General features: G+C 72.0%; 40 protein-coding genes and 2 tRNA genes. 24 read left to right on the top strand and 18 right to left on the bottom strand.

The annotated features are described in order from the left end of the window. From ACYVM4_RS07920 to ACYVM4_RS07910, 3 genes are all read left to right on the top strand, one after another. Nucleotides 1-1,574 (top strand): ABC transporter permease (locus tag ACYVM4_RS07920; RefSeq protein ID WP_460668171.1); only part of this gene is annotated, 1,574 nt, incomplete at its 5' end. Further along, on the top strand, nt 1,571-2,755 hold the full coding sequence (locus ACYVM4_RS07915) for an ABC transporter ATP-binding protein (RefSeq protein ID WP_460668170.1): 1,185 nt from the start codon (nt 1,571-1,573) through the stop codon (nt 2,753-2,755). The genes ACYVM4_RS07920 and ACYVM4_RS07915, both read left to right, overlap by 4 nt. Nucleotides 2,756-2,778: 23 nt before the next feature. After that, nucleotides 2,779-5,319, top strand: a complete 2,541-nt coding sequence (locus ACYVM4_RS07910; RefSeq protein WP_460668169.1) for an AMP-binding protein — start codon at nt 2,779-2,781, stop codon at nt 5,317-5,319. Here the strand turns inward: ACYVM4_RS07910 and ACYVM4_RS07905 are convergent. From ACYVM4_RS07905 to ACYVM4_RS07885, 5 genes are all read right to left on the bottom strand, one after another. Continuing rightward, nucleotides 5,294-6,424, bottom strand: coding sequence for a hypothetical protein (locus tag ACYVM4_RS07905; protein ID WP_460668168.1), 1,131 nt, complete (start codon nt 6,422-6,424; stop codon nt 5,294-5,296). The two genes, ACYVM4_RS07910 and ACYVM4_RS07905, sit on opposite strands and share 26 nt — an antisense overlap. A gap of 115 nt (nt 6,425-6,539) precedes the next feature. Beyond that, complete coding sequence (locus tag ACYVM4_RS07900) at nt 6,540-7,556, bottom strand: ABC transporter permease subunit (RefSeq protein WP_460668167.1); 1,017 nt, start codon at nt 7,554-7,556, stop codon at nt 6,540-6,542. Beyond that, on the bottom strand, nt 7,553-8,518 hold the full coding sequence (locus ACYVM4_RS07895; protein ID WP_368821446.1) for an ABC transporter ATP-binding protein: 966 nt from the start codon (nt 8,516-8,518) through the stop codon (nt 7,553-7,555). The genes ACYVM4_RS07900 and ACYVM4_RS07895 overlap by 4 nt, the downstream gene beginning before the upstream one ends. Nucleotides 8,519-8,656: 138 nt before the next feature. Next, nucleotides 8,657-9,892, bottom strand: coding sequence for a glycosyltransferase 87 family protein (locus tag ACYVM4_RS07890; RefSeq protein ID WP_460668166.1), 1,236 nt, complete (start codon nt 9,890-9,892; stop codon nt 8,657-8,659). A gap of 217 nt (nt 9,893-10,109) precedes the next feature. Then, nucleotides 10,110-11,522, bottom strand: a complete 1,413-nt coding sequence (locus ACYVM4_RS07885; RefSeq protein WP_368821448.1) for a CCA tRNA nucleotidyltransferase — start codon at nt 11,520-11,522, stop codon at nt 10,110-10,112. A gap of 124 nt (nt 11,523-11,646) precedes the next feature. On the opposite strand from ACYVM4_RS07885, the gene ACYVM4_RS07880 reads away from it, so the two are divergent. The 6 genes from ACYVM4_RS07880 (at nt 11,647) to ACYVM4_RS07855 (ending at nt 18,410) form a co-directional block, all read left to right on the top strand. Further along, a complete protein-coding gene (locus ACYVM4_RS07880; protein ID WP_368821450.1) occupies nt 11,647-12,147 on the top strand; it encodes an NUDIX domain-containing protein in 501 nt (166 codons plus the stop codon). A 73-nt stretch (nt 12,148-12,220) separates the two neighbouring features. Then, on the top strand, nt 12,221-13,843 hold the full coding sequence (murJ, locus tag ACYVM4_RS07875; protein WP_460668185.1) for a murein biosynthesis integral membrane protein MurJ: 1,623 nt from the start codon (nt 12,221-12,223) through the stop codon (nt 13,841-13,843). A 155-nt stretch (nt 13,844-13,998) separates the two neighbouring features. After that, nucleotides 13,999-15,450, top strand: coding sequence for a hypothetical protein (locus ACYVM4_RS07870; protein WP_460668165.1), 1,452 nt, complete (start codon nt 13,999-14,001; stop codon nt 15,448-15,450). A 132-nt stretch (nt 15,451-15,582) separates the two neighbouring features. Continuing rightward, on the top strand, nt 15,583-16,614 hold the full coding sequence (trxB, locus tag ACYVM4_RS07865; RefSeq protein ID WP_438612819.1) for a thioredoxin-disulfide reductase: 1,032 nt from the start codon (nt 15,583-15,585) through the stop codon (nt 16,612-16,614). A 135-nt stretch (nt 16,615-16,749) separates the two neighbouring features. Beyond that, nucleotides 16,750-17,085, top strand: coding sequence for a thioredoxin (gene trxA, locus ACYVM4_RS07860; protein WP_368821453.1), 336 nt, complete (start codon nt 16,750-16,752; stop codon nt 17,083-17,085). Nucleotides 17,086-17,201: 116 nt separating this feature from the next. After that, nucleotides 17,202-18,410, top strand: a complete 1,209-nt coding sequence (locus ACYVM4_RS07855) for a peptidoglycan-binding protein (RefSeq protein WP_460668164.1) — start codon at nt 17,202-17,204, stop codon at nt 18,408-18,410. 80 nt (nt 18,411-18,490) lie between these two features. On the opposite strand, the gene ACYVM4_RS07850 is transcribed toward ACYVM4_RS07855, so the two are convergent. The 8 genes from ACYVM4_RS07850 to rpmH form a co-directional block, all read right to left on the bottom strand. Beyond that, nucleotides 18,491-19,960, bottom strand: coding sequence for a ParB/RepB/Spo0J family partition protein (locus ACYVM4_RS07850; protein ID WP_460668163.1), 1,470 nt, complete (start codon nt 19,958-19,960; stop codon nt 18,491-18,493). A gap of 524 nt (nt 19,961-20,484) precedes the next feature. Then, nucleotides 20,485-21,381, bottom strand: coding sequence for a ParA family protein (locus ACYVM4_RS07845; RefSeq protein ID WP_368821455.1), 897 nt, complete (start codon nt 21,379-21,381; stop codon nt 20,485-20,487). 322 nt (nt 21,382-21,703) lie between these two features. Then, complete coding sequence (gene rsmG / locus ACYVM4_RS07840) at nt 21,704-22,375, bottom strand: 16S rRNA (guanine(527)-N(7))-methyltransferase RsmG (RefSeq protein WP_460668162.1); 672 nt, start codon at nt 22,373-22,375, stop codon at nt 21,704-21,706. Further along, on the bottom strand, nt 22,375-23,088 hold the full coding sequence (locus ACYVM4_RS07835) for a Jag family protein (RefSeq protein WP_460668161.1): 714 nt from the start codon (nt 23,086-23,088) through the stop codon (nt 22,375-22,377). The genes rsmG and ACYVM4_RS07835 overlap by 1 nt, the downstream gene beginning before the upstream one ends. Nucleotides 23,089-23,173: 85 nt before the next feature. Further along, nucleotides 23,174-24,160, bottom strand: a complete 987-nt coding sequence (gene yidC / locus ACYVM4_RS07830) for a membrane protein insertase YidC (protein WP_368821459.1) — start codon at nt 24,158-24,160, stop codon at nt 23,174-23,176. Beyond that, a complete protein-coding gene (gene yidD, locus ACYVM4_RS07825) occupies nt 24,157-24,597 on the bottom strand; it encodes a membrane protein insertion efficiency factor YidD (RefSeq protein WP_368821460.1) in 441 nt (146 codons plus the stop codon). The genes yidC and yidD overlap by 4 nt, the downstream gene beginning before the upstream one ends. Next, nucleotides 24,594-25,007 (bottom strand): ribonuclease P protein component, encoded by a 414-nt coding sequence (rnpA, locus tag ACYVM4_RS07820; RefSeq protein ID WP_368821461.1) that lies wholly within the window; start codon nt 25,005-25,007, stop codon nt 24,594-24,596. The genes yidD and rnpA overlap by 4 nt, the downstream gene beginning before the upstream one ends. 102 nt (nt 25,008-25,109) lie before the next feature. Then, nucleotides 25,110-25,247, bottom strand: a complete 138-nt coding sequence (rpmH, locus tag ACYVM4_RS07815) for a 50S ribosomal protein L34 (RefSeq protein ID WP_019181680.1) — start codon at nt 25,245-25,247, stop codon at nt 25,110-25,112. A gap of 660 nt (nt 25,248-25,907) precedes the next feature. On the opposite strand from rpmH, the gene dnaA reads away from it, so the two are divergent. From dnaA to ACYVM4_RS07765, 10 genes are all read left to right on the top strand, one after another. Continuing rightward, complete coding sequence (dnaA, locus tag ACYVM4_RS07810) at nt 25,908-27,491, top strand: chromosomal replication initiator protein DnaA (protein ID WP_438612824.1); 1,584 nt, start codon at nt 25,908-25,910, stop codon at nt 27,489-27,491. Between the two features lie 630 nt (nt 27,492-28,121). Beyond that, the gene (gene dnaN, locus ACYVM4_RS07805) at nt 28,122-29,246 is read left to right on the top strand and encodes a DNA polymerase III subunit beta (RefSeq protein WP_368832965.1); all 1,125 of its coding nucleotides are present in this window, start codon (nt 28,122-28,124) and stop codon (nt 29,244-29,246) included. A gap of 36 nt (nt 29,247-29,282) precedes the next feature. Continuing rightward, nucleotides 29,283-30,494 (top strand): DNA replication/repair protein RecF, encoded by a 1,212-nt coding sequence (gene recF, locus ACYVM4_RS07800; protein ID WP_368821464.1) that lies wholly within the window; start codon nt 29,283-29,285, stop codon nt 30,492-30,494. Beyond that, nucleotides 30,491-31,156 carry a DciA family protein gene (locus tag ACYVM4_RS07795; RefSeq protein WP_368821465.1) on the top strand — a complete coding sequence of 222 codons (666 nt, stop codon included), beginning with the start codon at nt 30,491-30,493 and terminating at the stop codon, nt 31,154-31,156. Before recF ends, ACYVM4_RS07795 begins: the two co-directional genes overlap by 4 nt. 349 nt (nt 31,157-31,505) lie before the next feature. Beyond that, nucleotides 31,506-33,593 carry a DNA topoisomerase (ATP-hydrolyzing) subunit B gene (gene gyrB, locus ACYVM4_RS07790; RefSeq protein WP_368821466.1) on the top strand — a complete coding sequence of 696 codons (2,088 nt, stop codon included), beginning with the start codon at nt 31,506-31,508 and terminating at the stop codon, nt 33,591-33,593. Nucleotides 33,594-33,683: 90 nt separating this feature from the next. Continuing rightward, nucleotides 33,684-36,389, top strand: coding sequence for a DNA gyrase subunit A (gyrA, locus tag ACYVM4_RS07785; protein WP_460668160.1), 2,706 nt, complete (start codon nt 33,684-33,686; stop codon nt 36,387-36,389). Beyond that, the gene (locus ACYVM4_RS07780) at nt 36,386-37,000 is read left to right on the top strand and encodes a DUF3566 domain-containing protein (protein ID WP_460668159.1); all 615 of its coding nucleotides are present in this window, start codon (nt 36,386-36,388) and stop codon (nt 36,998-37,000) included. The genes gyrA and ACYVM4_RS07780 overlap by 4 nt, the downstream gene beginning before the upstream one ends. A 93-nt stretch (nt 37,001-37,093) precedes the next feature. After that, nucleotides 37,094-37,167 (top strand) — tRNA-Ile (locus tag ACYVM4_RS07775). A gap of 32 nt (nt 37,168-37,199) precedes the next feature. Continuing rightward, nucleotides 37,200-37,322: a DLW-39 family protein gene (locus tag ACYVM4_RS07770; RefSeq protein WP_368821470.1), complete on the top strand. Its 123-nt coding sequence runs from the start codon at nt 37,200-37,202 to the stop codon at nt 37,320-37,322. A 12-nt stretch (nt 37,323-37,334) separates the two neighbouring features. Then, a tRNA-Ala gene (locus ACYVM4_RS07765) sits at nt 37,335-37,410 on the top strand. 153 nt (nt 37,411-37,563) lie between these two features. Here the strand turns inward: ACYVM4_RS07765 and ACYVM4_RS07760 are convergent. Continuing rightward, nucleotides 37,564-38,436: a hypothetical protein gene (locus ACYVM4_RS07760; protein ID WP_368821471.1), complete on the bottom strand. Its 873-nt coding sequence runs from the start codon at nt 38,434-38,436 to the stop codon at nt 37,564-37,566. 159 nt (nt 38,437-38,595) lie between these two features. Here ACYVM4_RS07760 and ACYVM4_RS07755 point away from each other — a divergent pair, with 159 nt between their 5' ends. The 4 genes from ACYVM4_RS07755 (at nt 38,596) to ACYVM4_RS07740 (ending at nt 42,582) form a co-directional block, all read left to right on the top strand. Then, entirely contained in the window at nt 38,596-39,141 is a 546-nt protein-coding gene (locus ACYVM4_RS07755) for a peptidylprolyl isomerase (RefSeq protein ID WP_460668158.1), read from the top strand. Nucleotides 39,142-39,306: 165 nt separating this feature from the next. Next, on the top strand, nt 39,307-40,104 hold the full coding sequence (locus ACYVM4_RS07750) for a rhomboid family intramembrane serine protease (protein WP_460668157.1): 798 nt from the start codon (nt 39,307-39,309) through the stop codon (nt 40,102-40,104). 340 nt (nt 40,105-40,444) lie between these two features. Continuing rightward, nucleotides 40,445-41,137, top strand: a complete 693-nt coding sequence (locus ACYVM4_RS07745; RefSeq protein ID WP_460668156.1) for a response regulator transcription factor — start codon at nt 40,445-40,447, stop codon at nt 41,135-41,137. Next, nucleotides 41,134-42,582 carry a sensor histidine kinase gene (locus ACYVM4_RS07740; RefSeq protein WP_460668155.1) on the top strand — a complete coding sequence of 483 codons (1,449 nt, stop codon included), beginning with the start codon at nt 41,134-41,136 and terminating at the stop codon, nt 42,580-42,582. The genes ACYVM4_RS07745 and ACYVM4_RS07740 overlap by 4 nt, the downstream gene beginning before the upstream one ends. 367 nt (nt 42,583-42,949) lie before the next feature. Here the strand turns inward: ACYVM4_RS07740 and ACYVM4_RS07735 are convergent, their stop codons facing one another. The 3 genes from ACYVM4_RS07735 to ACYVM4_RS07725 all read right to left on the bottom strand — a co-directional run bounded on the left by ACYVM4_RS07735 (nt 42,950) and on the right by ACYVM4_RS07725 (nt 45,677). Further along, entirely contained in the window at nt 42,950-43,750 is an 801-nt protein-coding gene (locus tag ACYVM4_RS07735; protein ID WP_460668154.1) for a GntR family transcriptional regulator, read from the bottom strand. Beyond that, nucleotides 43,747-44,748 (bottom strand): zinc-binding dehydrogenase, encoded by a 1,002-nt coding sequence (locus ACYVM4_RS07730; protein WP_368821477.1) that lies wholly within the window; start codon nt 44,746-44,748, stop codon nt 43,747-43,749. Before ACYVM4_RS07730 ends, ACYVM4_RS07735 begins: the two co-directional genes overlap by 4 nt. 86 nt (nt 44,749-44,834) lie before the next feature. Beyond that, nucleotides 44,835-45,677 (bottom strand): MSMEG_6728 family protein, encoded by an 843-nt coding sequence (locus tag ACYVM4_RS07725; RefSeq protein ID WP_460668153.1) that lies wholly within the window; start codon nt 45,675-45,677, stop codon nt 44,835-44,837. 82 nt (nt 45,678-45,759) lie between these two features. Between ACYVM4_RS07725 and ACYVM4_RS07720 the strand changes: the two genes are divergently transcribed. After that, a complete protein-coding gene (locus ACYVM4_RS07720; RefSeq protein WP_460668152.1) occupies nt 45,760-47,082 on the top strand; it encodes an MFS transporter in 1,323 nt (440 codons plus the stop codon). Nucleotides 47,083-47,182: 100 nt separating this feature from the next. On the opposite strand, the gene ACYVM4_RS07715 is transcribed toward ACYVM4_RS07720, so the two are convergent. Further along, nucleotides 47,183-48,871 (bottom strand): thiamine pyrophosphate-dependent enzyme, encoded by a 1,689-nt coding sequence (locus tag ACYVM4_RS07715; protein WP_460668151.1) that lies wholly within the window; start codon nt 48,869-48,871, stop codon nt 47,183-47,185. Nucleotides 48,872-49,094: the final 223 nt, after the last annotated feature.

Here is a 49,094-nt window from a genome sequence, read left to right as displayed (position 1 = left end):
CCACCCCGGTCCTGGCGGTGGTCGTGGACGGCCTGGGCAGCCTGGGCACCACCGCCCCGCCGCGCGGCCTGGGCGGGATGGTGCTCACCACGCTCCTGCTGATGCTGGGCGTGGGCGCGGGCACCCTCGTGGTGGGCGGCGGGCTCGCGTGGCTCGTGACCGCCTTCCGCTTCCCCCTCCGGGACGTCCTGGTCTGGCTGCTGGTGCTGCCGCTGGCCATGCCGGCCTACATCCTCGGCTTCGTGTTCCTGTCCGTCTTCGACGTGGCCGGGCCGGTGCAGGGGGCCCTGCGTTCCGTCCTGGGACCGGGCGTGTGGCTGCCCGAGGTCCGCTCGCTGCCGGCCGCGGTGCTCGTGATGTCCCTGACGCTCTACCCGTACGTCTACCTCCTGGCGCGCTCCGCGCTGGTCGAGCAGACGACCGGGACCTACGACGCCGCACGGACCCTGGGCGCCGGCCGGGGGCGCGCGCTCCGGCGGGTCCTGATCCCCCTGGCCCGGCCCTCCCTCGCGGCGGGGCTGGCGCTCGTGATGATGGAGACGCTCACCGACTTCGCCACGGTGCAGTACTTCAACGTGCAGACGGTCTCCGTGGGCGTCTACCTGGTGTGGAAGGGCACCTTCGACTTCCACTCCGCCACCCAGCTGGCCGTGCTCGTGCTGCTGTTCGCGGTGGCCGTGCTGACCGGCGAGCGGCTGCTCCGGGGCCGGGCCCGCTTCCACCAGCGGGGGGGCCGCGGCCAGGGCCTGCAGCCGCTGCGGCTCACCGGCTGGCGCGCCTGGGGCGCCACGCTGCTCGCCCTCGCCGCTCTCTCCGCCGGGTTCATCGTGCCCGTGCTGCAGCTGCTCGTGTGGGCCGCCGGGGAGGCTCTCGGCAACCCCGACTCCCTCGCGGACCCGCGCTTCGCGCAGTACCTGGGCAACAGCCTCGTGGTCGCCGGGATCGCCGCCGTGGCCTGCGTGGCGCTCTCGCTCGCCGTCGCGCACGGGGTGCGGATGGGCGGCGGCCGGGTGGTGGCCTCCGCGGCGCAGCTCACGACCTTCGGCTACGCCGTTCCCGGTGCCGTCGTGGGCATCGGCGTCCTCATCGCCTTCGCGGGGCTGGACAGCGCGCTCGAAGGGGCGGGCGTGACCGGGGGCACGGGACTGCTGGTGACGGGCTCCGTGCTGGGCATCCTCTACGCCTACGTGATCCGCTTCCTCGCCCCGGCCTACCAGGCCGTGGACGCGAGCCTGGCCAAGATCTCCCCCACCGTCACCTTCTCCGCGCAGAGCCTCGGGGCGTCCCCGCTGCGGGTCCTGACCCGGGTGCACCTGCTCATCGCCCACCCGGGGGTCGCCACGGCCCTCGTGCTCGTGGTGATCGACGCCGTCAAGGAGCTGCCCATCGTGCTGCTCCTGCGCCCGTTCGGCTTCACCACGGCCTCCGTGTGGGTCTACGAGCTGGCGCGCGAGAACTTCTGGGAGAAGGCGGCCCTGCCGGCGCTCGTGATCGTGGCGGCGGCGGTCGTGCCCGTCTTCTTCCTCGTCCGGCAGGCCCACCGGGCGGACCGCCACGGTAAGGTGCCCCGATGACCGTGCAGACCACGACCCAGCTGACCGCCCCCGGCAGCGGCGGGACCGTGCCCGCCCTGGTCCTGGACGGGCTGAGCAAGCACTACGGGTCCTCCGTCGGGGTGAGCGGCCTGGAGCTGACGGTCCCGCCGGGCGAGCTGGTGACGCTCATCGGCCCCTCCGGCTGCGGCAAGTCCACCACGCTGCGCCTGGTGGCGGGTCTCGAGCGGCCGGACGAGGGCACGATCCGCATCGCCGGGGAAGTGGTGGCGGACCGGCGCCGGTTCCAGGAGCCCGAGCGGCGGCGGGTGGGCCTGGTCTTCCAGGACCACGCCCTGTTCCCGCACCTGACGGTCGCGAAGAACGTGGCCTTCGGCCTTGATCGGCTCCCGCGCCCCGAACGGCGGGCCCGCGTGGGCGAGGTCCTCGAGCTCGTGCGGCTGGGACACCTCGCGCACCGCTACCCCCACGAGCTCTCCGGCGGCGAGCAGCAGCGCGTGGCCCTGGCGCGGGCGCTGGCCCCCCGCCCCGCCGTCGTGCTCCTCGACGAGCCGTTCTCCAGCCTGGACGAGTCGCTGCGCGCACAGGTGCGCCGGGACACCGTGGCCACGTTGCGCGAGACCGGCACCACCGCCGTGCTGGTCACCCACGACCAGACCGAGGCCCTCTCGGTCGGCCACCGCGTGGTGGTCATGCACGACGGGGTGATCGAGCAGTCCGACACCCCGGAGAGGGTCTTCGAGCAGCCCGCCACCCGCTTCGTGGCCTCCTTCATGGGGGACGCGGACTTCCTGCCCGCACGCGTCCACCGCGCCCTGCTCACCTGTGAGATCGGCATCGTCTCCACCGTGCCGGGGTGGGCGGACAGCGACGTCGACGTCGACGTCGTGCTGCGGCCCCACGAGGTGGCGCTGGCGCCGGACCCCGCCTCCCCGGCGCGGGTCAGCGCGGTCGAGTACCACGGTGCGTTCGTGCTGCACCACGTCCGGCTGGCCTCCGGCCGGACGCTGCGCTCCTGGCAGCCGCACAACGTGCGCCACCCGGTGGGGACCCCGGTGGCGGTCACCGTCACGGCCGGGACCACCCCCACGCTGCTCGTCGACGACCGGGCCGTCACCGCCCCGCCACCGCGGTCCCCCGACGGCACGTCGAACCGGCGATCCCGCATGTCGGACGAATTAGGCAAGACTTTCCTTCGCTAAAGGTTTTCTCTACCCTGGTGCAGGTGACCACCCCACCTGACCTCGTCCGGGTCGCCTTCGCCGCCGATCTCGCCCGCCACGGGGACCGCCCCGCCGTCCTCACCGGCGAGCGCGTCCTGAGCTACCGGGAGCTGGCCGAGCGCGTCGACGACGTCGCCGGCCGCCTGGGGACGGAGCGCCGGCTGGTCGTGCTCGCCGCGTCCAACGACGTCGACTCCCTCGTGGCCTATCTCGCGGCCCTCACGGCCGGCCACCCGCTCCTGCTGGTCCCGGCGGACAAGCCGGCCGCCCTCGACTCGCTCGTGGCGGCCTACGACCCCGACGTCGTGCTGCGGTCCGGGGACGGGACGCCCGTCCTGGACGAGCGGCGTCCCGGCACCCGGCACGAGCTGCACCCGGACCTCGCCCTGCTGCTGAGCACGTCCGGCTCGACCGGATCGCCGAAGCTCGTGCGGCTCTCGCACGAGAACCTGGTCTCCAACGCCGAGGCGATCGTCGAGTACCTGCGCATCGGCCCCGACGACCGCGCCGCGACCACGCTGCCGATGAGCTACTGCTACGGGCTGTCGGTGCTCAACAGCCACCTCCTCCGGGGCGCCGGACTGGTGCTGACGGACCTGTCGGTGGTCGACCCCTGCTTCTGGGACCTGTTCCGCGCCCACCGCGCCACGTCCTTCGCGGCCGTGCCCTACACGTTCGAGCTGCTGGAGCGCGTCGGCTTCGAGGAGATGGACCTGCCGCACCTGCGCTGCGTCACCCAGGCGGGCGGGCGGCTCGCCCCGGAGAAGGTCCGCCGGTGGGCCGGGGCCGGCGAGCGGGCCGGCTGGGACCTGGTGGTCATGTACGGGGCGACGGAGGCCACCGCCCGGATGGCCTACCTGCCCCCGGAGCTGGCGGCCGAGCGCGCCGGGACGATCGGCGTGCCGATCCCGGGCGGGACGCTGCGCATCGACCCCGTGGACGGGCTGCCGGACGGGGAGCTCGTGTACAGCGGGCCCAACGTCATGCTCGGCTACGCGGAGCAGCCCGGGGACCTCGCGCTCGGGCGGACGGTCGAGGAGCTGCGCACCGGGGACCTCGCCCGCCGCCACGCCGACGGGCTCTACGAGGTCGTGGGGCGGCGCAGCCGGTTCGTCAAGATCGTCGGGCTGCGCGTGGACCTCGGGCAGGTGGAGCGGATCCTCTCCGAGCTCGGCGTGGGCGCGGCCGCCGCCGGCTCCGACGAGCGGCTGGTCGTGGCCGTCGAGGGAGAGCAGGACACGTCCCTGCTCGCCAAGCTCGTGGCCGAGAGCATCGGCCTGCCGCGCCCGGCCGTCGAGATGCACGCTGTCGGGCAGCTGCCCCGTCTGGGCACGGGCAAGGTGGACTACCCCGCGGTCGCCGCCCTCGGCGCCGACCGTCCCGCCGCGGCACCGTCGGAGTCCCCCGCGGAGGGCCCCGAGGACGTCCGCCGGATCCTCGCCGAGGTGCTCGGCCGCCCCGACGTCGGGGACGACGACACCTTCGTGTCCCTGGAGGGGGACTCGCTGTCCTACGTGGCGGCCTCCGTGCGGCTGGAGCAGGCGCTGGGGCACCTCCCGCCCGACTGGCACCTCACCCCGGTCCGCGACCTGGCCCCCCGGTCCGTGCCGCGCGGACGGGGTCTCGTCTCGTTCCTGGAGACCGGCATCGTGCTCCGGGCGGTGGCCATCGTGTGCATCGTGACGACGCACGTGGAGCTGTTCACCTTCCAGACCGCCCACGTGCTCTTCGCGGTGGCGGGGTACAACTTCGCCCGGTTCCAGCTCCACGGGGAGCGGCTGCCGAGGCTGCGCCGCCAGCTGCGCAGCCTCGGACGGATCGTGGTCCCGTCCGTGGCGTTCATCGCCGTCGCCCACCTGCTCACCGACGACTACACCTGGGCCAACGTCCTGCTGCTCAACGGCATCGTGGGGCCCCAGCACCTGACGTCCCAGTGGCACTTCTGGTTCGTCGAGATGCTCGTCTACGTCCTCGTGGCCGTCACCGCGCTCATGGCGCTGCCCTGGGCGGACCGGGCCGAGCGTGCCGCCCCCTGGCTCTTCCCGCTCGCCCTGCTCGCGATCGGGCTGGTCAGCCGGTACGACATCGTGGACCCGGGGCTGCCCAAGCCCGCACCGGTGCTCTGGATCTTCGCTCTGGGCTGGGCGGCCGCCCGGTCGCGGACGGTCCTGCAGCGGTCCCTCGTCACCCTCCTGGTCCTCCTCACCGTGCCGGGCTACTTCGACAGCACGCTCCGGGAGGCCACCGTGATGGCCGGGATCCTGCTGCTGCTGTGGGTGCCCGCCCTGCCCGTGCCCGTGGGCCTGCGCCGGGTCACGGCCCGGCTGGCCGCCGCGTCCCTGTACGTCTACCTCACGCACTGGCTGGTCTATCCCCCGCTGGTGCCGGTGAGCCCGGTCCTGGCCGTGGTCGTCTCCCTCGTCGCAGGGGTGGCCTACTGGGTCCTGGCCGACCGCGTGCTGGGCGGACTCCGGCGCGCGACGGCGCGCACGGCGGCGCCCGCCGGCGGGGCGCCGCTCACGGCCGCTCCAGGCCCACGCTGATCTCCGCGCTCTGTCCCGTGGAGCGCACGGTGGCGCGGACGGGGAACTCGATCCGCTCCGTGACGGTCTCGCCGTCCTCCTCGTAGCTCAGCCGCGCCTCCGCGGGCCGGTGCGGATCCGCCGTCCAGCGCAGCGGGTCCTCCGGGTCCGGCACCAGGACCAGGGCGGGCCGGGAGACCAGCCGCCACCGGACGTCGGTGATCTCCGGGTCCGGTGCCCCGGTCGCCGCCGCGGACGGCTCGAGGGGCTCCTGCGGCGCCGCCCAGCGCCGGGACGAGGGGCACTCCTCGGGAGAGAGCTCCTCCGACGCGGTGCAGCCCTCCAGCCACTCCTCGATCCGGTCGTCGACCTCCTGCCACATCCTCGGCGAGGGCTCGATCCGCAGCGCCACCGTGGCCGGCCGCGGCTCCCGGAACGCCACGGTGTGCGGCTCCAGGGGCGGGTCCGCCGCGTAGTAGGAGTTCCCCGGCAGCCCGATCGCGTAGTCCCCGGGCAGGGCCTCGAAGCGCCACGTGCCGCCGGGGCCCTGGGGGTCGGGCACCCGCTCGTCCCGGTCCGGGCGGACGGTCTCCCCGTTGACGGAGAGCTCGTCGAGGGGGGCGGGCAGGTGGATCGAGAGGGGGGCGGCGTCCGGGGAGTCGAGCTGCCACTGGTCGTTGAAGGGACCGCTGCGCCGCACCTGGTGCACCGGGTAGACGTGGACCTCCTCCCGGTCCCGGGTGCCGTCCGGCCCGTCCCACCACACGCGTGCCCGGATCTCGGCGCGGCTCCCGCTGCGGTCCACGCCCACGATCTCGTGGCCGCTGATCCGCCCCGCGGCGTGGCGGTACACGCGGTTCGAGAAGATGCTGAGGGTGGGATCCGCCACGACGGCCTCGGTGCGGGACAGCAGCTGCCGCGAGCGCCCGTTCTCGAGCCCGCCGAGCCACGTGACCACCGGGTCCTGCGGCTCCCGGTCGACGAAGACCCAGTTGACCACGGAGCTGAACACGCTCACGAGCACCACGACGACCGTCAGCCAGTGCAGCAGCGTCCGCCGCAGGCCCCGGGCGTCGACCGCGGAGAGGGCCTCGCCGGCCTCCCGCTCCCGTGGTGACACCGACACCGCAGCTCCCGTCCCCCAGGGGTCCGTCCGGCGCGAGCGCCGGACGGTGCGGGCCGCGTCCCGGCCCACCAGCTCACATCGTAGGGCCGGTACCGCGGCCGGGGCGGGAGGACCGCTAGAGCGCGCGTCTCCTGGTGACCAGGACCCCGGCCGCCACGAGCACCAGGCCCCAGGCGCCGTAGACGAGACCGGACTCCACGTGGTTCAGCACGGCGTCCGAGGGCTGGTACATCGAGGTCAGCTGCGCGCCCGCCGCCGCCGGGGAGTACGGCTTGACGTCGTCGAGCCACTCGAAGGACAGCGCGAAGAGCACGATCTCCAGGACCATCAGCAGCACCACGAGCACCACGATGCCCCAGGTGGTGGACTTCAGCAGGGCGCCCAGGCCGAAGCCCAGCCACGAGGTGATCATGTAGAAGACGCCCACCGCCAGGATGTTGAGCAGCACGGCCTCCTGCAGCAGGTCGTACCCGAGGTCCCCGCCGGCCAGGATCGGCTGGACGAGCAGGTGGGACAGCAGGGCGCTCAGCAGCCCGAAGCCGAACGTGATCGCCGAGAGGACCACGGTCTTGGCGAGCATCACCGGCGTGCGCCGCGGCACTGCGGTCATGGTGGTCTGGATGGAGCGGGTGGAGTACTCCGAGCCGATGGACAGCACGGCGAGCGCGCCCAGGAGCAGCACGACCAGCTGCAGGCCGCCGTTGGCGCTGGACATGGCCATGTACTCGCCGAAGCCCATGCCCTCGGGCAGGGTCAGCCCCGAGCCCTCGGTCATCTGCTGCTCGGACTGGGCGAGGAACTCGTCCTTCTGCTGCTGGACGTCCTCCTCGGTGAGCCCGAGCTCCTCGGGGGTCCGGCCGTCCAGCATCGCGTCGACCTGCTCCTGGGCGGCCTGCTCGTTGAAGTCGATGAAGGTCAGCGCGCTCGAGGCGGAGAGGGCGGCGAAGCCGAGGGAGAGCAGCAGGGCGATGCCGAGGAGGATCCAGTGCGAGCGCAGGGACCGGAACTTGATCCACTCCGAGCGCAGGACCCGGCCGAAGCCCAGCCGTACCCGGGACGCGTGATCGGACGGCCCCGTGCGGTCCGGGGCACCGGTCTGCGGGCGGGGGGCGGTCGAGGTGCTGGTGATCATGCGCGGTCTCCGGTTCGTGCGTCGGCGCCCGCCCAGGGCGCCGGGTCGGTCGGTGCGGGAGCGCCGCCGGAGCGGTACTCGACCTCGTTCTGGGTCATGGCCATGTACACGTCCTCGAGGGTCTCCGTGAGGGGGGTGAGCTCGTGGACCAGCACCCCGTGGGAGAGCGCGGCCTCGGCGATGCGCCGCGGCTCCGGCCCCGTGACCAGGAGCCCGTCGTCGTCGAACTCCGTGATGCCGGCGTCCGTGCCCTGCAGGGCGCGGCGCAGGGCCTCCCGGTCGGTGGTGCGCAGCCGGGTGCGCGTGCGGCCCCCGGCGAGGATCTGCTGGATGGGCGCGTCCGCGAGGATCCGGCCCCGGCCGATCACCACGAGGTGGTCGGCGGTCTGGGCCATCTCCGACATGAGGTGGGAGGACAGGAAGACCGTGCGGCCCTCCGAGGCGAGGTACTTGGCGAGGTGGCGCACCCACACGACGCCCTCGGGGTCCAGCCCGTTGACGGGCTCGTCGAGGATCACGGTGTGCGGGTCGCCGATCAGCGCCGCGGCGATGCCGAGGCGCTGGCCCATGCCGAGGGAGAACCCTCCCACCCGCTTGTCGGCGGCGGCCCCGAGCCCGGTGAGGTCCACGACCTCCTGGACGCGGGACTTTGGGATGCCGTGGGTCGCGGCCAGCGCGGAGAGGTGCGCGCGCGCGGTGCGCCGGGGGTGGACGGCCTTGGCGTCCAGCAGCACCCCGACCTCCGCGAGCGGCGCCCGGTGCTGGGGGTACGGTCTGCCGTTGACGCGGGTGTGGCCCCGGGTCGCGGACTCCAGCCCGACGACGAGGCGCATCGTGGTCGACTTGCCGGCCCCGTTGGGCCCCAGGAACCCGGTGACCCTGCCGGGGCGGACGGTGAAGCTGACGTCGTCCACCGCCGTCTTGCCGCCGTAGGTCTTCGTCAGGTTCTCGATCTCGATCACCGGCGCTCCTCCCGAGCACTCGTCGTTCTTCTCCGCCCCCAACCTACGGGAGGGCCGGTGCGGGCCGGCACCGCCCTCAGGATGAACCCGTGCGGGCGTGGCGCCGCCGGTCTCCCCCTCCCGGCGGAGCCGGGGCGCTCAGCCGGGCTCCGAGATCCCGATCCGTCGCGCCTGCCCGCCCCGCAGGACGTCGACCGCGACCGCGACCACGAGGAGGACGAGGAGCAGCACGCGCACCGCGGCGAGCAGGTCCTGGGCGTCCCAGCCGACCAGGCCGAGCCCCGGCAGCACCGGCCAGGTCGGCTCGGGCAGGACCAGGGTGGTCCACCACAGGACCTCGACGAGCTGCCAGGCGGCGAACTCGAGCCAGTTGCGCCGGCTGAGCACCACGAGGGGCGCCAGCCACAGCGCGTGGACGAGCGAGTAGCCGGGGCCCGAGAGCACGAGCACGGCCAGCAGGAGGAAGGCGATCTGGACGACGCTGGGCTCCTGCCGGGTGAGCAGGGTCAGCACGAGCACCGCCACGAAGCCCAGCACGAGGGCCAGGAGCGCCCACTGCCCCGCGCCCGCCGGATCCGGGGCCGCGCCCGTGCGCGCCTGCTCCACCCGGGCCCAGACGCCCCACGGGGAGGAGCCCTCCACGGGCCCGTCCCACGGCGTGCCGAGCTGCCGCGCCCACCGGTCCCGGGCCGTGAGCAGGAACGGCCCGTTGACCAGCGCCCAGGTGAGCACCGTCCCGGCCAGGACCACCGCGAAGTCCCGGAACTGCCGGTACCGCACGGCCAGGAGCAGCACGGCCACGAGGACCACCAGGGGGAACAGCGCCACGGACGCCGCGAGGCCCAGGAGGATCCCCGCCGGCACGGGGCTGCCCCGGACGTGGAACAGCAGCGCCAGCATCATGAGCAGCACGGCCACCAGGTCCCACGTGCCGAAGCCCACCAGGACCGCCACCGGCGCCAGCGCCAGCACGAACGCGTCCGCCCCGCGCCGTCCGGAGAGCGCGGAGACCACGGCCACGGTGCCGATCCACACGAGGGCCAGCAGCAGCACGGACAGGTCGGCGAGCACGCCCCGGTCCGCGTCCGTCCCGGACAGCGCGGAGAGGCGGGCCGCGAGCCAGCCGACCACCGTGGTGACCATCCCGACCAGGGCGGGCTGGTCACCCGCGGGCCCGCCCGTGAAGAACCCGCCCGCACCGTCCGCCGCCCCGGGGGCGATCTCGGTGGCGCACAGCGCGGGGAGGCTCTCCGCCGCGCCCCACCCGGGCACCCGGCAGGGCAGCCGCAGCAGCCAGGCCGTCATGACCACGTAGAGGCTCAGGCCGACCAGCAGCGCACGGTGGCCGTTCCGGGACCCGCCCAGCAGGCTCATGGCCCCTCCCGCCGTCCGCGCCGCACGTCCGCCGCAAGGAACCGCGCATCCACATCGGCATATATGCCCGGATCGGCATTTTCACTGGTGAGCCGGTCGAGGGAGTGCGCCACGGCGCCGGCGGCGCTCGCGACCACCACCGTCCGCGGCGCGGCGTGGAGCCCGACGCCGGGCGGCACCGTGCCCCGGTCCGCCGTGCCCGTGCCGGACCGGGGGCTCACAGAGCGTCCGCGGCCCAGGCCCGGAGCCGCCGCTCGGCCTCCTCCGGCCCCAGCTCCCCCTCGTCCAGGCGCAGGTCCAGCAGGAACTTGTACGCTCGCCCCACGGCGGGCCCCGGCGGGATGCCGAGCACCGCCATGATCCGCTCGCCGTCCAGCTCGGGCCGCACGGCGTCGAGCTCCTCGCGCGCGGAGAGCTCGACGATCCGCGCCTCGAGGTCGTCGTAGGCGGCGGCCAGCCGGGCCACCTTCCGCCGGTTCCGGGACGTCACGTCCGCCCGCGTGAGCCGGTGCAGCCGCTCGAGGCACTCCCCCGCGTCCCGGACGTAGCGGCGCACGGCGGAGTCGGTCCACTCGGCGTCCCCGTAGCCGTAGAAGCGCATGTGCAGCTCCACCAGCCGGCCCACCGTTTTGATCGTGTCGTTGTCGAAGCGCAGGGCCCGCATCCGCTTGGCGGTGAGCTTCGCGCCCACCACCTCGTGGTGGCGGAAGCTCACGGCGCCGGAGTCCTCGAAGCGCCGGGTCGCGGGCTTGCCGACGTCGTGCATGAGCGCCGCGAAGCGCAGTGCGAAGTCGGGGCCGGGCACGGGGCCGTCCGGACCGGACTCCAGGGCCGCGGCCTGCTCCATGACGGTCAGGGAGTGCTGGTAGACGTCCTTGTGCCGGTGGTGCTCGTCCGTCTCGAGCTGGAGCGCGGGCAGCTCGGGCAGCACGACCTCGGCGAGGCCCGTGCTCACCAGGAGGTCGACGCCCCGGCGGGGCCGGCGCCCGCAGACCAGCTTGACGAGCTCCTCCCGCACGCGCTCGGCCGAGACGATCGCGATCCGCTCCGCCATGCCGGTCATGGCGGCGCGCACCTCGGGCGCCACCTCGACGTCGAGCTGGGACGCGAAGCGGGCGGCGCGCATCATGCGCAGGGGGTCGTCCGAGAAGGAGTCCTCCGGGGCGCCTGGGGTGCGCAGCGCCCGGGCGTGCAGGTCCTTGATCCCGCCGTGCGGGTCCACGAGCTCCAGGCCGGGCAGCCGCAGGGCCATGGCGTTGATGGTGAAGTCGCGGCGGAACAGGTCGTCCTCGAGCGAGTCGCCGAAGGCCACCTGCGGCTTGCGGGAGTCGGCGTCGTAGGCCTCGGCCCGGTACGTGGTCACCTCCAGCTGGACGTCGCCCCGGCGCATCCCGATGGTCCCGAAGGCCCGGCCGATCTCCCAGACCGCGTCCGCCCACCCCGTGACCACGGCGAGCGTCTCGTCGGGCGTCGCGTCGGTGGTGAAGTCCAGGTCCAGGGCGGGCCGGCCGAGGAAGAGGTCCCGCACGGGGCCGCCGACGAGCGAGAGCTCGTGGCCGGCGGCGGAGAACCGCCGCCCCAGGTCGAGGGCGGCGGGATGGATCGCGTGGGCGTCGGGGAGCTGCGTCATGGTGCCGCCCATTGTTCCAGACCCCGGGGCGCGGACCCGGCCGCGACGGCTCCGCCGGGACCGGCCGCCGGGGCCCTCCCCGCGCTCCGACGGGAGCCCGGGCGATTGTGGCAAGGTAGGAGACATGGCTTTCCCCGTACCCAGCGCACCGAAGAAGCGGCCGACCGCGCCGGCCGCTGCGCTGCCCACGGTCGAGGAAGTCTCCGCCGGAGGGATCGTCGTCGACCTCGGCACGCCGTCCCACCCGGTGGCCATCATCGCCCGGATCAACCGCGGCGGACGCCTCGAGTGGTGCCTGCCCAAGGGCCACCCGGAGGGCGAGGAGACCAACGAGGAAGCCGCGATCCGCGAGATCGAGGAGGAGACCGGCATCGCCGGGAAGGTGCTGAGCCCGCTGGGCAGCATCGACTACTGGTTCACGGTCTCCGGCCACCGCGTGCACAAGACGGTGCACCACTTCCTGCTGCGCGCCACGGGCGGTCACCTCACCACGGACAACGACCCCGACCACGAGGCCGTGGACGTCGCCTGGGTGGACATCGACGACCTCGGCCGGAAGCTGTCCTTCCCCAACGAACGGCGCATCGCCGACATCGCCCGTGAATACATCATCCACCAGCTCTGAGACCGCGGAGCCCTCCGGGGCGACCGGGACGAGCTCCCCGGCCCGCCGCTCGGGCGCGGCCTCCAGCGCCATCATGGCCTCGGGCACGCTCGTCTCCCGCGCCCTGGGGTTCGTCAAGACCGTCCTCATCACGGTGGCCATCGGCTCCGTCACGACCGTCTCCGACGTCTTCGAGCTCGCGAACACGCTGCCGAACCTGATCTACGTCCTCGTCGCGGGCGGCATCTTCAACGCCGTCCTGGTGCCCCAGATCATCAAGGCCTCCAGGACCGCCGACGACGGCGGGGCCGACTACATCTCCCGCCTGCTCACCCTCGCCGTGCTCGCCCTGCTGGGCGTGACGGCGGTCGTGGTGCTCCTGGCGGGACCCATCATCCGGACCATGGGCACCGAGTGGACCGAGGCGCAGCTCTCGCTCGGGCTGACGTTCGCGCTGTTCACCTTCCCGCAGATCTTCTTCTACGGCCTCTACACCGTGGTGGGGCAGGTCCTGAACGCCCGCGGCGCCTTCGGCTGGTACATGTGGGCGCCGGTGGTCAACAACGTGGTGGCCATCGCGGCGCTGCTCGTGTTCGTGCAGCAGTTCGGCGCCTACCAGCAGGACCCGCACACCCTGGAGAACTGGACGCCGGCCAAGACGTTCTGGCTGGCGGCCATGGCCACCGTGGGCGTCGCCACCCAGGCCCTCGTGCTGTTCTGGCCGCTGCGCCGGCTCGGGCTGGGGCTGCGGCCGAGGTTCGGCTGGCGCGGCATCGGGCTCTCCACCGCGGCACGGCTCGCGGGCTGGACCCTTGCCACCGGGGTCCTCGCCAACCTGGCGTTCCTGACCCTCACCAAGGTCGCCGCGATCCCCACCGGCTACCGCCCGGAGTACCTCGCCATGGACCCGCCGCAGCAGATCGCGGGCGTGGCGGCCCTCAACCAGGCCTCGATGCTGTACTCCCTGCCGCACGGGGTGATCGGGCTGTCCATCGCCACGGTGCTGTTCAACCGGATGGCCGCGGCCTCGACCGACGGGGACCGGGCCGGCATGGTCGCGTCCCTGTCCTCGAGCCTGCGCATCACGGGCGTGGCCACGGTCTTCGCCACGGTCGCCCTCGTGGTCTTCGCCGGCCCGCTCGGCATGCTCTTCAGCGGCGGCGTCCCCTCCGCGGGTGCCGTGGTGGGCCAGGTGGTCACGGTGATCGCGATCGGCGCGCCGTTCATGTCGATCTCCTTCATGCTCGGCCGGGCGTTCTACGCGCAGGAGGACGCCCGCACCCCGTTCCTGGTGCAGGTCGGCGTCGCCCTCTTCACCGTGGGCTCGGCCCTGCTGATCTGGTCGTTCGTCCCGCCGGACCTCATCGTCTTCGCGGTCGCCGGGTGCTACGCGGCCCAGAACGTCCTGAGCGCGCTGATCTACCACGTGGTCCTGGTCCGCCGGATCGGGGACTACGACGTCGCCCGGATCGTGGACTCCCACGCCCGGATCCTCGTGGCGTCCCTGCTCGCCGGCGCGGTCGGCGCCGCGGCCCTGTTCCTGCTCGGCGGCTACGACCCCGCCGGCTTCCCCTGGACCAACCAGCTGACCGCGATCGCGACCGTCGCCGTGGGCGGGACCGTCATGGGGATCGCCTACCTGGGCGCCCTGAAGCTCTGCCGCGTCCGGGAGCTCGACAGCCTCGTGCGCCCGCTCCTCGCCCGGCTCGGCCGCTGACCGTGTGACGAGGCTCTCGGCCGCGGGACGCCGGGACCGGTAAAGTGCTGAGTGGTCGGTGACGTGGGTCAGGAACACCCCTTCTGCCCCGCCGGCCACCCCCGCCCGCGAATTCCGGCCCCCTCCGCGAATTCCCGACCCCCCAGGGAGCCAACGTGCCCGCACCGATGAAGCTCGGTTCCGTCCTCGGCGGCCGCTACAAGGTCGTCACCGATGTGCTGGCCACCGCCGAGGGCGACCACGTGCTCGAGGGACAGGACCAGATCCTCGGCCGCCGCGTGTCGATCCTGCTGCCCGCCGAGCGGCACACGTCCCTGCTGGTGGAGAACGCCCGCTCCATGGCCAACGGCACCATCGGTGCCCCCTTCCAGATCCTGGACCTGGGCCAGGCGGAGGCGCACACCTACCTCGTGACCTCGCACACCCCGGCCGCGGACATGCTGGACTCCCTGCTCGTGGAGCCGGACGACGTCGAGGACGAGTCCCTCAGCGACGACATCTTCGGCGCCCCGCGCGGAAGCGGCAGCGGGTCCTACGTGTACGACGAACCGGACCCCACCAGCCCGACCCCGGTGGTCGCGACCGAGGCCTCCGACGACCTCGGCGGCGCGGTCCCCCAGCCGAAGGTCACGCGGTGGCGGGACGACGACTCCTACGACGACGCCGCACCCGCGCCCTCGGTGCGCACCCGTCTCGGCCGGCCCGTGCGGGTCAGCGCCACCTCCACCCGGTCGACGCTCTTCGACCGTGCGGCGGCGAGCGGCACCGCGGCCTCGGCCGTCCGCACCGCCGGGACGGACATCGATCCCGGCTACGACGGTGACAACCGCTACGACAGCTACGACAGCTACGACAGCTACGACGACGGGCACCCGGACGCGGCCCTCGGGCCGGAGGAGGCCGCCGCGGTCGCGCCGCCGCGCATGGAGGAGACCACGGACCGGGCTCAGAAGGGCGGCAGGGGCCTGCTGCTGCTCCTGCTCCTGCTGCTGGCCCTGCTGATCGGTGCCGTGGTGTTCAGCTTCGACCGGTTGGGCGGGCTCTTCGCCGGGTCGGAGGACCCGGAGCCCGCGGTGAGCGCGCCCGCCGAGGAGCCGGCCGGCGAGGAGCAGGGCCAGCCGAGCGCCGAGCCGGAGACCCCCGCCGCCGCTCCGGAGCCCCGCGCCGTCACCCGGGTGGTGCCCACCGACCCGGGCTTCATGGCCGACCAGGACGCGCAGCTGGGCCAGGTCGTCGACGGCAACCCGTCCACCTACTGGATCAGCTACGGGTTCTCCGATCCGAACTTCGGCAACCGGACGCCGAGCGTGGGCCTCGCCGTGCAGCTCGAGGAGCCCGCGCCCGTGGCGACGCTGAGGCTCAACCAGTCGGCCGGCTCGGGCGGGCTGTTCGACGTGTACGTCAACGACACCCCGACCCTGGACGGTGCCGACCAGGTGGCCTCCGGCTCCTTCACGGGCCCGGAGATCACCGTTCCGCTCTCCGCGGCGGCCCGGGACGGGGAGCACGAGTACGTGATCGTGAACTGGACGCAGCTGCCGCAGCTGACGAACCCCATCGCCGGGTTCAACCACGGCCTGCGGATCGGCGAGATCCAGCTCGACTGAGGCCTCCCCTCCCCCGCGGGGCCCGGCAGGGTCGGCCCGGCACCGGAATATCCGCCGCGCGCGCCCCGTTGTGCCAGTGGTCCCTGCGGTCGGCGTGCCCGGCCGCTTCTTGTACGGAAGGTCTGCAGAACAGTGAGCCCCGACTTCGGTCCCGTGATCAACGCCCTGAACCTCGTTCCCCCGACCGGCGAGCCGACGGCCGGCGCGGACGACGAGACCGTCCACGAGGTGATCATCGTGGGATCCGGCCCCGCCGGGTACACCGCGGCCGTCTACGCGGCGCGCGCCAACCTCCACCCCATCGTGTTCGCCGGGTCCGTGACCGCGGGCGGCGAGCTGATGAACACGACCGAGGTGGAGAACTACCCGGGGTTCATCGACGGCATCCAGGGCCCGGAACTGATGTCCAACATGCAGCAGCAGGCGGAGCGCTTCGGCGCCGACATCCGCTACGAGGACGTCGTGGCCCTCGAGCTCGAGGGCGAGGTCAAGACCGTGACCCTCGAGGACGGCTCCGTGCACCGCGCCCACGCGGTGATCCTCGCGACCGGCTCCGCGTACCGGGAGCTCGGCCTGCCGGACGAGAAGCGGCTCTCCGGCCACGGGGTGAGCTGGTGCGCCACCTGCGACGGGTTCTTCTTCAAGGAGCAGCACATCGCGGTGGTGGGCGGTGGGGACTCCGCCCTCGAGGAGGCGACGTTCCTCTCCCGCTTCGCCTCCAAGGTCACCATCATCCACCGGCGGGACAGCTTCCGCGCGTCCGAGATCATGCAGCAGCGCGCCTTCGAGGACCCCAAGATCGAGGTCCTGTGGAACGCCGAGGTGGTGGGCATCAACGGCGAGGAGAAGGTCCGCTCCGTCACCGTCCGCGACACGGAGTCCCACCAGACCTCGGAGCTGCCCGTGACCGGGCTGTTCGTCGCCATCGGCTCCGATCCCCGCACCGCCCTGGTGAAGGACCAGCTCGAGCTCACGGTGGACGGCACCATCGCGGTGGACGGCCGCAGCTCCACCACGAGCCTCGCCGGGGTCTTCGCGGCGGGCGACGTCGTGGACGCCACCTACCGCCAGGCCATCACCGCCGCGGGCTCCGGGTGCGTCGCCGCCGTCGACACCGAGCACTACCTCGCCGCCCTGCACGACCGCTCGGTCCTGCACAGCTGAGCCGTCCCGGTCAGGGCGCCTGCCGGCGCCCTGACCGGCATGGGTCATAATCGAACCAGATCCCCTCCCGCACGATTTCCATCCAGAGCGGTGCGGGCACGCCGACCGCGTGCCCGGCGCCGGACAAGGAGAAACATGAGCGCCGCCAAGAACGTCACCGACGCCGACTTCCGCACCGAGGTCCTCGAGTCGGACAAGCCCGTCATCGTCGACTTCTGGGCCGAGTGGTGCGGCCCGTGCCGCATGGTGGGCCCGGTCCTCGACGCGATCGCCGCCGAGCACGCCGGGACCGTCGAGGTCGTGAAGCTCAACGTCGACGAGAACCCCGCCGTCGCCTCCCAGTACGGCATCACGTCGATCCCGGCCATCTACCTTTTCTCCGGCGGTGAGGTGGTCAAGAAGGCCATCGGCGCCAAGCCGAAGAGCGCCCTCGAGAAGGAGTTCGCCGACTACCTCGTCGCCGGGAACTGAGCGGTTCCTCCGTCATCTGCGACACCTCGGGCTCGTCCGCCCCTCCCCCGTCCGGGGAGTGGCGGGCGAGCCGCTGTCCTGGCACCCCGCCGACCCCTCCGACCCGTGGGACTTCCGTGAACAACGACGACACCGAACCGATGCTGCGCCGGACCATGACGAGCCGGCGGGTGGTGAGCCTGCGCGAGCGGCTCCTCCGGGCCGGCGTCACCGTGGCCTATCTCGCGCCGCAGGACGTCAACAACCCCTCCTACTTCGACGACCACGTCGACGCCGCCGTTCGCGCCTTCCAGCAGGAGCGCGGGCTGATCGTCGACGGACTGGTGGGCCCGGAGACCGACCGGTGCCTCAACGAGGCGCAGTACGCTCTGGGCGACCGCCCGCTCTACGCCGACGACGACCGACCGCTTCGGGGCGACGACGTCAACATGCTTCAGCACAACCTTTCGCGGTTGGGTTTTTATTACGGTCCCCTCAACGGGGTGTTCGGCAGCAGCACGCACCACGCGGTCATGGAGCTCCAGCAGAGCCTCGGTCTCGGGACCACCGGAGTGGTGGACCGCGAGACCATCGCCGCCCTCGCCCGGATCAACAAGAACATCACTTCCTCCAAGGCCTTCTCCCTGCGCGAGTACCACCGCCTGGAGCGCGCCACGTCCGCCCTGCGCGGCCGGTCCGTGGTGCTCGTTCCCTCCCGGGCCGCCGGTCAGCAGCCGCCTGCGGGGGCGGCTCCGGACTTCCGGGACCACGCCGACGAGGTGACCTGCGACGTCGCCCTCCGGGCTTTCGAGCTGCTGCACGAGATCGGGGCGGAACCGGCGGTGGTCGCCCCGGGACGGGAGCTCCGCGACCGCCTCGGCGGACCCGTGCGGACCGTCGACTCCGCCCAACAGGTTGTCAACGGGGGCCGCACGGACGCCGTGGTGGTCACCCTGCACTGCGACTGGAACTCCGCCCCCGCCGCCGGCGGGGTGGCCTCCTACTACTGGGGCGAACAGGACCGATCGGAGATCTACTCCCCCATCGGCGAACGGGCCGCCGTGGTCGTGCTCAAGGAGATGGTCGCGCGGACGGGGGCTCTCGACCTCGGCACCCACGCCCGGCAGTGGGACCTCCTGCGGTCCCACGACGCGCCGACCATCTGGCTCGACCTCGGCTATCTCTCCAGCTCGGCCGACCGCGCCGCCCTCGCGGACCCCGAGCACCGGAACCATCTGGCGGAGGCCGTCGTCTTCGGTCTGCAGCGCATGTTCCTGCTCGCCGAGGACGACGTCCCCACGGGCACCATGAGCGTGGACGACGTCGCCGAGTACAACGGACGCTGAACCCGCTGGCGATCCGGTCGCCCATGAAGAAGCCCCGGTGTTTCACGTGAAACACCGGGGCTTCTTCATGGGCGAAGGGACTAGGAGCGGTCCATCCCCGGGTCGAGCACCTCGATGATCCGGTTGAGATCCTCCACCGAGGCGAACTCGATGGTCATCCTGCCCTTGCGGGCGCCCAGGGCGATCCGGACGCTGGTGTCGAGCCGGTCGGAGAACGCCTCCGCGATGTAGTCCAGCCGCTCCTTGTTCCGCCCGGCCGGCGCGGACTTCCGTTGTGGCTTTCGCTCCCCCGCCTCAGTGAGCTGGACGGCCTCCTCCGTGGCGCGCACGGAGAGGCCCTCGGCCACGACGCGCTGCGCGAGCCGCTCCATCTCCGCGGGATCGGCGAGGGACAGCAGAGCGCGTGCGTGTCCCGAGGACAGCACACCGGCCGCCACCCGGCGCTGGACGAGCGGGGGCAGCCGGAGCAGGCGGATGGTGTTGCTGATCTGTGGTCGCGAGCGGCCGATGCGCCGCGAGAGCTCCTCCTGCGTGGTGCCGAACTCCTCGAGCAGCTGCTGGTAGGCGGCGGCCTCTTCCAACGGGTTCAACTGGCTGCGGTGCAGGTTCTCGAGCAGGGCGTCCCTGAGGAGGTCGTCGTCGGCGGTCTCCCGGACGATCGCCGGGATGGTGGGCAGCCCGGCGCGCTGGGTGGCACGCCACCGGCGCTCCCCCATGACCAGCTCGTACGACTGCTCAACGTTCTCCCGGGTCGGACGCACCACGATGGGCTGCAGCACACCGAGCTCGCCGATGGAGTACGCCAGTTCCGCGAGTTCCTCCTCGTCGAACACCTGACGCGGTTGCTTGCGGTTGGGATGGATGGAGGTCACCGGGATCTCGGCGAAGGTGGCGCCCGGCACGGCCGCCAGCTCCTCCCGATCAGCGTCCGTTTCACGTGAAACGTCGCCCTCCGCGCGGCTGGCCTCAGGGGGTGCGGGGATGTCCAGCGTCGGTGCCGGATCCGCCGTGCTCCGACGCGCCCGTGCCGGCGCCGCGGTGTTGTCCGTGGTCAGCGCGCCTTCTGTGGTCCACGCATTTTTCCGGGCGGCAGATGTTTCACGTGAAACACCTGCCGCGCCGTCCGGTGCCGTCCCCGTGGACGCAGGCGGGGCGTCGGTCACGGACGACGACTCCCCGCCGTCCGATGTGCTCGTCGAGGGAAGGAAGAACATGTCGGACGGGCGGCTGACCAGAGTCGTGTTGCGCAGCGCCTCGCCCATGTCCATGCGCGCCTTCATGGCCTTCTGTCGTGCCGCAGGACTGACAGTCCTGCCACGAGCACCGGCCGCAGGCCGCTTCGTGGACTCTGCCGTCGCCGTCCCGTCCGAGGCGCCGGAGACCTCGATGTCGACGATGTCCGCACTGTCCACGAGCTTCGTGGCCGCAGGTGCTTTCGTGTCCTCGGCGGACTCGGTGGCTTCGGCGGACTCGGTGGCTTCGGGGGACTCGGTGGCTTCGGGGGACTCGGTGGCTTCGGGGGACTCGGTGGCTTCGGGGGAATCGAGCATGGCGGAGGTCCGGGCGGCCGTGTCCGGCCTGTGTGAGGTCTTCCCGGTCGTGGCGCGTGGCCGGTCATCGCTCTTCGTGCTGGCCGGGGCAGGCTCACCAAACCCGGAGGATGTCTCGTCGTGCTGCCTCGTGGATGTGGTCCGCACCGAAGTGGCCGTGTCGGTACGAGGCGTTTCACGTGAAACACCAGATGTGGCGGACGCGATGGGCGTCGCGTCGGCCACACCCTTCGTCGTTGCCGGCGCCGTGCCGGGACCCGGCTCGTCCTTCGCCGGGGCCTCCGCGGCGGGCGCACTCGGAATGAGTGCACCCAGTCCTCGGCCCAGACCACGTCGTCGTTCGCTCACGGTGTTCCTCTCCCTTGCCCAGCAATCCGGACAATTCTAGCCGAACCGCGCATTCCGACGTGCCGTTCCACGTGGAACGGGACGAGGCAGCCGCGTCCTACGGGGCCGGGCACGGCCCGACGCCCGCCTCCGGGTGGAGGCGGGCGTCGGGCGGGGGAGAGGGCGGAACGGCCCAGTCAGCGCTGGGAGCGCTGGGCGATCTCGGCCGCCGCCTCCAGGTAGGAGAGCGCTCCTGTGGAGCTGGGGTCGTAGCTGATGACGCTCTGCTGGTAGCTCGGCGCCTCGGAGATGCGCACCGAGCGGGGGATCATGGTCTCCAGGACCTCGGCGGGGAAGTGGTTGCGCACCTCTTCGGCCACCTGCGAGGCGAGGTTGGTGCGGCCGTCGTACATGGTCAGGAGGATGGTCGACACCGACAGCTCCGGATTGAGATGCTTCTGGATCATCTCGATGTTCTTGAGCAACTGGCTGAGACCTTCGAGCGCGTAGTACTCGCACTGGATGGGGATCAGCACCTCGGTGGCCGCCACGAACGCGTTGAGCGTCAGCAGTCCGAGACTCGGAGGGCAGTCGATGAAGACGTAGTCGAGCCGCTCCAGCCCATCGGCCTCTCGCTGCTTCGCGTACGCCTCGAGCGCCCGGCGCAGCCGGTGCTCCCGCGCGACCATGGAGACGAGCTCGATCTCCGCGCCGGCCAGGTCGATGGTGGCCGGGACGACCCACAGATTGTCGGCCTCGCCGGACGGCTTCACCGCCTCGGCGATGGGCATCTCGTCGATGAGCACGTCGTAGGTGCTGTCGACCTCGGAGTGGTGCTCCACCCCGAGGGCCGTCGAAGCGTTGCCCTGGGGGTCGTTGTCGATGACGAGCACGTTCTGTCCCTGGCGGGCCAGGGCGACAGCGATGTTCACCGACGTGCTGGTCTTGCCCACGCCGCCCTTCTGATTGCTGATCGTGAAGATCCGCGTTGCGGCGGGCTTCTCCAGCTGGATCTTCTTCAGCCTGGCGCGTCGCCTGGTCTCCTCCACGAGCTTCCTCCCCAGCGGCGTGTCCTCCGCCATCGTTGTGGTCATCTTCGGCAACTGTCCGCCCGTTTCACGTGAAACGCGAGTGCCCCGGTCAGGAACAACCTTTATTGATTGATCAAGCGGATCGGGGGGAAACTCGGCGTCGAAGCCCCGTGGGCCTCCCGCGCCGTCGTCGATCGGCATCTGACTGCGCACCTTCCCGGTTCCTCTCGAACTCGTTCCGTCGGAGCACGCCTCCCGTGGGGGAGGTGTGCCTGGGGCCGCGCCGCAGGTCAGGTCGCCGTCGGCCCGGGGGCCGATCTCGGCGCACCGCCCGTGGCACACTGCCCCCAGCCTACCGTCGACGCCGCGCACCGGTCGGCGGTGCTCAGAGACGGACCCGGACCACCGTGGTGGGCTCCTCGAGCAGCCCTTCGCCGGCCGGGAGGATCTCGGTGGACCGGGCGCCCAGGCGGTCCAACTTCTTCTGCGCCTTGCGCACCTCGTCCGCCGCGGACCGCCCCTTGAGGGCGAGGAGCTCGCCGGTGCCCCGCAGCAGCGGCAAGGTGATGTCCACGAGGCCCACCAGGGCCGAGACCGCCCGGGCGGTGACCACGTCGACCTCGCCGACGTCCTCCTTGGCCTGCTCGGCACGGGACCGCAGCACGTGCACGTTCGTGAGCCCGAGGTCGGCCACGACCTCGTCCAGCCACTGCACACGCCGCTCCAGGGGCTCGATGAGCGTGATCCGCAGGTCGGGGCGGGCCAGGGCGAGGCAGAGTCCGGGCAGGCCGGCGCCGGAGCCGACGTCGGCCACGCGGGCGCCGGTCGGGATGAGCTCCTCCACCACGGCGCAGTTGAGCACGTGACGGCTCCAGAGCCGGGGCACCTCCCGGGGACCGATGAGCCCCCGGACGATGCCCGAGGACGCCAGGTGCACCACGTAGCGCTGTGCCAGGGGCAGCCGCTCGCCGAACAGCCGCTCGGCGGCGTGCCGCTCCCGGTCGTCCGGGACCGGCGGCTCCTGCGGGGCGGGGGAGGGGCGCTGCTCCTCGGACATCAGCCCTGGGCGACGGACACGACGATGTGCCGTGCCGTCCCCTCGCCCTCGGACTCGCTGACGAGACCCTGCTCGGCGACCACGTCGTGCACGATCTTGCGCTCGTAGGCGGACAGGGGGTCGAGGTGCACCCGCTGCCCGCTCTCCTGCGCCTCGCGCACGGCCGCGCGCGCCAGGTCCTGGAGCTCACCGGCCCGGCGGAGGCGGTAGCCGCCGATGTCGAGCACCAGGCGGGACCGGCGGTCGGTGGCCGCGAGGACCGAGAGCCGCAGGAGCTCCTGGAGGGCCTCCAGGACCTCCCCGTCCTCGCCGACCAGCACCGCGAGACCCTCGACGTCGTCACCGTCGGCCACGACCGACAGGTAGGTGCGGCCGTCGCGGACCTCGATGTCGATGTCGCCGTCGAGGTCCGCCGTGTCCAGCAGCTCCTCGAGGTAGTCGGCCGCGATCTCGCCCTCCTCCTCGAGCGGGTCGGTCGCCGCGCCGTCCTCGTCGTCCCGGTTCCCCGCGGATCCCGGCTGGGGGGCCGGTCGGTCGGTGCCCGGGGCCTGCGGGGCGGGCGTCTCCGGGACGGAGGTCTCCGGGACGGGGGCGTTCTGGGCAGGGAGCTCCGAGGCGGGAGTCTCCGTCCGGGCGCTCTGCGCGGCGTCGTCGCGCGGCGCGGCGTGCTGCCCGTCGTCGGCGTCCTGGGTGGTCTGCCGGATGTCGGTCATGTCGTCTCCTGGGGCCGTGGAGGCACGGGGCCGGGCTCGCCGGCCCCGTGCGGGGAGGGGGTCGGGCCGGTTCGACCGGCCGCGGTCATCGCGCCTGTTTCCGCTTCGCCTGCTGCCTCTGGCGCTTCTTGCCGACCGGCTGCTGACGCTGCCCGGCGGCGGCGCGGGCACGCTGCTCCTCGATGTCGGCCTCGTGCTCCTCCACGGTCTTGCCGACCGGGGGGAGGCCCTTGGCGGCCCGGCGCTCGTTGAGCTCCTGCTCGGCCTGCGAACCGGGGGTCGGGTTGTTGCGGATAACCCACCACTGCTGGCCCATGGACCAGACGTTCGAGACGGTCCAGTAGATGAGGACACCGATGGGGAAGTTGATGCCGCCGATCGCGAAGACCAGCGGGAACAGGTACAGCATCATCTGCTGCTGGCGGTACATGGGGGAGGCCTTGGCGGCCTCGCTCATGTTCTTGGCGGTCAGCTGCTTCTGGGTGAAGAACTGCGAGGCGGACATCGCGATGATCATCACGATCGCCAGGAGGATCGTGGCCACGTGGTTGCCGTCGCCCGGGTTGAGCAGCGTCGAGAACAGCGGGGCCCCGAAGAAGGTGGCCTCGTTGAAGGACTGCACGGTGGCGGCGTTCAGGACGTGCACGCCCTCGCCGGCGGCCGCCGACTTGGGCACTCCGTTGAGGACCTGGAACAGCCCGAAGAAGATCGGCATCTGCACCAGGATGGGCAGGCAGGCGGAGAACGGGTTGGAGCCGTGGCTCTTGTAGAGCTCCATCTGCTCCTGAGCCATGGCCTGCCGGGACAGCTGGTCCTTCTTGCCCTTGTACTTGGCCTGGAGCTTCGCCATCTCCGGCTGCAGCTCCTGCATGCCGCGCATGGACTTGATCTGCTTGAGGAACAGCGGGATGGTCAGCGTGCGCATGACCAGGGTCAGGCCCACAATGCACAGCACCCAGGTGATGCCCGCGGCGGGGTCCATCCCGATGGCCGTGAGCATCTCGTGGAACACCCACAGCACGGCGGAGACGACCCACCTGAAGGGGAAGAGGATCATTTCGAACAGGTTCATGGGGAAGGCTCTCCTTGGGCCGCGGGGCCGGTGCCCCCGGCGGGGTGGTGCTGGTGGCGCTCGGCCAGGGTGGGATGGTTCAGCAGGACGATCCGGGGAAGGGACGCGAAGTCGGGGAAGACCCGACCCCCGTCCGGGACCCTGTCGATCCCACCCGCCGCCCAGGGGTGGCAGCGGAGGAGCCTGCGGACGCTGAGGCCCAGGCCGCGCACGGCGCCGTGCACCGTGACGGACTCGAGGGCGTAGGCCGAGCAGGAGGGGAAGTACCGGCAGACGTCCCCGTACAGGGGGGAGACGATGGTCCGGTAGAGCTTGAGACCCGCGATAAGCGCGTTCTGCGGCAGGAACCACAGGACCTGCCACGCCGACGCCGGGCGGACGAACTCAGGAGGAGCCGCCGCGAGGAGGTCCTCGGGCGCGTGAGCGTGCTCGCTCATGACTCCGGCTCCTCCCGTGCGGGTCGTCGGTCTTGTGCGGTGGTCGTCGTCCCAGCGGTCCCGGAGACCCCCGCCCGCGCGGACGCCGTCCGCCACGCCTTCGCGTAGTCGGCGGCGAGCTCCGCCCAGTCCGCGCGGGAGGCGGACGGCAGCGCGCGCACCACGACGTCGTAACCGTACGGGGCCTGCCTGACCGTGGTCTGGGCGAGTTCCCGGAGGCGTCGTTTCACCTTGTTGCGGCGCACGGCGTTGCCCACGGCCTTCGAGACGACGAAGCCGAACCGGGCCGGTCGCTCCTCGCCGGTGGGACGCACATAGACGACGACGTTCCGGCGCCCGTTGCGGGCGCCGGAACGCGTGGTGTCCGAGAACTGGACCGAGGTCCGGATCCGGTGCTGGTCAGGCAGCACGGTCCCGCTCCTGCGCGGCCGACGGCTCAGGCGACTCCGGCACGGCGACGACCGCCCGTCGCGGGGCGGTCGTCGGAAGCGCCGGCGCCGACACGGACCGGCTCAGGCGGAGAGCTCGGTGCGGCCCTTGCTGCGGCGGGCGGCGAGGATGGCGCGACCGGCGCGGGTGCGCATCCGGGCACGGAAGCCGTGCTTCTTGGCGCGACGGCGGTTATTCGGCTGAAAAGTCCGCTTGCTCACTGGTTACTCCAAAGGCGTCAGGGTGTGCGCCCGTCCTCGTGCTCGTCCGCACCGGTTCGGCGCGGACGAATGGGACGGTCACAGCGGTGCTGGTGGATGCGTCCGAGCATGCGGATGGGCATGACAGTGGACACAAAAGACTACTTCACCCTAGACAACGGGCAGGGGAGGGTCAAATCAGCCAGGGGTGGCCGCGGACCCCGGCTGCCGGCAGGAGTGCGGGGCGGCGGGGGAGGGAAGAGCGGGATCGAGCGGGGGTCGAGTGCTGGACCGGGCGCCCGGAGACCAGGTGCCGCTGTGCAGTCCACATCCTACCCACAGCTGTGCACGGATCTTCGTCACATCCTGTGGAAAACCCGTCCGGCCGGAGCCGCGGAACCACGCGGATCAGGCCCCGAACTACACGTCTGTAGTTCCCGGAGCGCCCGGAAAACGGCTATGAACTGCTCTGACGCATGTTCTAGGCTGGCACTCGCGGCTGGCCCCCGACAGCTTTTCCACCGTTGTGAACAACGCTGTGGACAAGATCCCTGCCGAGGGGCCGGGACGACCCGTCCACCGCCTCGTCATCCCGACGACATCTCGACGACAGCAGGAGTACGCGTGGGCACGCAGGACAATCAGGCGCTCAGTGCGCAGTGGGCCGAATGCGTGCAGTACATGTACGAGGACCCCATGACCACGGGGCGCTACCGGGGGTTCATCTCCCTGGCCCAGCCCCAGGGCCTCATCGGCACCACGCTGCTCGTCGCGGTCCCGAACGAGCTCACCCGCGAGTTCTTCCAGAACCAGATGGCCTCCGTGCTCCGGTCCTCCGTGGGCCGTGCCTTCAGTCCCGAGACGCTCGTGGCGTTCGTGGTGGACGCCGACCTCGAGACCGCCCCCGCGCCGGAGGCCGGGGCCTCGGCGCCCACCGCGGCCCTGCCCCCGATCAGCGAGCTCGAGGCGGAGCGCAACCGCACCGACCTGCCCGCGCGGGTCGACCACGCGGACACCGCCGACGCGGTGCAGGTCGACCAGTGGACGACCGGTCTCGACCGGCAGCCCGTGGGCCTCATGGCTCCGTCCCCGGAGCCGGCGCCCCGTTCCGGACCCGGCCCCGCCGACCGGACCCTGCCGCCGCCTCGGGATCCGCAGGCCGCGCCGCCCCGCCGTCCCGTCCAGGACACCGGCACCGCTCCTGCCGTGGTGGGGGAGTGGGACAGCTCCGCGCGGCTGAACCCGAAGTACGTCTTCGACTCCTTCGTGATCGGCCAGTCCAACCGGTTCGCCCACGCCGCGGCGTTCGCGGTGGCCGAGACCCCGGCCAAGGCCTACAACCCCCTGTTCATCTACGGGGAGTCGGGGCTGGGCAAGACGCACCTGCTGCACGCGATCGGCCACTACGCCAAGCGCCTCTACCCCCAGGTGCGGGTGCGCTACGTGAACTCGGAGGAGTTCACCAACGACTTCATCAACTCGATCCGCGACGACGAGGGCTCCTCCTTCAAGGAGATCTACCGCAACGTGGACATGCTGCTGATCGACGACATCCAGTTCCTCGCGGGCAAGGAGCATACGCAGGAGGAGTTCTTCCACACCTTCAACGCGCTGCACAACCACGAGAAGCAGATCGTGATCACCTCCGACATGCCGCCCAAGCAGCTCACCGGCTTCGCCGAGCGCATGCGCTCCCGCTTCGAGTGGGGCCTGATCACCGACGTGCAGCCCCCGGAGCTCGAGACGCGCATCGCGATCCTGCGCAAGAAGGCCACGAGCGAGGGCATGGACGCCCCCGACGACGTGCTCGAGTACATCGCCTCCCACATCTCCACCAACATCCGCGAGCTCGAGGGCGCCCTGATCCGGGTCACCGCGTTCGCCTCGCTGAACAAGCAGTCGGTGGACCTGCCCCTGGCCGAGCTGGTGCTCAAGGACCTCATCACCGACGACGGCGCGCAGGAGATCACCGCGGCCTCGATCCTGGCCCAGACCGCGGTCTACTTCGACATCAGCCTCGAGGAGCTCAAGAGCAAGTCCCGCACCCGGACGCTGGTCACGGCCCGGCAGATCGCGATGTACCTGCTGCGCGAGCTCACCGACATGTCCCTGCCCAAGATCGGCCAGGAGCTGGGCGGCCGCGACCACACCACGGTGATGCACGCCGACCGCAAGATCCGGACGCTGATGGCCGAGCGACGGCAGATCTTCAACCAGGTCACGGAGCTCACCAACCGGATCAAGCAGCAGCAGCGCGAGGGCTGAGCTCGCCCCCTCCCCTCCTCGAAGGGCTCGGCGGATCACCGCCGGGCCCTTTTCGTGTAGTTCGTCCACAGGCTCCGCCCGCGGGATCCCGGGCCCGCCGGTACCTTCCTGCACAGGATTTCCGCACTTGTGGAGCGCCTGTGCACAGTCCAGAACCCACACCTGTGGATAAAATTGTGGAATTCCCCGCCGGATCGGTGGAGAACCTCGGTACAACTCGGGGGAGGGCTGTGGAACCCGCGGAACCACGCGGATCTCGTCCACCGGCAGCAGGCGTTTCGGTGGAGCGCGAACCACAGGAACTCAACAGGCCCGGACCGCCCAGGAGCTGGTCGAGAGGCAGTTATCCACAGATTCCACAAGGGTTATTAACACTCCCATCCTTAAAGAGAGATCTGGCCAAACAACAAGATTCCTGGAGCCCCGACCCCGTCCGGGCCCTCCTGGGCACCCAAATCACAAGAACGCCGCCACGGAGCGGCCGAATGGCCGTCCCGGGAAACGGACCGATACGATGCAGAGGGCGAAGACCCCGTCCGCACCGCTGCACCTCGCGGGGCAGCCGGCCCCGGAACCTGTCAGGACCCCGGCTCCGCCCTCCTCGCTCACACTGAAAGGCAGCAACCTCTCGTGAAGTTCTCCGTCGAACGCGATGTTCTCGCCGAGGCCGTCACCTGGACCGCTCGGTCCCTCTCTCCTCGGCCCCCGGTCCCCGTGCTGTCCGGTCTGCTCATCCGTGCGGAGGGCGGTCAGCTGTCCATCGCGAGCTTCGACTACGAGATCTCGGCGCGGCTGTCGATCAGCGCCGACGTCCAGGAGGAGGGCACCACCCTCGTCTCGGGCCGTCTGCTCGCGGACATCTGCCGCTCCCTGCCGTCCGCCCCGGTCGAGGTGCACGCCGACGAGGGCAAGGTGACCCTGACCTGCCGGTCCTCCCGGTTCAACCTCGCGGCCATGCCGGTCGCCGACTACCCCGAGCTGCCCGCGCTGCCGGACGTCTCCGGCGTGGTGGCCGGTGACGAGTTCGCCCACGCCGTGGCGCAGGTCAACATCGCCGCGAGCAAGGACGACACGCTGCCGATCCTCACCGGCGTCCGGGTGGAGATCGAGGGCGAGAAGATGACGCTGCTCGCCACCGACCGCTACCGGCTCGCGATGCGCGAGCTCACCTGGCGGCCCAGCACCCAGGACATCTCCACGGCCGCGCTGATCAAGGCCCGCACCCTCAACGACATCGCCAAGACACTCGGCCCGGCCGGGGACATCAACATCGCGCTCTCCGACTCCGCGGAGCTCGTGGGCTTCGAGTCCGGCGGCCGGCGCACCACGAGCCTGCTCATCGACGGCGAGTACCCCAAGATCCGGTCCCTGTTCCCCGAGCACACCCCGATCACCGCGGCGGTGCGGACCACCGAGCTCGTCGAGGCCGTCCGGCGCGTCTCGCTCGTGGCCGAGCGCAACACCCCTGTGCGCCTGGCCTTCACCCAGGGGCAGGTCGCCCTGGACGCCGGGACCGGCGAGGACGCCCAGGCCTCGGAGGTCCTCGACGCGCACCTCACGGGCGACGACATCACCGTCGCCTTCAACCCGACGTACCTGTCTGAGGGCCTGCACGCCTTCGCCTCCGACTACGTCCGGTTCTCCTTCACCGCCCCGCCCAAGCCGGCCGTGCTCTCCGCCCAGGCCGAGCCCGAGGGCGAGGACAAGGACGACTACAAGTACCTGCTGATGCCGGTGCGGCTCCCCAGCCAGTGACCGGCCGGCCCGGAACCGGAAGCTGCTGATCCCGGCGTGTTCGTCGACCACCTCTCCCTGCTCGACTACCGGACGTATGCCCATCTGGACATACGTCTCGCTCCCGGGATCACCGTGTTCCTGGGGCCGAACGGCGTGGGCAAGACGAACATCGTCGAGGCCCTGGACTACACGGCGGGCCTCTCCTCGCACCGGGTGTCCTCGGACGGTCCGCTGATACGCTTCGGCGCCGAGCGCGCGATCGTTCGCCTCCGCGTGCGGCGGGGCGGGCAGCAGACGGTCCTGGAGCTCGAGCTCAACGACGGTCGCGCCAACCGGGTGCGCATCAACCGGGCCTCCCCGGTCCGGGCCCGGGACGCGCTCGGCATCGTGCGGACCGTCCTGTTCTCGCCGGAGGACCTGGCTCTGGTGAAGGGCGACCCCTCCCACCGCCGGCGCTTCCTCGACGACCTCGCGAAGTCGATGCGCCCGGTCCTCGCGGGCACCCTGGCCGACTACGAGAAGGTGCTCAGGCAGCGCAACGCGCTGCTGAAGTCGGCCCGCCGGAGCGGCCGGTTCACGGACACCCACCGGTCGACCCTGGCGGCGTGGAACGACCAGTTCGCCCGCGCCGGGGCCGGCATCCTGCACGCGCGCCTGCAGCTCATCGACGCCCTGGCGCCCCAGGTCGCGACCGCCTACGGCCAGCTCACGGACGGGAGCAAGGAGACGACCCTGCGCTACGTGTCCTCGGTGCTGCCCGAGAGCGCGGCCGGGGACGCCGAACGGCTGCGCGGGTTCACGCCCACGGACCTGCACCAGCTGATCCTCGAGGCGTGCGAGGCCTCGGAGCAGCGGGAGCTCGAGCGGGGGCTGACCCTCGTGGGCCCGCACCGCGACGAGCTCGAGCTGCTGCTCGGTGCGGCTCCGGCGCGGGGCTACGCCTCGCACGGGGAGACCTGGTCCTACGCCCTCGCCCTCCGGCTCGGCTCCTGGTACGTGCACCTCGCGGACGACCCCACGGAGGGCGCGGCGCCGATCCTCGTCCTGGACGACGTGTTCGCGGAGCTCGACGCCCGCCGCCGCAGCCGGCTCGCCGCGATCGTGGCCTCCGCGGAGCAGGTGCTCGTGACCGCCGCCGTCGAGGAGGACCTGCCGGCCGAGCTCGTCGCCGGTCCGCACGACGTGGTGCGGGTGGGTCCCGGCACGGCCGTCCGGGACGACGAGCCGGTGCCCACCGGCACCGGGCCCGAGGAGGCGTCGTCGTGACCGGGCCGCAGCACGAGGACGACCCTCCCCCCGCCGGGGAGCCCCCGGAACCTCCTGTCCCCGAGACGAACGTCGTGCGGATCGAGGACGAGATCGACGCGCCGGCCGCGCTGCTCACCCGGATGCGCCACGCGGCGGAGGCGCGCGGGGACGGGCGGCTCTACGGCGCGGCCGCGCGCCGCAACCTCAAGGGCTTCGGCGCCGCGATGGAGTCGGCCACCGCGTCGGCGGCCGAGCGCCTCGGCCGCCGGGGCAACGACGTGGACCCGCGGGCGCTCGGGGGGTACTCCGGGGCCGGGCGCTCCGCCCGCGACCCCCGGGGCGTCGGCTCGGTGCTGGACGGGCTCGTGTCCGGGCGCGGCTGGAAGGCGCCGGTCGCCGTGGGCTCGGTGCTCGCCCGCTGGGACGACCTCGTGGGGCCGGGCATCGCCGGGCACTGCCGGCCCGAGAGCTTCGACGAGACCGTGGTGCGGGTCCGGTGCGACTCGACCGCCTACGCCGCGAACCTGCGGCTCATGGTCCCGCAGCTGCTGCGCATGTTCGATGAGCACCTGGGGGAGGGCATCGTCACCCGGATCGAGATCCTCGGTCCCACGGCCCCCAGCTGGAAGCGCGGCCGCCGCTCCGTGCAGGGCCGCGGGCCCCGCGACACCTACGGGTGAGGCCGGCGGCCCGGACCGCTGAGCGGCCTCGTGGCGCGCTGCGGCCCCCCGGGGGCGTCCCGGGGGTGGCGGAGCGGAGGAAAAGTGGTCCTGAGGCCCTTTCCAGGCCGCTCAGAGGGACCTGGGGGCACCCCGGGGCCGCGGTTTTCCGATAGAATCGGTTCCAGACAGCAATCGACGGACCGGGCCCCCACGGCCGATCGCGGAACCCCGCCCGCGGCGCGGGCACCCGGCGACGTCGACCCGTTCCGACCCTGCACGAGCCGATGAGCCGCCGAACGTCTCATCGGCGTTCTCTTGTGCCGTCCGGAGCGGGACCGGTGTGCCCAACAGGAGGAGCCAGGAACCCGTGGCAACAGAGGATCCGCAGAAGCGCGAGTACGGTGCCGGTGACATCACCGTCCTGGAAGGTCTCGAGGCCGTCCGGAAGCGACCCGGCATGTACATCGGCTCGACCGGCCCGCGGGGGCTGCACCACCTCGTGTACGAGGTGGTGGACAACTCGGTCGACGAGGCCCTGGCGGGCTACTGCGACCACATCGAGATCACCCTCCAGGCCGACGGCGGCGTCAAGGTCGTGGACAACGGCCGCGGGATCCCCGTGGACATCCACCCGACCGAGGGCCGGCCCACCGTCGAGGTCGTCATGACGATCCTGCACGCGGGCGGCAAGTTCGGCGGCGGCGGCTACGCCGTCTCCGGCGGGCTGCACGGCGTGGGCATCTCCGTGGTCAACGCGCTGTCCCGGCGCGTCGAGACCGAGGTGCGGCGTCAGGGCCACGTCTGGCGGATGGTCTTCGCCGACGGCGGCTTGCCGCAGGGCGAGCTGGTCCAGGGCGAGGAGACCTCGGAGACCGGCACCACCCAGGTCTTCTACCCGGACCCCGGAATCTTCGAGACCGTCGACTTCGACTTCGAGACGCTGCGGGCCCGCTTCCAGCAGATGGCCTTCCTCAACAAGGGCCTGCGGATCACCCTGACGGACGAGCGGGCCCCGGAGGAGTCCGGGGAGGAGATCGCCGGCTCCGCCTCGGACCGCACCGCCGTCCACGCGGACGCCGAGCCGGTCGAGGGCCGCGACGGCGGCACCGACGTCGCCCGGCTCAACCACGAGGACGAGGACGGCGCCGGCCACCGCCGGGTCGTCTACAAGTACGACCACGGCCTGCTGGACTACGTGACGTTCCTGAACACGTCCAAGAAGGCCGACCTCGTCCACGACGACGTCATCGCGCTCGAGTCCGAGGACACGGAGCGGAAGATGTCCCTCGAGCTCGCCATGCAGTGGACCACGGCATACACCGAGTCGGTGCACACGTACGCGAACACGATCAACACCCACGAGGGCGGCACCCACGAGGAGGGCTTCCGCTCGGCGATGACCTCCCTCGTGAACCGCTACGCCCGGGAGAACAAGCTGCTCCGGGACAAGGACGAGAACCTGACCGGCGACGACGTCCGGGAGGGCCTCACGGCCGTCATCTCGATCAAGCTCGCCGAGCCTCAGTTCGAGGGCCAGACGAAGACCAAGCTCGGCAACTCCGAGGCGAAGACCTTCGTCCAGCGCGAGGTGAACAACCGGTTCGGCGACTGGCTCGAGCGCAACCCGGCCGCCGCGCGAGAGATCATCCGCAAGGCCATCAACGCCTCGCAGGCCCGGCTCGCGGCCCGCAAGGCGCGCGAGACCACCCGGCGCAAGGGCCTGCTCGAGTCGGGCGGGATGCCGGGCAAGCTCAAGGACTGCTCGTCCAAGGACCCGTCCCTGTCCGAGATCTACATCGTGGAGGGCGACTCCGCGGGCGGCTCGGCGGTGCAGGGCCGGGACCCCGCGCACCAGGCGATCCTGCCGCTGCGCGGGAAGATCCTCAACGTGGAGCGCGCGCGGCTGGACCGGGCGCTGTCCAACACCGAGGTCCAGTCGATGATCACCGCGTTCGGCGCGGGCATCGGCGACGACTTCGACATCGAGAAGGCCCGGTACCACAAGATCGTGCTGATGGCCGACGCGGACGTGGACGGCCAGCACATCACCACGCTGCTGCTGACGCTGCTGTTCCGGTTCATGCGCCCGCTCATCGAGCACGGTTTCGTCTACCTGGCCCAGCCGCCGCTGTACCGGATCAAGTGGTCCAACGCCCCGCACGACTACGTCTACACGGACGCCGAGCGGGACGAGGCGCTGGCGCGCGGGCTCGCGAACAACCAGCGCATCCCCAAGGACAACGGCATCCAGCGCTACAAGGGCCTCGGCGAGATGGACTACACCGAGCTCTGGGACACCACGATGGACCCCGACCACCGCACCCTGCTGCAGGTGACCATGGAGGACGCGGCCGCCGCCGACCAGATCTTCTCCGTGCTCATGGGCGAGGACGTCGAGTCCCGCCGCGAGTTCATCCAGCAGAACGCCAAGGACATCCGGTTCCTCGACATCTGATCCGCGACATATGTCCTCCCCGGCATGCAATGGCCGGGGGCGGGACCTGCGCAGGACGCCGAGGACCAGCAGACAGAACGGAAAGACCGCATGAGTGACGAGACCCAGGACGGACAGACCCCGGAGGACGCCGTCCTCGCCGGCGACCTCGAGCACACCCCCGTGCTGACCGACCGCGTGGAGCAGGTGGACCTGCAGACCGAGATGCAGCGTTCCTACCTCGACTATGCGATGGCCGTCATCGTGGGCCGCGCCCTGCCGGACGTCCGGGACGGGCTCAAGCCGGTGCACCGGCGCGTCCTCTACGCGATGTACGACGGCGGCTACCGCCCGGACCGCTCCTTCAACAAGTGCGCCCGCGTGGTCGGCGAGGTCATGGGCCAGTACCACCCGCACGGCGACTCCGCGATCTACGACGCCCTCGTGCGCCTGATCCAGGGCTGGGTGATGCGCTATCCGCTGGCCCTGGGCCAGGGCAACTTCGGCTCCCCGGGCAACGACGGCGCGGCAGCCCCGCGGTACACCGAGACCAAGATGGCGCCCATCGCCATGGAGATGGTCCGGGACATCCACGAGGAGACCGTCGACTTCCAGGACAACTACGACGGCAAGAACCAGGAGCCGTCGGTGCTGCCGTCCCGGTTCCCCAACCTGCTCGTCAACGGCTCCTCCGGCATCGCCGTGGGCATGGCCACCAACATCCCGCCGCACAACCTGCGCGAGGTCGCGGACGGCGTGCAGTGGTACCTCCAGCACCCGGACGTCTCGAACGAGGCGCTGCTCGAGGAGCTCCTGCAGCGGATCAAGGGCCCGGACTTCCCGACCGGCGCGCAGATCCTCGGCCACAAGGGCATCGAGGACGCCTACCGCACCGGTCGCGGCTCGATCGCCATGCGCGCCGTGGTCAGCGTCGAGGAGATCCACAACCGCACGTGCCTGGTGGTCACCGAGCTGCCCTACCAGGCGAACCCGGACAACCTCGCGATGAAGATCGCCGATCTCGTCAAGGACGGCCGGGTCACCGGCATCGCCGACATCCGGGACGAGACCTCCGGGCGCACCGGCCAGCGACTGGTGATCGTGCTCAAGCGCGACGCCGTGGCCAAGGTGGTGCTCAACAACCTCTACAAGCACACGCAGCTGCAGGACAACTTCTCCGCCAACATGCTCGCGCTCGTGGACGGGGTGCCCCGCACCCTGAGCCTCGACGCGTTCATCCGGCACTGGGTCACCCACCAGATGGACGTCGTCGTCCGCCGCACCCAGTACCGCCTGCGGCAGGCCGAGGCCGAGGCCCACATCCTGCGGGGCCTGCTCAAGGCGCTCGACGCCCTCGACGAGGTCATCGCGCTCATCCGCCGCTCCCCGACGGCCGACGACGCCCGCACCGGACTCATGGAGCTCCTGCAGATCGACGAGGACCAGGCGCAGGCCATCCTCAACATGCAGCTGCGCCGGCTCGCGGCCCTCGAGCGGCAGAAGATCCAGGACCGGCACGCGGAGCTCGAGCGGCTCATCGCCGAGTACACCGAGATCATCGCCTCGGAGGAGCGCCAGCGCGGCATCATCTCCTCCGAGCTCGACGAGATCGTGGGCCGCTACGGCGACGACCGCCGGTCCGAGATCATGTACGGCTACGACGGCGACATGTCGATGGAGGACCTGATCCCCGAGGAGGAGATGGTCGTGACCATCACCCGCGGCGGATACGTCAAGCGCACGCGCTCCGACCAGTACCGCTCCCAGCGGCGCGGCGGGAAGGGCGTCAAGGGCGCGCAGCTGCGCGCGGACGACGTCGTCGAGCACTTCTTCGTCACCACCACCCACAACTGGATCCTGTTCTTCACGAACCTGGGCCGGGTCTACCGCACCAAGGCGTACGAGCTGCTCGAGGCGGGCCGGGACTCCAAGGGCCAGCACGTGGCCAACCTGATGGCCTTCCAGCCGGGGGAGCGGATCGCGCAGGTCATGGAGCTGCGCTCGTACAGCGACGCCCCCTACCTGGTGCTCGCCACCCGCAACGGCCTGATCAAGAAGTCCCGGCTGATGGACTACGACACCAACCGCACGGCCGGGGTGATCGCGATCAACCTGCGCGACGACGACGAGCTCGTCTCCGCCCAGCTGGCGTCCGCGCAGGACGACCTGCTCCTGGTCTCCCGCAACGGCATGTCCCTGCGCTTCACCGCGAGCGACGAGGTGCTGCGTCCCATGGGGCGGGCGACCTCCGGCGTCACCGGGATGAAGTTCCGCGACGGCGACGAGCTGCTCTCCGCCAACGTGGTCACCGACGACGCCTACGTCTTCGTGGTCACCGAGGGCGGCTACGCCAAGCGCACCAAGGTGGAGGAGTACCGGGTGCAGGGCCGCGGCGGCATCGGCATCAAGGTGGCGAAGCTCGCGGAGCAGCGCGGCCGGCTGGTGGGCGGGATCATCGTGGGCGAGGAGGACGAGGTCCTCGTGGTCATGGAGTCCGGCAAGGTCGTGCGCACCGGCGCCTCCGAGGTCCCGGCCAAGGGCCGCGACACGATGGGTGTGATCTTCGCGAAGCCCGCGCAGGGCGACGCCATCACCGGGGTGGCCCGCAACGCCGACCGGGAGATCGCCGAGGAGGTCGACGCCGAGGCCGTGGCCGAGGTCGACGTCCAGCTCGACGAGCGGATGGAGACGGCCGACGTCCTGGACGCCGGGGAGCTCTCCGGAGAGATCGACGAGCTCGATCCGGTCCCCGGTTCCGGGGACAGGACGGACGATGAAGTAGCGTTGGACCCCAACAACAACGGAGGTAACGCATGAGCTCGAGTTCCGGCTCCAACACCGCCGGCAAGTCCGGACGCTCCCCCCTGGCGTCCGCACCCCGCGCAGGGACCGGGGCGCCGTCCGGGACGGCGAGGCCCTCGACGAGCGCCCGGAGCGCGCCGAAGCCGGCGAAGTCCGGTCCCGCTCCCGCGAGGTCGGCCACCGCGAAGTCCGGCTCCGGCCCGGCGAAGAGCTCCCGGCCCGCGAGCTCGACGAAGGGCCTGGTGCGCCCGGCCCCGCGTCCGCGGGTGCGCCGCGCCCGGCTCTTGGTTTCGAAGGTGGACACCTGGTCGGTGCTCAAGCTCGCGTTCCTGCTGTCGGTCGCGCTGGGGATCATCACCGTGGTCGCCGCGGTCGTGCTGTGGATCGTCCTGGACCTCACGGGCCTGTTCGACGGGATCAACGAGCTGCTCGGGATGCTGGGCGGCGCGGGCGGGGCCCTGAACATCAAGGACTTCCTGTCGCTGGGGCAGATCGCGATCTTCGCGACCATCGTCTCCGTGGTCAACGTCATCCTGCTGACCGCCCTCTCGGTGCTCGCCGCCCTGCTGTACAACATCGCGGCGGCCCTCGTGGGCGGGATCGGGCTCACCCTCACGGACGACTGATCCGGCGATCACCGGAGTCCGGCCCGGCCGGAACGATTTGGCACGGGTGGGCAACTCCGGTATCGTTTCTTCTCGGTCCGCAAGGGCCGGAGAGGGCGTATAGCTCAGACGGTTAGAGCGCTTCGCTGATAACGAAGAGGTCCCAGGTTCAATTCCTGGTACGCCCACGGTTCCCTTTTCCGCAGGTCAGGAGGCAGGCGTGAACAGGAAGATGGCTGCGGTTCTCGCCCTGGTGGGGGCATCGGTCGCGGTGCTCACCAAGCTGCGGGAGGCCGACGCCGACAGGAACGCCTGGGCGGACGCCACCGACGAGGTGGAGTAGCCCGGACACCGCGGGGGCGTGGCGCAATTGGTAGCGCATCTGCTTTGCAAGCAGAGGGTTAGGGGTTCGAGTCCCCTCGCCTCCACCACAACGGATCCCGATCGAGCAGACGCTCGGTCGGGATCTTTCCGTCCCCGGCCGGGTCCGCACCGGGGGTCACCGCCTGGGGGCCGGGAGCTCGTGACGGCAGAGGCCCCCGCTCCCGGAGGGGAGCGGGGGCCTCTGCCCGGACGGGCGGGGATCAGGCCTCGTTCTCGTCCTTCTTGCCCTGGATCTGCTCCTTGACCTCGTGGATCGTGGTCTTGGCGTCCTCGCCGACGGTCTTGGCGTTGTCCTTGACCTCGGAGGCGGCCTCCGAGACACCACCGGACTGGCCGGCCGGGGTGGTCGCGTCCTTGACGTCGTCGACCTGCACGCCGGTGCCGGCGGCCACGGTGGACTCGGGGGCCACCGGGGACGCGGTCACGCGCGGGGACGTGGCCGCGGGGGTCTTCCAGGGGTCCTCGACGGGGCGCGACGCCTTCCAGGCGGCCACGCCGGCCGCACCACCGGCCGCGAGCAGGCCCAGCAGCAGCAGGCCCTTGTGGGACTTCTCGGCCTTCTTCTGCTGCCTGGCGTAGTCCTTGGCGACCTTCGCGGCGGCCTTCTTCGCGTTGGCCACGGCCTTCTTGTCACCGGTCAGCTTCGCGATGATGGCCTCGAGCTGCTCGGGGGTGTCCGCGTCGGCGAACTTGCCCGCGAGCAGGGCGGCGGCACCGGCGTACTTCGCCTGCATCGCGGCGCGGCTCTCGGTGGCCCGGTCGGCGGCCTTCGCGGCCACGGGGGCGGCGGTCTTGGCTGCCTTCGCCGCGACCGGGGCGGTCACCGCGGCCGCCTTCAGCTTCGCGGAGCCGGAGAGCTCGTGCGCGCGGTCCAGGCCCTCCTGGACCTTGGGGCCGGCGGTCGCGACGCCGCCGGCGAGGGCCGCGGCGCCCGCCTCGACGCTGTGCTGGAGCCGGGGCGCGAGGTCTCCGATCTCCTTGGACGCCCACTTGCCGGCGTCCAGGACCCTGCTCTCCGCGACCTTCTGCGCCGCGACGGCCTTCTTCTCGCTCTTGGACTTCTTGAAGCTCATGAATCCATCCCTCCTCGGGTCGTGACAATCCACTGTCAGCATACGGGCAGAGCCGTCACGGCAGGAGGGTGCACCGCGCAATCCCGGGCCTTTTCACTGTGCGCTGAACCTTCCGGCCGCACCGGGGAGGCCCTCCGGAAGCCGTGCAAGAATGACCCCATGACTTCTGCCATTCCCACCGCCAAGGCGACCATCCACACGAACCACGGCGACATCGTCGTGAACCTGTTCGGCAACCACGCCCCCAAGACCGTCAAGAACTTCATCGGCCTTTCGGACGGCACCCAGGAGTGGAGCGACCCGCGCACCGGCGAGAAGCAGACCGGTCCCCTCTACAAGGACGTGGTCTTCCACCGCATCATCCGGGACTTCATGATCCAGGGCGGGGACCCCCTGGGCCAGGGCATCGGCGGACCGGGCTACGAGTTCGACGACGAGATCCACCCCGAGCTCGACTTCAACGAGCCGTACATCCTGGCGATGGCCAACGCCGGCAAGCGCAACGGCAAGGGCACCAACGGGTCCCAGTTCTTCATCACCACCGCCCCCACCACCTGGCTGCAGGGCAAGCACACGATCTTCGGCGAGGTGGCCGACGACGCGTCCCGGAAGGTCGTGGACGAGCTGAACAGCGTCCGCACCGGCGGCATGGACCGCCCGGTCGAGGACTGCGTGGTCACCTCGATCGACATCGAGCAGCTCTAGATCCGAGCAGTCTCCCCGTCCCGGCACCGCCGGGACGGGGACCAGCGGCGCAGGCCCGTCCGGAGCGATCCGGGCGGGCCTGCGCCGTTGCCGTCCGGTCCTGTCCACCCCTGTCCACACCCGTCCAGCGATCCGGGCCCGCAGACCGGCCCAGGAGGAGTTCCAGTGAGCGGCGAGCGACCGCAGTACGGCGCGTCCACCGGAGGAGACGTCCCGGTGTGCCCGCGCCACCCCGACCGGCCGGCGTACGTGATGTGCCAGCGGTGCGGCCGGCCGACGTGCCCGGAGTGCCAGCGCACGGCAGCGGTGGGCGTCCACTGCGTCGACTGCGTGCAGGAGGCGGCGCGCTCGCGCCCATCCGTCCGCACCAGCCTCGGTGGGCGGGCGGCCCAGGGCTCCCCGATGCTCGTCACCTGGGGGCTCATCGGCGCCAACGCCGTGGTCTACGCGCTGCAGTGGCTCGTGCAGGCTGCGGGCGTGAGCCTCCTGCAGCTGTTCGCCTACGCCCCCGTGACCACGACCTCCGAGCCGTGGCGGATGCTCACGAGCGGGTTCCTGCACTCGATGTCCAGTCCGCTGCACCTGCTCCTGAACATGTACATGCTCTACCTGTTCGGGCGGATGCTCGAGCCGGCGCTGGGTCGCGGCCGGTTCCTGCTGCTGTTCCTGCTCTCCGTCCTGGGCGGCTCCGTGGGCGTGCTGCTGCTGTCGCACCCGCTCAGCCTGGTGGTCGGCGCCTCCGGGGGCGTCTTCGGCCTCTTCGGCGCCCTGTTCGTGCTCCAGCGCCACCTGGGGCAGTCCATCACGCCCATCGCGGTCCTGATCGGCGTGAACGTCGTCTTCGGGTTCCTCTTCCCCGGCATCGCCTGGCAGGCGCACCTCGGCGGGCTCGTCACGGGAGCCCTCGTCGCCTTCGGCTACACGGCCGCCACACGCCGGCGCCGCGGCGGTGGCCGCCGGTGACACCGTCCCGCCTCCGCCCGTGACCCTGGCGGACCGGGGGAGGACCGCTTTCTCCACAGGAGTTGTCCCCAACTGTCCACAAGTTACACCGGTGGAATTCCACACCTGTGATCAACGGTGTGGACAGTGCCAGGGCGGCTTCCACAGCTGTTAATAACGCTGTGGAGAGCCAGCTGTGCACACGGTTCTCCACACCTGTGGACAACGTTGTGCACCGCCTGGGGAGAAGGGGGGCGACCGCTCCGTCCGGGAGGCAGTCCTCAACGGTTCCTCAGGCGGCGTGCGGAAGACTGGACGGGGGCGGGTCCCACCGCGCCCACGGACGAGAGGAGGAGGACGCGTGCGCGTGCTGCTGGTGGAGGACGAGGTGGAGCTCGCGGAGTCGCTGCGCCGTGGTCTCACGAACGAGGGTTTCGTCGTCGACGTCGCCCACGACGGCATCACCGGGGGGTGGCTGGCCCGTGAGAACCCCTACGACGTCGTGGTCCTGGACCTGATGCTGCCCGGCCGGAACGGCTACGCGGTGCTCGAGGACCTGCGCGCCGCCGAGAACTGGGTCCCCGTCCTGATGCTCACCGCCAAGGACGGCGAGTACGACCAGACGGACGCCTTCGACCTCGGCGCCGACGACTACCTCACCAAGCCCTTCAGCTTCCTGGTGCTCGTGGCCCGGCTGCGCGCACTCATCCGCCGGGGGGCGCCCGAGCGGCCCGTGGTGCTCACGGTCGGATCACTCCGGCTCGACCCCGTGCGCCGGACGGTGACCCGCCGCGGGCAGGCGCTCGAGCTGACGGCCAAGGAGTACGTCATCCTCCAGTACCTGATGCAGAACGAGGAGAAGGTCGTCTCGAAGCTCGAGATCATGGACAACGCCTGGGACACCGGCTTCGAGGGCTCCGAGAACATCGTGGAGGTCTACGTGGGCTACCTCCGGAAGAAGATCGACGCCCCCTTCGGCCTCTCGACCCTGCAGACGGTCCGCGGCATGGGCTACCGGTTGGTCCCGGACGCCCCCGGGACCCCGGCGTCGTGACCTCCTCCGGAAGGGGACTCCTGGACCGGTGGGGGGTGCGGGAGCGCAGCACGGCCGCCGCGGCGCTGCTCATCCTCCTGGTGGTGGCCGTGGCCGGAGCCGTGCTCCTCGAGGTCCTGAGCCGCGCGGCCGTGGGAGCGGCCCACGACCAGGCCGTGACCCGTCAGACGGAGATCCTCCAGGACCTGGGGCTGCCGTGGGGGCCGCGCAGCGCCGGAGGGGCGGCGGGGGAGACGGCGGTGTTCACGCAGGCCGGGCTGGGCGAGCTGATGCTGCGGCTCGGCCGCCCGGGGGTCATCGTGCAAATCCAGGACGCGGAGGGACAGGTGGTGGCCGCGTCCCCTGCCAGCGCGCTGGACACGGAATTGTCCGTGCCGATCCTGGAACCGGGACGGTCCTTCGACTCCGCCGCGACCGGGGACGGGCCCGCGCCCAGGACCGACGACTTCGTGTATGTCGCCCATGGCATGTACATCAACGGGGTGCCCCTGACGCTCACCGTGGCCGTGCCCATGGCCCTGCAGCAGGGCACCCTCCAGACCGTGTCCTTCTTCCTGCTGGTCGGGGGTCCGGTGCTCGCGCTGCTCGGGGCCGCACTCATGTGGTTCCTCGTCGGCCGCTCCCTGGCCCCGGTGCGCCGCATCACCGGACAGGTCCGGCGCATCGGCACGGCCCGCCTGGGGGAACGGGTCGACGTGCCCCCCACCCGGGACGAGATCGCGGTGCTCGCCGAGACCATGAACGGGATGCTGGACCGGCTGCAGGCGTCCGACCGCGCGCAGCGGAGGTTCGTCGCGGACGCCTCCCACGAGCTCCGCAGCCCCCTGGCCACCCTCACCACCACGATCGAGGTGGCCGCCTCCGATCCGTCCGGGGCGGCGTGGCCCGAGGTCGCCCCCGTCCTCCGGTCGCAGTCCCGCCGGATGGGCCGGCTCGTGGAGGACCTCCTGACCCTGGCCAAGGTCGACGACGCCGGGTTGCCGCTGCGCACCGCGGACACCGACCTGGACGAGGTGGTCCGGGAGGAGATCACCCGGATGCGCCCCGCCTCGCGCCACGAGGTGCGCGTGCACGTGGACCCCGTGCGGGTCCGCGGGGACGCCAGCCGGCTGCAGCAGGTGGTCCGCAACCTGCTCTCCAACGCGGAGCGGCACGCGGACACCTGGATCGCCGTCTCCCTGTACGCGGAGGGGGAGGAGGCGGTCGTGACCGTGGTCAACGACGGCGACACCATCGCGACGGAGGACCGGGAACGGGTCTTCGAGCGGTTCGTGCGGCTCGACGACTCCCGGGCCCGCGACACGGGCGGATCCGGGCTGGGCCTGGCCATCAGCCGGGAGATCGTCGCGGCCCACGGGGGAACGATCAGCGCGGGCGAGGACCCGCGGGGCCACTGCCGCTTCGAGGTGCGTCTGCCGCGGGACAGCGGGGACGGCGCGGGCTGAGCACCACGCAGTGGACGGGTCGCCGTGCTCGGGAGGCTGTGCTCGGAGCCTCGGAGCCTCGGAGCCGCAGGCGCGACAGCGACGACGGCCGACCGCACCCGGTGTTCAACTCCCGTTGGTCGCGGCGTCACGAAGGCCTCCTAGCGTGACGCAGGTCGGCGGGAGCCCCCCATCCCCGTACGACCAGCACGGATGCACCCCCGGGCAGCCGTGTCGCATGCCCCGGCCCGTCGACGGACGGGCCGGGGCCCTCGACTGCTCCGCACATCGCGGTCCCCGCCCACGCGTCGCAGTCTCCGCCCGTGGGTCGCGGTCTCCGGCCACCGGGCAGGGCCGACGGCGTCCGCCCCGGCCACAGTCCCGGGTCTCAGTACCCGGCGGCGGCGGCACCCCAGATCTGCGCGGTGAGCTCCGTGACGCGCTCCTCGGGCGTGCGCTGGGCGCGCAGGGCCTCGGCGACGAGCCGCTGCGCGGTCTCGGCGAGATGCTCCCGCATGGCGCGTGCCGCCGACTCCTCGTCCTGGGCGAGCACGAACTCGACCAGCGCGTCGTGCTCGCGCGCGAGCTCTCCGACGGGCCGTCGCGACGTGGCGGCCACGACGCCCAGGAAGGACGTGGTGGTGCGCAGCCGCTCCACGAGCTGGACGGCCTGGGCGTTGCCGGCGAGCAGCAGCAGCAGCCGGTGCAGCCCCTCGTCGGCCTCGGCGGTCGCCTCGAGGTCCCCGGTCCGGGACGCCTCGTGCAGCGCCTCCCACTGGGCCCGGACCCGGTCCAGCTCCTCGGGCTCCGCGAGACGGGCGGCCCGGCGGGCGGCCGCCACCTCCAGGGCGGTGCGCACCGCGAAGACCTCGGCGACGTCGGTGGGGCTGACCTCCACGATCTCGAAGCCGCGGTTGCGGTGGAACCGGATCAGCCCGGCCTCGCCCAGTCGCAGAAGGCCCTCCCGCACCGGGCTGCGGGAGACGTCCATGGCGGAGGCCAGCTGCTGGACCGAGTACAGCCGCCCGGGCTCCATCTCGCCCGCCGTGATCGCCCGGCGCACCGCGGTCATCACCTGCACGGCGAGCGAGCTCCCGGTCGTGGCGGTGACGGACGGCAGCGCGGGGGTTGCGGCCCCGGGGCGGCCGTCGGCCGGGGAGCCGGCGACGGGGCGGGACGAGGTGGTCACGGGGTGATCGTCAGCTTGATGTCCCCGGGCCGGTGCTCCTCGGCCCGCTGCATGGCCTCCGAGATCCGCTCGAGGGGGAACTCGGGTCCGAGACAGTGCTCCACGTCGATCTCGCCCTCGGAGATCCGGCGCAGGGCCTCCCGGAAGGACGTCAGCCCGGGCTCGGCCTGCGCCGCCACGGAGCACTGCAGCCGCAGGTTCTTGCGGAACGCCGTCCACAGGGGGACCTCGGTGGGCCCGTGCCGCTCCGGCAGGCCGAAGAAGCCGACGACGCCCCGGTCGGCCGCGAGCTCGACGGCCTGGTCGCGCAGCACGTCGTGCCCCACGGCCTCGATCACGAGGTCGGCGCCGCGGCCCCCGGTGACCTCGGCCACGACCGCGGCGAGGTCCTGCTCCGGCACCCGCACGGGAACGGCGCCCAGTCCGCGGGCGACGTCGAGCCTGCCCGCGTCCAGGTCGGAGGCGACGACGTGCGCGAAGCCCAGTCGGCGGGCCTCCTCCACGAAGAACAGCCCGGCGGATCCCGCGCCCATCACCACGCACGTGTGCGCCCGGCGGGCGGGCGTCTCCACGGGCCAGAACTGGCGCATGGCGTAGAGGCAGGTGCCGTACTGCTGGGCCATCATGAGCCGCCGCAGCTGCAGGGAGTCGCCCGGGTCCGTGCCGGCGGGCAGCTCGACGACGTGCAGGTCGTCCAGCAGCTGGAGCTCCGCGAAGCACCCGCCCATCTCGCCCTGGGGGACCGTGAGCACCAGCGTGCCCACCGGGACGCGCTCCGATCGGGACTCGACCACCACGCCGACCCCTTCGTGGCCGGGGTAGCCGGGGCGGCGCGGGCCCTCCGCGTGGAGCAGTCCGTGGAAGGCCGCGTGCAGGTCCGATCCGCAGATCGAGGCGTGCAGCATGCGCACCACCAGCTGACCGGGTTCCCGGGCCTGCGGATCGGGCCAGTCGGTGATCGTGACCGTGCCCGTGGTGGGGACGTGGGACCCTCGCATGCGCGCCTCCTGATGTCGGGCGCGCCGGGCGCCGGTGGGTGACATGCTACCCATGGTTCGGCGTCCGGGACGGGCGTGACGCCGGATTAAACCTGCGGGCCGCCCTGCTCCGCGCCGACGGCCTCGGCGGGGACCGCGAAGACGGGACGGGGCGACTGCAGCCGGGCGGGCGCGGGCAGCTCGCGGCGCAGGACCCGGTCCCCGCGCTCGAGCTCGAGGGAGAACCCCGCGACGGCGTGGTGCACGTTCTCGCGCAGCACGGTCCGCTCCACGACCTGCTCCGGGCCGGACGCCCCGTGCAGCAGCAGCACGGGCTCGCCCTCCCGCAGCTCCTCCTCGACGCGGGCCACCGCCTGCATCCAGTGGCTCTCCCGCACGCCGTCCGGGACGCGGAACGGCACGACGACGGCGCCGCCCGCCGCCTCTTGCGCGCCCGGCGCCAGGACCCACGCCCGCCGCCCGTGCGGCGGTTCGACGGGCGGCGTGCGGCCCTCCGCGGGCACGGGCCACACGTAGTCCAGTCCGGCGGGGTCGTCGGGAAAGACCTCGCGGTAGAGCTCCTCGTCCTTGCGCAGCAGGTTCGACCGGTGCGAGCGGTGGAACGCCTCGTCGCCCAGCCAGGGCGGCCGCACCACGTCGTCGTCGGGCCAGCGGTCCCAGGCCTCGGGGGCGAACTCGCGGATCTGCCAGCCCGTGCTGTCGGCCCCGCCGCGGGCGGTCCACTCGTCGACCATCGCGCGGCCGTAGGCGACCAGGGCGGGCACGTGCCCGGACCACATCGCCGTGGCCGGGTGGCGGTACCACCCGTAGCCGGGCACGGTGGCCGCGCGGAGCACCTGCAGGGTCTCCACCCGCTGCTTGCCGAGCCGCTTGCGGTCGAGCACGCGCGCGGAGCGGGCGAAGTCGGGGTACGGGAGGAAGGTCTGCACCGCCCCAGTCTTCTACGGATCCGCGGCCTCCACCACCGCACCGGCCCGTGCACGGGGGGCCGCGCCGGGGGACACTGGGATCATGCCCCTGCCCCGTGCGCTGGAGCCGTTCCGGCTCGGCCGGTACCGTGTGCTCGCCTTCGCGATGTTCGTCAGCGTCTTCGGCACCGGGATGTGGGCTGTGGCCCTCGTGCACCAGGTCCTGCAGCTGGACGGGACAGCCGTGGACCTCTCGGCCGTGACGGCCGTGGGCGCGCTCGGCATGCTCGTCCTCGTGCTCGTCGGCGGGATCGCGGCCGACCGCTTCCCCCCGGCCCGGGTGCTGCGTCTCGTCGAGGCCGCCAACTTCCTGACCGCGGGGACGGTCGCCGTCCTGGCCCTGGCGGGCGTGCTGCGCATGTGGCACCTCGCCGTGGCGGCGTTCGTGTTCGGCGCGGGCGTCGGCGTCTTCTATCCGGCCTACTCGGCCTCGCTGCCCCGGATCCTGCCCGCGCGGCAGCTGCTCGCGGCCAACGGGGTGGAGGGCACGGCGCGCCCGCTGCTGCAGCAGGCGGCGGGACCGGCCGTGGCCGGTCTGCTCATCGGGCTGGTCGCGCCCGGCGGCGCGCTCGCCCTGATCGCGCTCTGCCACGCCGCCGCGCTCGCGCTGCTGCTGCGCCTGCACGTGCCGGGCCACGACGCCGGAGCAGAGTCGGCCACGGCAGCGGGAGCCACGGAGACCGGCTGGGTGTCGGGCGCCGGGGCGCCGCCCCCGCCGCAGGAGCCGGTGGGCGCCCTCCGGTCCGTGCGGCAGGACCTCATGGAGGGCGTGAACTACACGGTGCGCACCCCGTGGCTGCTGTGGACTCTCCTGTGGGCGGTGCTCGCGGTCTTCCTGCTGCTGGGGCCCCTGGAGGTCCTCGTGCCGTTCCTGGTCCGGGACCGCCTGGACGGGGACGCCTCCACGTTCGGCTACCTGCTGGCGTGCTACGGCGGTGCCAGCGCGGCGGCCTCCCTGGTCGTCGCGTCGTTGCCCCTGCCGCGGCGCTACCTCAGCTGGATGATCGTGCTGTGGGGGTTCGGGACGCTGCCCTTCGGTCTCGTCGCGACCACCGACTCGTTCTGGGTCATGGCGCTGTGCCTGGCCTTCGTGGGCGCCGGGGACGGCGCGGGCATGGTGCTGTGGGGCACGCTCCTGCAGCGCCGGGTCCCACGCCACATGCTGGGACGGGTCTCGAGCCTCGACTTCTTCGTCTCGATCGCCCTCATGCCGGTCTCCATGGCGGTCGCAGGGCCCGTGGCCCAGGTGGTGCCGCTGCCGGTGATCTTCTGGACCGTGGCCCTGCTGACCCCGGCGCTGGGGCTGGTGGCCCTGTGGGCCGGGCGGATGCGCGAGGACGAACTGTCGCACCCGCTGGCCGGCTGAGCACCGCCGCAGCGTTCCCGGGAGACGGACGGGCAGGGCCACGTCCGGCGCGGACGCGGCCCTGCCCCGGTCACCGCACGAGCGGTGGCCGGACTGCGGTTCAGTACGCCTTGACGCGCTGCTCCACGATCAGGTGGATCAGGGCGAACTGCCCGTCCTCGTCGATGGCCTTCAGGGCGGCCGCCAGCGCGCCGGGGATCTCGGCGTCGTGCTCCACGCGCACCCCGAACCCGCCGAAGGCTTGGGCCATGAGGGCGAAGTCGGGGTTCTTGAGCTGGGTGCCCGAGACCCGGTCCGGGTAGTCGCGTTCCTGGTGGGTGCGGATGGTGCCGTACTCCTGGTTGTCCATCACGATCACCAGCGGGGTGGCCCCGTACTGGGCGGCGGTGGCCAGCTCCTGGCCGTTCATCAGGAACTCGCCGTCACCGGCGATGGTCACCACTCGCCGGCCCGGGTAGCGCAGAGAGGCCGCCACGGCGGAGGGCACCGAGTAGCCCATGGAGCCGTTGCGGGCCGAGATCATCGAGGCGTACCCGCGGGTGGGGAAGTAGCGGTGGGCGAAGTTGGTGTGCTCCCCGGCGCCGAAGGTGCACATGGCGTCGTCGGGCAGGCCCGCCACCAGGTGGGCCATCAGGGTGTCCATCCGGGCCGGGGCGTGGCCCGGGGTCTGGGCGGTGACCATCGGGGCGGGGGTGGAGAAGTCGACCTGCTGGGCCCGCAGCCGGGCGGTCCACTCCTTCCACGCCGGCTTGACGGGCAGGTCGATGCGCACCAGGTCGCGCACGAACACGTCGGGCTTGGCCACGATCTGGTAGGACACCGGCCCGGAGCGCCCGCGCAGGGACGGGTCGATGGTCACCAGGAAGTTCTTCTTCTCCCAGTCCTGGCGGACCAGGAACCCGTTGGTGATCACGTCCCCGGGGACGGTGCCCACGAACACCAGCAGGTCGGTCTCCTCGAGCATCTCGAAGGTGGGCTGGGGGCGGCCGTAGCCGATGGGGCCCACGTAGGAGTCCGAGTCGAAGCCGACGGTGCCCTGGGTGCGCCATTCGGCGGCGGCCGGGAGGTGGTGCTCCTCGAGCCAGGCGGTGAGGCCCTCGGCGCCGGCGGTCGTCCAGTCGTTGCCGCCGGTCACGAACAGGGGCTTCTCCGCGGCCACCAGGGCCTCGCGCAAAGCCTTCCAGTCCTGGACGGTCATGCCGCCGGTGGCCACGGGGATCGGCGGGTGCAGGGTCGCGTCGATCTCGGCCTTGATGATGTCCTCGGGCAGACCCACGACCACGGGGCCGGGGCGTCCGGAGTTGGCGGCGAACATCGCCTCGGCCACGATCTCGGAGGCCCGCTCGGCGTGGTCCAGGACCATCACGCGCTTGGCCCCGGAGTCGAACCAGGCGTGCGGGTCGAACTCCTGGAACGCCTCACGATCGCGGTGCTCGAAGGGGATCAGGCCCACGAACAGCACCATCGGGGTGGAGTCCTGCCAGGAGGTGTGCAGACCCACGTGGGCGTTGGCCGCCCCGGGCCCGCGGGTCACCATCGCCACCCCGGGCACCGGGTTCATCTTGCCGTCGGCCTCGGCCATGTAGGCCGCCCCGCCCTCGTGCCGGCACACGACCGTCTCGATGGAGGAGTTGTGGAGGCCGTCGAGGACGTCCAGGTAGGACTCCCCGGGCACCACGTAGGTGCGCTCCACACCGTGGGCCACGAGCGTGTCCACGATCACGTGGCCCGCCGACTTGCGGGCGGTGGTCTGTGCAGGGGATGCGGGGTCCGCGGTGGTCTGGGTCAACGTGGGTCCTTTTCGCCGTTGAAAATGGAGCAGTGGGTCTGGGCAGGGCGGAACCGGCTCGGGGGTCCGGGCCTCGCGCAGTTCATCCGAAAATACCCGATGCGGGCGGCGATCCGTGTCCTGGCGGTCACGGAGGAGTAAAGAAGGACGCACAGCGTCCGGGGTGGGCTGTGCGCTCCCCGGCCGGGCGGAGCCCCGGGCGCCGGGGTCCGGCCGCGACCAC

The organism is Kocuria himachalensis, assembly GCF_054784195.1.
The sequence above is the reverse complement of the archived record's forward strand: the minus strand, read 5'-3'. Positions and strand labels throughout refer to the sequence as shown.

What these genes read in the sequence shown, in the direction of transcription:
- ACYVM4_RS07915 (WP_460668170.1), top strand. Translation starts at nt 1,571, where the DNA reads ATGACCGTGCAGACCACGACCCAGCTGACCGCCCCCGGCAGCGGCGGG.
- ACYVM4_RS07900 (WP_460668167.1), bottom strand. Translation starts at nt 7,556, where the DNA reads ATGATCACCAGCACCTCGACCGCCCCCCGCCCGCAGACCGGTGCCCCG.
- ACYVM4_RS07890 (WP_460668166.1), bottom strand. Translation starts at nt 9,892, where the DNA reads ATGAGCCTGCTGGGCGGGTCCCGGAACGGCCACCGTGCGCTGCTGGTC.
- ACYVM4_RS07885 (WP_368821448.1), bottom strand. Translation starts at nt 11,522, where the DNA reads ATGACGCAGCTCCCCGACGCCCACGCGATCCATCCCGCCGCCCTCGAC.
- ACYVM4_RS07880 (WP_368821450.1), top strand. Translation starts at nt 11,647, where the DNA reads ATGGCTTTCCCCGTACCCAGCGCACCGAAGAAGCGGCCGACCGCGCCG.
- murJ (WP_460668185.1), top strand. Translation starts at nt 12,221, where the DNA reads ATGGCCTCGGGCACGCTCGTCTCCCGCGCCCTGGGGTTCGTCAAGACC.
- trxA (WP_368821453.1), top strand. Translation starts at nt 16,750, where the DNA reads ATGAGCGCCGCCAAGAACGTCACCGACGCCGACTTCCGCACCGAGGTC.
- ACYVM4_RS07850 (WP_460668163.1), bottom strand. Translation starts at nt 19,960, where the DNA reads ATGCTCGATTCCCCCGAAGCCACCGAGTCCCCCGAAGCCACCGAGTCC.
- ACYVM4_RS07845 (WP_368821455.1), bottom strand. Translation starts at nt 21,381, where the DNA reads ATGACCACAACGATGGCGGAGGACACGCCGCTGGGGAGGAAGCTCGTG.
- rsmG (WP_460668162.1), bottom strand. Translation starts at nt 22,375, where the DNA reads ATGTCCGAGGAGCAGCGCCCCTCCCCCGCCCCGCAGGAGCCGCCGGTC.
- ACYVM4_RS07835 (WP_460668161.1), bottom strand. Translation starts at nt 23,088, where the DNA reads ATGACCGACATCCGGCAGACCACCCAGGACGCCGACGACGGGCAGCAC.
- yidC (WP_368821459.1), bottom strand. Translation starts at nt 24,160, where the DNA reads ATGAACCTGTTCGAAATGATCCTCTTCCCCTTCAGGTGGGTCGTCTCC.
- yidD (WP_368821460.1), bottom strand. Translation starts at nt 24,597, where the DNA reads ATGAGCGAGCACGCTCACGCGCCCGAGGACCTCCTCGCGGCGGCTCCT.
- dnaA (WP_438612824.1), top strand. Translation starts at nt 25,908, where the DNA reads ATGTACGAGGACCCCATGACCACGGGGCGCTACCGGGGGTTCATCTCC.
- gyrA (WP_460668160.1), top strand. Translation starts at nt 33,684, where the DNA reads ATGAGTGACGAGACCCAGGACGGACAGACCCCGGAGGACGCCGTCCTC.
- ACYVM4_RS07780 (WP_460668159.1), top strand. Translation starts at nt 36,386, where the DNA reads ATGAGCTCGAGTTCCGGCTCCAACACCGCCGGCAAGTCCGGACGCTCC.
- ACYVM4_RS07760 (WP_368821471.1), bottom strand. Translation starts at nt 38,436, where the DNA reads ATGAGCTTCAAGAAGTCCAAGAGCGAGAAGAAGGCCGTCGCGGCGCAG.
- ACYVM4_RS07755 (WP_460668158.1), top strand. Translation starts at nt 38,596, where the DNA reads ATGACTTCTGCCATTCCCACCGCCAAGGCGACCATCCACACGAACCAC.
- ACYVM4_RS07730 (WP_368821477.1), bottom strand. Translation starts at nt 44,748, where the DNA reads ATGCGAGGGTCCCACGTCCCCACCACGGGCACGGTCACGATCACCGAC.
- ACYVM4_RS07720 (WP_460668152.1), top strand. Translation starts at nt 45,760, where the DNA reads ATGCCCCTGCCCCGTGCGCTGGAGCCGTTCCGGCTCGGCCGGTACCGT.